Origin of the sequence: Streptomyces yunnanensis (genome assembly GCF_029011865.1) — a bacterium.
Taxonomy (GTDB): Bacteria; Actinomycetota; Actinomycetes; order Streptomycetales; family Streptomycetaceae; genus Streptomyces; species Streptomyces yunnanensis.
In genome coordinates this window covers 8,227,270-8,281,767 of the sequence record NZ_CP095749.1, presented here as the reverse complement: position 1 = coordinate 8,281,767, position 54,498 = coordinate 8,227,270, and the positions used below count along the sequence as shown (strand labels likewise).

General features: G+C 73.8%; 61 protein-coding genes, 1 pseudogene and 1 riboswitch (2 of these 63 cut by a window edge). Of the genes and pseudogenes, 34 read left to right on the top strand and 28 right to left on the bottom strand.

From position 1 onward, the window contains the following. The 4 genes from MOV08_RS36230 to MOV08_RS36215 form a co-directional block, all read right to left on the bottom strand. Positions 1–275 carry the 5' portion of an ATP-binding cassette domain-containing protein gene (locus MOV08_RS36230; RefSeq protein ID WP_275310428.1) on the bottom strand. The gene continues 2,188 nt to the left of window position 1, outside the view, so the window shows 275 of its 2,463 coding nt (coding positions 1–275); it begins with the start codon at positions 273–275; its stop codon lies beyond the left edge, outside the window. 332 nt (positions 276–607) lie between these two features. Further along, the gene (locus MOV08_RS36225; RefSeq protein WP_275310427.1) at positions 608–1,159 is read right to left on the bottom strand and encodes an RNA polymerase sigma factor; all 552 of its coding nucleotides are present in this window, start codon (positions 1,157–1,159) and stop codon (positions 608–610) included. Then, complete coding sequence (locus tag MOV08_RS36220; RefSeq protein WP_275310426.1) at positions 1,156–2,382, bottom strand: helix-turn-helix domain-containing protein; 1,227 nt, start codon at positions 2,380–2,382, stop codon at positions 1,156–1,158. Before MOV08_RS36220 ends, MOV08_RS36225 begins: the two co-directional genes overlap by 4 nt. Positions 2,383–2,627: 245 nt before the next feature. Then, complete coding sequence (locus MOV08_RS36215; RefSeq protein WP_039638509.1) at positions 2,628–2,807, bottom strand: hypothetical protein; 180 nt, start codon at positions 2,805–2,807, stop codon at positions 2,628–2,630. 429 nt (positions 2,808–3,236) lie between these two features. Between MOV08_RS36215 and MOV08_RS36210 the strand changes: the two genes are divergently transcribed. Next, entirely contained in the window at positions 3,237–3,668 is a 432-nt protein-coding gene (locus tag MOV08_RS36210; protein WP_275310425.1) for a protein-tyrosine phosphatase family protein, read from the top strand. Positions 3,669–3,937: 269 nt separating this feature from the next. Here MOV08_RS36210 and MOV08_RS36205 read toward each other — a convergent pair whose 3' ends face one another. The 9 genes from MOV08_RS36205 to MOV08_RS36165 all read right to left on the bottom strand — a co-directional run bounded on the left by MOV08_RS36205 (position 3,938) and on the right by MOV08_RS36165 (position 11,217). Further along, positions 3,938–4,798, bottom strand: a complete 861-nt coding sequence (locus MOV08_RS36205; RefSeq protein WP_275310424.1) for a S1 family peptidase — start codon at positions 4,796–4,798, stop codon at positions 3,938–3,940. Positions 4,799–4,959: 161 nt separating this feature from the next. Continuing rightward, positions 4,960–5,253 (bottom strand): hypothetical protein, encoded by a 294-nt coding sequence (locus tag MOV08_RS36200; RefSeq protein ID WP_039638506.1) that lies wholly within the window; start codon positions 5,251–5,253, stop codon positions 4,960–4,962. Beyond that, positions 5,250–5,966 (bottom strand): HNH endonuclease family protein, encoded by a 717-nt coding sequence (locus tag MOV08_RS36195; protein WP_420834315.1) that lies wholly within the window; start codon positions 5,964–5,966, stop codon positions 5,250–5,252. Before MOV08_RS36195 ends, MOV08_RS36200 begins: the two co-directional genes overlap by 4 nt. A 244-nt stretch (positions 5,967–6,210) precedes the next feature. Beyond that, on the bottom strand, positions 6,211–7,227 hold the full coding sequence (locus MOV08_RS36190) for a DUF418 domain-containing protein (RefSeq protein WP_275310422.1): 1,017 nt from the start codon (positions 7,225–7,227) through the stop codon (positions 6,211–6,213). 124 nt (positions 7,228–7,351) lie between these two features. Further along, a complete protein-coding gene (locus MOV08_RS36185) occupies positions 7,352–7,999 on the bottom strand; it encodes a response regulator (protein ID WP_205369485.1) in 648 nt (215 codons plus the stop codon). A 59-nt stretch (positions 8,000–8,058) separates the two neighbouring features. Then, positions 8,059–8,403 carry an ATP-binding protein gene (locus MOV08_RS36180; protein WP_275310421.1) on the bottom strand — a complete coding sequence of 115 codons (345 nt, stop codon included), beginning with the start codon at positions 8,401–8,403 and terminating at the stop codon, positions 8,059–8,061. After that, entirely contained in the window at positions 8,364–9,293 is a 930-nt protein-coding gene (locus MOV08_RS36175) for a histidine kinase dimerization/phosphoacceptor domain-containing protein (RefSeq protein ID WP_275310420.1), read from the bottom strand. The genes MOV08_RS36180 and MOV08_RS36175 overlap by 40 nt, the downstream gene beginning before the upstream one ends. Positions 9,294–9,421: 128 nt before the next feature. Continuing rightward, complete coding sequence (locus tag MOV08_RS36170) at positions 9,422–9,943, bottom strand: universal stress protein (RefSeq protein WP_039638503.1); 522 nt, start codon at positions 9,941–9,943, stop codon at positions 9,422–9,424. Between the two features lie 17 nt (positions 9,944–9,960). Beyond that, the gene (locus MOV08_RS36165) at positions 9,961–11,217 is read right to left on the bottom strand and encodes an SLC13 family permease (protein WP_275312005.1); all 1,257 of its coding nucleotides are present in this window, start codon (positions 11,215–11,217) and stop codon (positions 9,961–9,963) included. Between the two features lie 171 nt (positions 11,218–11,388). On the opposite strand from MOV08_RS36165, the gene MOV08_RS36160 reads away from it, so the two are divergent. Together MOV08_RS36160 and MOV08_RS36155 are read left to right on the top strand one after the other, a co-directional pair. After that, positions 11,389–11,892, top strand: a complete 504-nt coding sequence (locus MOV08_RS36160) for a GNAT family N-acetyltransferase (RefSeq protein ID WP_275310419.1) — start codon at positions 11,389–11,391, stop codon at positions 11,890–11,892. 134 nt (positions 11,893–12,026) lie between these two features. Then, entirely contained in the window at positions 12,027–12,611 is a 585-nt protein-coding gene (locus MOV08_RS36155; RefSeq protein ID WP_275310418.1) for an AAA family ATPase, read from the top strand. Here MOV08_RS36155 and MOV08_RS36150 read toward each other — a convergent pair. After that, positions 12,599–13,624: a DUF5954 family protein gene (locus MOV08_RS36150; RefSeq protein ID WP_275310417.1), complete on the bottom strand. Its 1,026-nt coding sequence runs from the start codon at positions 13,622–13,624 to the stop codon at positions 12,599–12,601. The two genes, MOV08_RS36155 and MOV08_RS36150, sit on opposite strands and share 13 nt — an antisense overlap. Before the next feature lie 136 nt (positions 13,625–13,760). Between MOV08_RS36150 and MOV08_RS36145 the strand changes: the two genes are divergently transcribed. The 9 genes from MOV08_RS36145 to rodA all read left to right on the top strand — a co-directional run bounded on the left by MOV08_RS36145 (position 13,761) and on the right by rodA (position 21,844). Further along, entirely contained in the window at positions 13,761–14,273 is a 513-nt protein-coding gene (locus MOV08_RS36145; protein ID WP_052287090.1) for a nucleotide triphosphate diphosphatase NUDT15, read from the top strand. A gap of 135 nt (positions 14,274–14,408) precedes the next feature. After that, the gene (locus MOV08_RS36140) at positions 14,409–15,125 is read left to right on the top strand and encodes an N-acyl homoserine lactonase family protein (protein ID WP_275310416.1); all 717 of its coding nucleotides are present in this window, start codon (positions 14,409–14,411) and stop codon (positions 15,123–15,125) included. Between the two features lie 58 nt (positions 15,126–15,183). Further along, positions 15,184–15,816 (top strand): C39 family peptidase, encoded by a 633-nt coding sequence (locus MOV08_RS36135; protein WP_275310415.1) that lies wholly within the window; start codon positions 15,184–15,186, stop codon positions 15,814–15,816. Between the two features lie 141 nt (positions 15,817–15,957). Further along, positions 15,958–16,470 (top strand): MarR family winged helix-turn-helix transcriptional regulator, encoded by a 513-nt coding sequence (locus MOV08_RS36130; RefSeq protein ID WP_275310414.1) that lies wholly within the window; start codon positions 15,958–15,960, stop codon positions 16,468–16,470. Then, entirely contained in the window at positions 16,470–17,264 is a 795-nt protein-coding gene (locus MOV08_RS36125) for a class I SAM-dependent methyltransferase (protein ID WP_039638498.1), read from the top strand. The genes MOV08_RS36130 and MOV08_RS36125 overlap by 1 nt, the downstream gene beginning before the upstream one ends. A gap of 134 nt (positions 17,265–17,398) precedes the next feature. Continuing rightward, positions 17,399–17,629, top strand: a complete 231-nt coding sequence (locus MOV08_RS36120; RefSeq protein ID WP_039638497.1) for a hypothetical protein — start codon at positions 17,399–17,401, stop codon at positions 17,627–17,629. A gap of 184 nt (positions 17,630–17,813) precedes the next feature. Next, positions 17,814–19,463 (top strand): APC family permease, encoded by a 1,650-nt coding sequence (locus MOV08_RS36115; RefSeq protein WP_275310413.1) that lies wholly within the window; start codon positions 17,814–17,816, stop codon positions 19,461–19,463. Positions 19,464–19,725: 262 nt separating this feature from the next. Further along, the gene (locus tag MOV08_RS36110; RefSeq protein ID WP_275310412.1) at positions 19,726–20,535 is read left to right on the top strand and encodes a class I SAM-dependent methyltransferase; all 810 of its coding nucleotides are present in this window, start codon (positions 19,726–19,728) and stop codon (positions 20,533–20,535) included. 112 nt (positions 20,536–20,647) lie between these two features. Then, positions 20,648–21,844, top strand: coding sequence for a rod shape-determining protein RodA (gene rodA / locus MOV08_RS36105; RefSeq protein ID WP_052287088.1), 1,197 nt, complete (start codon positions 20,648–20,650; stop codon positions 21,842–21,844). Between the two features lie 74 nt (positions 21,845–21,918). On the opposite strand, the gene MOV08_RS36100 is transcribed toward rodA, so the two are convergent. Continuing rightward, a complete protein-coding gene (locus MOV08_RS36100) occupies positions 21,919–22,362 on the bottom strand; it encodes a hypothetical protein (RefSeq protein WP_275310411.1) in 444 nt (147 codons plus the stop codon). Positions 22,363–22,909: 547 nt separating this feature from the next. Between MOV08_RS36100 and MOV08_RS36095 the strand changes: the two genes are divergently transcribed. Then, the gene (locus tag MOV08_RS36095) at positions 22,910–23,671 is read left to right on the top strand and encodes a GNAT family N-acetyltransferase (protein ID WP_275310410.1); all 762 of its coding nucleotides are present in this window, start codon (positions 22,910–22,912) and stop codon (positions 23,669–23,671) included. Here MOV08_RS36095 and MOV08_RS36090 read toward each other — a convergent pair. Then, entirely contained in the window at positions 23,658–24,398 is a 741-nt protein-coding gene (locus MOV08_RS36090) for a DUF4389 domain-containing protein (RefSeq protein ID WP_275310409.1), read from the bottom strand. The two genes, MOV08_RS36095 and MOV08_RS36090, sit on opposite strands and share 14 nt — an antisense overlap. A 151-nt stretch (positions 24,399–24,549) precedes the next feature. Further along, entirely contained in the window at positions 24,550–25,998 is a 1,449-nt protein-coding gene (gad, locus tag MOV08_RS36085; RefSeq protein ID WP_073448095.1) for a glutamate decarboxylase, read from the bottom strand. A 427-nt stretch (positions 25,999–26,425) separates the two neighbouring features. Between gad and MOV08_RS36080 the strand changes: the two genes are divergently transcribed. Next, complete coding sequence (locus tag MOV08_RS36080; protein ID WP_275310408.1) at positions 26,426–27,466, top strand: alcohol dehydrogenase; 1,041 nt, start codon at positions 26,426–26,428, stop codon at positions 27,464–27,466. Positions 27,467–27,577: 111 nt separating this feature from the next. Here MOV08_RS36080 and MOV08_RS36075 read toward each other — a convergent pair whose 3' ends face one another. Further along, the gene (locus MOV08_RS36075) at positions 27,578–28,534 is read right to left on the bottom strand and encodes a helix-turn-helix domain-containing protein (RefSeq protein WP_275310407.1); all 957 of its coding nucleotides are present in this window, start codon (positions 28,532–28,534) and stop codon (positions 27,578–27,580) included. A gap of 70 nt (positions 28,535–28,604) precedes the next feature. On the opposite strand from MOV08_RS36075, the gene MOV08_RS36070 reads away from it, so the two are divergent. The 4 genes from MOV08_RS36070 (at position 28,605) to MOV08_RS36055 (ending at position 32,501) form a co-directional block, all read left to right on the top strand. Continuing rightward, positions 28,605–28,949 carry a cupin domain-containing protein gene (locus tag MOV08_RS36070; protein WP_039638490.1) on the top strand — a complete coding sequence of 115 codons (345 nt, stop codon included), beginning with the start codon at positions 28,605–28,607 and terminating at the stop codon, positions 28,947–28,949. A gap of 376 nt (positions 28,950–29,325) precedes the next feature. Further along, a complete protein-coding gene (locus MOV08_RS36065; protein WP_078876024.1) occupies positions 29,326–30,372 on the top strand; it encodes an ATP-binding cassette domain-containing protein in 1,047 nt (348 codons plus the stop codon). Beyond that, the gene (locus MOV08_RS36060; RefSeq protein WP_039638489.1) at positions 30,369–31,166 is read left to right on the top strand and encodes an ABC transporter permease; all 798 of its coding nucleotides are present in this window, start codon (positions 30,369–30,371) and stop codon (positions 31,164–31,166) included. The genes MOV08_RS36065 and MOV08_RS36060 overlap by 4 nt, the downstream gene beginning before the upstream one ends. Positions 31,167–31,259: 93 nt before the next feature. Next, a complete protein-coding gene (locus MOV08_RS36055) occupies positions 31,260–32,501 on the top strand; it encodes a cytochrome P450 (RefSeq protein WP_275310406.1) in 1,242 nt (413 codons plus the stop codon). A 104-nt stretch (positions 32,502–32,605) separates the two neighbouring features. On the opposite strand, the pseudogene MOV08_RS36050 reads toward MOV08_RS36055, so the two are convergent. Continuing rightward, positions 32,606–33,108: pseudogene (locus MOV08_RS36050) on the bottom strand (GNAT family N-acetyltransferase). Then, positions 33,083–34,480 carry a DUF5685 family protein gene (locus tag MOV08_RS36045; RefSeq protein ID WP_275310405.1) on the bottom strand — a complete coding sequence of 466 codons (1,398 nt, stop codon included), beginning with the start codon at positions 34,478–34,480 and terminating at the stop codon, positions 33,083–33,085. The pseudogene MOV08_RS36050 and the gene MOV08_RS36045 overlap by 26 nt, the downstream one beginning before the upstream one ends. Before the next feature lie 330 nt (positions 34,481–34,810). Here MOV08_RS36045 and MOV08_RS36040 point away from each other — a divergent pair, with 330 nt between their 5' ends. Next, a complete protein-coding gene (locus tag MOV08_RS36040) occupies positions 34,811–35,254 on the top strand; it encodes a hypothetical protein (protein ID WP_275310404.1) in 444 nt (147 codons plus the stop codon). Positions 35,255–35,261: 7 nt separating this feature from the next. Here MOV08_RS36040 and MOV08_RS36035 read toward each other — a convergent pair whose 3' ends face one another. Next, a complete protein-coding gene (locus tag MOV08_RS36035; protein ID WP_275310403.1) occupies positions 35,262–36,131 on the bottom strand; it encodes a bifunctional 5,10-methylenetetrahydrofolate dehydrogenase/5,10-methenyltetrahydrofolate cyclohydrolase in 870 nt (289 codons plus the stop codon). Between the two features lie 27 nt (positions 36,132–36,158). Next, positions 36,159–36,246, bottom strand: a riboswitch (ZMP/ZTP riboswitch). Positions 36,247–36,315: 69 nt separating this feature from the next. Then, positions 36,316–37,380, bottom strand: a complete 1,065-nt coding sequence (locus MOV08_RS36030) for a hypothetical protein (RefSeq protein WP_203232620.1) — start codon at positions 37,378–37,380, stop codon at positions 36,316–36,318. A 241-nt stretch (positions 37,381–37,621) separates the two neighbouring features. Here MOV08_RS36030 and MOV08_RS36025 point away from each other — a divergent pair, with 241 nt between their 5' ends. Next, positions 37,622–37,954 (top strand): hypothetical protein, encoded by a 333-nt coding sequence (locus MOV08_RS36025; RefSeq protein WP_039638484.1) that lies wholly within the window; start codon positions 37,622–37,624, stop codon positions 37,952–37,954. A 94-nt stretch (positions 37,955–38,048) separates the two neighbouring features. Here MOV08_RS36025 and MOV08_RS36020 read toward each other — a convergent pair whose 3' ends face one another. Together MOV08_RS36020 and MOV08_RS36015 are read right to left on the bottom strand one after the other, a co-directional pair. Then, positions 38,049–38,522: a hypothetical protein gene (locus MOV08_RS36020; protein WP_159030933.1), complete on the bottom strand. Its 474-nt coding sequence runs from the start codon at positions 38,520–38,522 to the stop codon at positions 38,049–38,051. 153 nt (positions 38,523–38,675) lie between these two features. Next, complete coding sequence (locus tag MOV08_RS36015; protein ID WP_275310402.1) at positions 38,676–39,308, bottom strand: TetR/AcrR family transcriptional regulator; 633 nt, start codon at positions 39,306–39,308, stop codon at positions 38,676–38,678. Between the two features lie 141 nt (positions 39,309–39,449). Here MOV08_RS36015 and MOV08_RS36010 point away from each other — a divergent pair, with 141 nt between their 5' ends. From MOV08_RS36010 to MOV08_RS35960, 11 genes are all read left to right on the top strand, one after another. After that, a complete protein-coding gene (locus tag MOV08_RS36010; protein ID WP_275310401.1) occupies positions 39,450–40,640 on the top strand; it encodes a cytochrome P450 in 1,191 nt (396 codons plus the stop codon). Positions 40,641–40,645: 5 nt separating this feature from the next. Continuing rightward, positions 40,646–40,864, top strand: a complete 219-nt coding sequence (locus MOV08_RS36005; RefSeq protein ID WP_039642306.1) for a ferredoxin — start codon at positions 40,646–40,648, stop codon at positions 40,862–40,864. A 306-nt stretch (positions 40,865–41,170) separates the two neighbouring features. Next, on the top strand, positions 41,171–42,220 hold the full coding sequence (locus MOV08_RS36000; RefSeq protein WP_275310400.1) for a 2,5-dihydroxypyridine 5,6-dioxygenase NicX family protein: 1,050 nt from the start codon (positions 41,171–41,173) through the stop codon (positions 42,218–42,220). Positions 42,221–42,273: 53 nt separating this feature from the next. Continuing rightward, positions 42,274–43,542, top strand: coding sequence for an FAD-dependent monooxygenase (locus tag MOV08_RS35995; RefSeq protein WP_338057301.1), 1,269 nt, complete (start codon positions 42,274–42,276; stop codon positions 43,540–43,542). Between the two features lie 40 nt (positions 43,543–43,582). Next, complete coding sequence (locus MOV08_RS35990) at positions 43,583–44,458, top strand: FAD binding domain-containing protein (RefSeq protein ID WP_275310398.1); 876 nt, start codon at positions 43,583–43,585, stop codon at positions 44,456–44,458. Continuing rightward, the gene (locus MOV08_RS35985; RefSeq protein WP_275310397.1) at positions 44,455–46,848 is read left to right on the top strand and encodes a xanthine dehydrogenase family protein molybdopterin-binding subunit; all 2,394 of its coding nucleotides are present in this window, start codon (positions 44,455–44,457) and stop codon (positions 46,846–46,848) included. Before MOV08_RS35990 ends, MOV08_RS35985 begins: the two co-directional genes overlap by 4 nt. Positions 46,849–46,928: 80 nt before the next feature. Then, positions 46,929–47,429, top strand: coding sequence for a (2Fe-2S)-binding protein (locus tag MOV08_RS35980; RefSeq protein WP_052287600.1), 501 nt, complete (start codon positions 46,929–46,931; stop codon positions 47,427–47,429). After that, a complete protein-coding gene (locus MOV08_RS35975) occupies positions 47,429–48,115 on the top strand; it encodes an SRPBCC family protein (RefSeq protein ID WP_039638475.1) in 687 nt (228 codons plus the stop codon). The genes MOV08_RS35980 and MOV08_RS35975 overlap by 1 nt, the downstream gene beginning before the upstream one ends. Beyond that, a complete protein-coding gene (locus MOV08_RS35970; RefSeq protein WP_039638474.1) occupies positions 48,112–48,762 on the top strand; it encodes an isochorismatase family protein in 651 nt (216 codons plus the stop codon). Before MOV08_RS35975 ends, MOV08_RS35970 begins: the two co-directional genes overlap by 4 nt. 66 nt (positions 48,763–48,828) lie before the next feature. Beyond that, the gene (locus MOV08_RS35965) at positions 48,829–49,812 is read left to right on the top strand and encodes an alpha/beta fold hydrolase (RefSeq protein WP_275310396.1); all 984 of its coding nucleotides are present in this window, start codon (positions 48,829–48,831) and stop codon (positions 49,810–49,812) included. Between the two features lie 54 nt (positions 49,813–49,866). Next, positions 49,867–50,379: a MarR family winged helix-turn-helix transcriptional regulator gene (locus MOV08_RS35960; protein WP_073448116.1), complete on the top strand. Its 513-nt coding sequence runs from the start codon at positions 49,867–49,869 to the stop codon at positions 50,377–50,379. Between the two features lie 31 nt (positions 50,380–50,410). Here the strand turns inward: MOV08_RS35960 and MOV08_RS35955 are convergent, their stop codons facing one another. Beyond that, positions 50,411–51,085 carry a class I SAM-dependent methyltransferase gene (locus tag MOV08_RS35955; RefSeq protein WP_275310395.1) on the bottom strand — a complete coding sequence of 225 codons (675 nt, stop codon included), beginning with the start codon at positions 51,083–51,085 and terminating at the stop codon, positions 50,411–50,413. An 89-nt stretch (positions 51,086–51,174) separates the two neighbouring features. Here MOV08_RS35955 and MOV08_RS35950 point away from each other — a divergent pair, with 89 nt between their 5' ends. After that, positions 51,175–51,684, top strand: coding sequence for a type 2 periplasmic-binding domain-containing protein (locus MOV08_RS35950; RefSeq protein ID WP_275310394.1), 510 nt, complete (start codon positions 51,175–51,177; stop codon positions 51,682–51,684). A 127-nt stretch (positions 51,685–51,811) separates the two neighbouring features. Continuing rightward, on the top strand, positions 51,812–52,615 hold the full coding sequence (locus tag MOV08_RS35945; RefSeq protein ID WP_275310393.1) for a PE-PGRS family protein: 804 nt from the start codon (positions 51,812–51,814) through the stop codon (positions 52,613–52,615). Positions 52,616–52,855: 240 nt separating this feature from the next. Here the strand turns inward: MOV08_RS35945 and MOV08_RS35940 are convergent, their stop codons facing one another. After that, positions 52,856–53,101: a zf-HC2 domain-containing protein gene (locus tag MOV08_RS35940; protein ID WP_067354778.1), complete on the bottom strand. Its 246-nt coding sequence runs from the start codon at positions 53,099–53,101 to the stop codon at positions 52,856–52,858. 48 nt (positions 53,102–53,149) lie between these two features. Here MOV08_RS35940 and MOV08_RS35935 point away from each other — a divergent pair, with 48 nt between their 5' ends. Beyond that, entirely contained in the window at positions 53,150–53,842 is a 693-nt protein-coding gene (locus MOV08_RS35935; RefSeq protein WP_275310392.1) for a sigma-70 family RNA polymerase sigma factor, read from the top strand. A 93-nt stretch (positions 53,843–53,935) separates the two neighbouring features. On the opposite strand, the gene MOV08_RS35930 is transcribed toward MOV08_RS35935, so the two are convergent. Both MOV08_RS35930 and MOV08_RS35925 read right to left on the bottom strand, forming a co-directional pair. Continuing rightward, positions 53,936–54,406, bottom strand: coding sequence for a copper chaperone PCu(A)C (locus MOV08_RS35930; RefSeq protein ID WP_039638467.1), 471 nt, complete (start codon positions 54,404–54,406; stop codon positions 53,936–53,938). Beyond that, on the bottom strand, positions 54,403–54,498 hold the 3' end of the coding sequence (locus MOV08_RS35925) for a heavy metal translocating P-type ATPase (protein WP_420834314.1). Its footprint extends 2,229 nt past the window's final position; only the last 96 of its 2,325 coding nucleotides appear in the window; the start codon falls outside the window, past its right edge — the gene reads right to left on this strand; the stop codon is at positions 54,403–54,405. The genes MOV08_RS35930 and MOV08_RS35925 overlap by 4 nt, the downstream gene beginning before the upstream one ends.

The following is a 54,498-nucleotide window of genomic DNA, read 5'->3' as shown; positions in this document are numbered from 1 at the left end:
AGTCCGAGCGCCTGCAACGCCCCCGAGGCCGCCTGGCAGACCAGCAGTCCCAGGGCCGCCGCGCGGTCGGTGCGCCAGGCCAGGGTGACCGACCGCCGCACCAGTTGCGGCAGTCGGCGCGCCATGTCCACCAGGCGGATCTGCCGCACGGCCCGCTCCCGGCTGCCGGTCCGGTCGACGTACTGGAGCTCCTCCCCGCTCGTCACCCCGCCGGCCACCGCCGCGGGTTTCTCCTTCCGTACCCGGCCGTATCCCCCAACTCGCGTTCTGCGCATCGCTCTTGTTCCCCTTCCACGGTCATCGGCTGGTGCTCGCGGCCGGGCCCGCAGGGCGCGCCGTCCCGGCTCCCGCGGTGTCAACTGCGCGCCGCGCCCGGACAGGCCACCGGAGAGGAATTCGAACGGAACCGGACCGCGCCCGGACACGGGCGCCGGCCCGCCCCGCTCTCTCCGAGGCGGTCGATGGGCACAGGTGCCCTACAGAACGGCCCGCCGCGGACCCCGTAACGGGTAATCCGGGGGCAGACGTTGCACACACGTTCCCCCGCCCGCGGGAAGCCGTGGGAGATCTGACGTCCGGGCGCCGACGACCACTCGAACAGCTCGGGTCACTCCTGCGGGGTATTGCGAGCCGGGCTCGGCGCACGGCTCCCGGGCGGGCGCCGCACCGCCCCCGACCGCGCTCGACGGCACCCCGTCGTCAGGGCGTAGCGAACCCGGCTGGCCTCCTCCCCCATCGCCTCCGCGGCGTCCTCCACCGAGTAGCCGAGCACCTCGTGCAGGACGAACGCGTCGTATTCCAGGGCGGGATGGCGGAGCGCCGGCTGCGCACGGTGACGTAACGCGCCCTCCTCCAGGGTGGGGTCCGGGCCCCCGCCGCGCTGCCGTATGCGGGTGCTCACCAGGGTCCAGGCGCAGGCGGCCGGGTTGGGCCGGCGGACGATGTCGGCCCAGCGGATGGCGACTTCACCCATGGCCTCGCCCAGGATCCGGGAGGCGGCCGGTTCCGCCGCGTGGGCCAGGGCGTAGTCGAGGTAGCGCCCGCAGTGCAGGGCGTAGAAGGCTTCGAAGGCGGGCGGCAGGGTGACCGCCGGCGGGGCGGCGGGGGCCGCGGACCGCCGGCCCGCCGGGGCCGGCGCACGGGAGGGCAGCGGCGTCATCCGAACGCCTCGGCGCGCGGTGTACGGCGTTCGGACACCAACCCGCAGGTGCGGCGGGCGAGTTGGGTGAGCCGGGCGTGGTCCCAGAGCGGGCGGATGTCGTCCGGGCGGCCGTGCAGGACGCCGACGACCGTGCCGACGGTCTCCCAGTCCGGGACGAGCGAACCGTGCAGCAGGCCGGCGACCTCCCGCTCGTTCAGGGCGTGCCCGCTGGAGAGGCAGATCTGGGTGGGATCCGGGCAGGCCGCGGAGAGATAGAGCCCGCGCAGCGCCGCGTGCAGGCTCCCGGCGCGCGCCGGGCGCCGTCCGTGCGCCGCGTCCCACAGCGGGCGGACGGTCTCCGGGTCGCCACCGCAGGCGTGCACCAGCCGGCGGGTGACCTTCCAGGAGGGGCTGCGCTCGCCGGAGAGGATCCGCGAGATGTACGAGGCGCTCACCCGCGCCTCGTCGGCCAGGACCCGGAGGGTCTTGTCGCTGGCCCGCTGGAGGTGGGACAGCGCCGAGGCGAGCGCGGTGCGGGAGTCCTGGCCCGGCGGTCCGCCGCCCGGCCCGACCGTGCCGCCGCCCGCACCCCCGTCATCGCCTCTTCCCCCGCCTTCGCCGCCGCCCTCGCCCTCCGGGTACGCGCCGCGCTGCGGGACGGTGCGGACGGCGCCGGCCCGACGGCGCTCGCCGTCCGCGCGGGCGGCGGACGGCGGCTCCGGGCGGGCCTGGCAGGGCGGCGGCTCGGCCCGGCCGGCCGGCAGCGCCGCCGGGATCGCGGCGAGGGTGGCCGCACGCCGCTCGCGGCGCTTGGTCATCTTCCGGACGATGCGCTCCGCCGTGTACGACCGGCCGACCTTGTCCACGGTGATGCGCAGGGCCTCGGCGATCGCCGGCCCCTTGTGGCCGCGGTCGCGGGCCTGTTGCACCACGGCGGCGGTGACGTGGTCGAGGTCGCTGGTGAGCTCGACGACCTGCCGGAGCCCGGCGAGGGCGTCGCCGTCGCGTATCTGGGTCCGCAGCACCGCGATCCGGCAGGCCATGTCGTTGGCGACCTGGAGGGCGTCCTCGTCGTGCGACCTGGCCTCCGGTGTCCGCCGCGAGCTGCGGATCTTGCGGGCGGCCCGGCCGCAGGCGTCGCCGCAGTACTTCCGACGCCGCCCCGGGCCGGATCCGCTCTCCACCGTGTTGGGGCAGCCGGCCCTCGCGCAGGGGACCGATCCAGGATCCTTAGGAGTCATCAGCTGTAATCCTTCTGGGGGGATGTGCCACCGTGAACTCGCCGCAGAAATGGGCGATTTGCGGTTTGCCGGCGGGCACCGGAGTCGCGCCCCGCGGGCCGTCGGGCGCCGCGTCGCGACCCCGGCACCGTGCCGGCCGGCCCGCCGTGACACCGGAAGGACCTCCGGCGCCACGGCGGGCCCAGGTCTCGGACCACCGTCCGAGCGCGTCTCACCAGGACCGGGCGGCTGCGCGCCGCTCCGGGTCAGCCGGCGCGTCGGCGCTGGTGGCGGAGACGGGAACGGCAGACGGCGATCAGTCCGGTCAGCGCCACGGCGGACGCCCAACGGGTGTCGGCACCCTGCACCAGGACGTTCCCCAGATACGGAATCGCGAGGAACGCACCGAACGGTGCGGTGAGTTGGACGTCGCACCGGATGCCCAACCGGGCCGCGGACCGGGTGCCCGCCCGGTCGTTGACCGGGAAGTCACGCCGGCCCCCGGTTTCAACCGGGCCCCCGCGAGGGATGTTAGCTTCGTAGCGCCTCAACTGAGCTGCCCTCGGGCGCCAGCGAGGCGTTCGGTCAGGGGGCATCTGTCCTCCTCGATCGAGCGGGATGCGAATGAGTGGCCCTGGCGCCGGTTCCGAGCCTTGCCAGGGCCACCTCGTGTTCCCGGGACGGTACATCGTCACAGAACCCATCCACCAACGCTACAGTCGGTTATTGGCACGATTGCGGTTGCCGTTGTCTTTCCAGTTGCGAATCCGAATCCCATCGCAACGCCTGTTCGGATGTCGCGCCGCGGAAGGGTCGTTCGCTCTGCTCCCGCGGTTTCCCCCTCGACGCGCCTCCCGGCGACGTAGGGTGAACGGGTGATCGAGACCTGGCAGACCACCGACCCCGGAGTCCTGCGCCTGCCCTCCGGTCGCCTGGTCCGCGGACGCGGCCTGCGCCACCCGCTCCCCGCCGGCCCGACGCCCTCCTACGCCGTCCACCTCCTCGGCAAGCGGCCGCCCGAAGTCCCCTGGGAGGCACGGTGGTTGCTCTGGCCGGACTTCCGACTGCCGCGCCATCGCGCGCAGGCACAGCACGTGCTCCGCGACGCGTGGCAGCGGGCTGCGGGGGAACGCGTCGAGTTCGCCTGCGGCGGCGGGCGCGGTCGGACCGGTACGGCGCTGGCCTGCCTCGCCGTACTCGACGGCGTCCCGGCCGACGAGGCGGTGGAGTTCGTCCGCCGGAACTACGACCGGCACGCCGTGGAAACCCCCTGGCAGAAGCGGTACGTCCGCCGCTTCACGGCATAGCGCCGGACGCCGAACTCCTGCCCTCCGCAAGCCACTTCCGCCGTCCGTACGTCGAGGAGTGCGCTCCGGCGCTCCGGCGAGGGACGTGTCCCTCGGATGACCGGCGTGGTTCGCGGGTGCGAAGTGGGGGCCGCTGTCAGTGGTCGGTGGTATCCCTGAGGATCGGGCGACGCGCGTGCCGACGCCGCGCCGCTCCGGGGCCGAACGGGGCGCGGGGGCCCGGCCGTTCGGCCGAACCCCCGCTGGTCACCGCGTCCCTTCGGGCCGGGTCAGCCCCGGACGCCGTTCACCCACTTCCTGAAGGCGTGGATCTCGGTGTAGATGTCCGGCGTCGTACCGCAGGTCGAACCGACCCCGCGGCTGTCGACGCCGACGATCTCCCAGCGGCCGGCGGCCCACCGCAGCAGCGGGGAACCGGAGTCGCCGTTGCAGGGACCGAGGGTGTTCTCGGGGTTGTCGGCGCACACATCGCCGGCGCGGATGCCCCAGGCGTCGCTCCCGTTCGCCGGGTCCTTGACGCACTTGGGCGTGTCGCCCGGGATGGTCCTGGTGTCGAGTTGCTTGAGCAGCTTCGGCAGCTTGCTGTAGTCGCCGGCGCTCGCCGGGTCGTCGTAGCCCCAGCCGATCTCCCGGACCGGGGTGCCGGCCGCGGTCGCCGTACCCGCCAGTGCGACGGGTCGCTGCGCCACCTTCGTCTTCAGGTGCATCAGCGCCAGGTCGGATCCGGAGCTGCGGTCGTCCGACGCGATGTAGTCGGGGTGGACCTCGATGCGGTCGACACCGGTGAGGGTGCCGCCGGTGGTGCGGTCGTTGGAGCCGATGCGCAGCTGGAACTGCGATACCGGCTTGATCTCGAAGGGCTTGCCGTCCTTGCCCGGCAGGGTCACGCAGTGCGCGGCGGTGATCACCCAGTCGCCGCCGACGAGGCCGCCGCCGCAGCGGTGGCGGGTCGGGTCCTCCGCCCCTCCTCCCTGGATCGAGGCCATGAAGGAGTAGGCCGGTGCCGATCCGCCGCCGATGATCTTCGGCGCGTTGTCGGCGGGCGCGGCGGCCGCCGTCCCCGTAGCAGCCAGTGCCCCGGCGAGGACGGTCGCGGCGAGCGAGGCCGCCGCAAGTCCCGTCCGCTTCATGGCAGATATGGATATGTGTCGACGTTCCACGTATGAACTCCCCGTTCAAACATGCAGACTCAAGTGACCACACTGGCCACTTGAGTCATTTGACACCACTGCAGCAACAACTGACGCATGAACATCGGAAGTTACGAGTGCGGTGCATGTCACGGGGAGCGTCAGGGGCGTGGGGCGGTCCCCGGCATCTGGGCGGCACCACCGGCGCGTACCGCTTCGAGCACGGCCCGGTGGAGCACGTCCACGCCGCCGGGTGGGATCCGGACCGGGCCCCCTTCGAGGTCGTAGCGGTCCTCGGCTCCGGTGTAGTGGATGACGACCTGGGCCGTGCCGTCGCCCCGGTCGGTGGTGGTGACGGTCAGGTCGCCGGTGATGACGCCGACCTGAACCGTCATCGCGCCACCGGGACCGGCGGTGACCCGGTCGGTGAGTGCGTCGGGATCGGAGGTGGTCACGGTGCGCAGGTGTCCAGCATCTCGGTGAGTTTGGCCTTCTCCGGTTCGGTGACGTTGAGGTGGTAGACGTGTTTGACGTCGGTCCAGGCGCGGGCGTAGGTGCACCAGTAGGCGTGCCGGGGCGGGGCCCACTGGTCCGGGGACTGGTCGCCCTTCGACCTGTTGGAGCGGGCCGACACCGCGATCAGCTGGGAGTGGACGAGGTCGTTGGCGAACTTCCGGCGCTCGGGGGTGGTCCATGTGTCGGCACCGGAACGCCAGGCGTTGGCCAGCGGGACGACGTGGTCGATGTCGAGCTGGCGGGCGTTGTGGAAGACCTCCGCGTCGTATTCGCTGAACCACGTCCCCGAAATGGCCCGGCACTCCTCGTCCTGCTTGACGTCCTCGCCGTCCCGGGCGAGGACGACCTCTCGGGTGTCGCATTTCCCGTACTGGTTGATCCAGTGCGGGAATTTCGCGCGGCTGTAGCCCTCCATCGAATGCGGCTTCGCGACGTGCAGTCCGGCGAGTTCGGTGCGCACCTCGCCCACCGGCGGCGGATCGGGGAGTTTCAGCGGAACGGCGTCGAATCCGGTCCCCGCGGGCCGCGACGCGGGGGCGAGGGTGGTCCGCGGATCCGGGGCGGCTGTCGCGGTCGTCGACGCGCTCGGCAGAACTACGGCGACGATCAGGGCTGTTGTGGTGGCGACGCGGCGCCACCATGCGTTGGTCAACACCCGGAGAGCATCACCAGGCGAAACGGTTCGGCATCCCGAAATTCACTCCTTGGTGGGTAAATTCGGGTTCCCGGCATTCCGTTGAGTAAACGAGTGAGTATAAGGCGCTGTGCGATTCGAAGGAAATACGGGGTGGAATCGGATCGGGAATCGGATCCGGCGAAGGGGATTCCCGGCGGGCGGGTGCCGACGCCATCATGTCGGCACCCGCCCGGCACCGTTTCCGCCAACGCATCGCCCTTCAGCGGCGGTTGGGTACCCGTTCCCACCACGTGACCGTGCGCAGGCACCACTCCGCCGGGCCGTATCGGAAGCGGGCCAGCCACCAGCGGCTGAAGAGCGTCTGGAGGGTGAGGATCACCAGGGCCAGGACCATGGCGGTGCCCCAGTGGAGGGAGTGCCGCAGGTCGAGGAGCGGGGCGGCCGCGACGACCAGGAGGGTGGCGGTCAGGTAGTTGGTGAGCGCCATGCGGCCGAGCGGTTCGAGGACGGCGGACAGGGCCGTGCCCAGCGGGCTGCGCAACAGCAGGAGCAGGGTGACGGCGTAGGCGACGGCGGCCAGCAGCCCGGCCGCGGCGGCGATCCGGGTGGCATGGGCATCGGCGGGGTCGGTGGCGTACTGCCACCACAGCGCCGCCGCCGCGGCGGGCGCGGCCACCGCCAGCACCGCGGCGAGCGTACCGGTGCGCTGCTCCAGGGCGCGCGGCACGCCCAGACGGGCCACCGCGAGGCCGAGCAGGAACAGGCCGGGGATGGTGACGAGGCCGCCCGAGGCGAGCGTCACGGAGGCCAGGGTGAGGCCGCCGCCGGCGGCCAGGACGAGCGGGGTGGGCAGCCAGGTGGCGGGCAGCAGCACGAGCAGCCCGAAGATCGCGTAGGGAGTCAGCGCCTCGCCGGGGTGCAGCAGTTGGTGCGCCGCCCCCAGGAGGCCGAGCGCGATCAGACGCCGTACGAGGAGCAGCCGCGGCCGGTCCGAGCGGCGCGCGGCACCGTCGAGGAAGAGCGCGAAGCTGATGCCGAAGAGGAAGGAGAAGATCGGGAAGAAGCGCTCCTGGACGGCGAGGTCGAGGAACGCGCGGACGGGGTGGAGCTCGCCGGGGCGCGGTCCGAAGGCCATGGCGGTGATCTGCGGGATGTTCACCAGGAGAATGCCGCAGAGCGCGAATCCGCGGAGCGCGTCGAGGGCGCGGATGCGGCGGGCGGCGGGGCCCGGGGGCCGGGCCGGTGCGGGCGGTGCGGTGGCGGTGGTCGGCTGCATGGTTCCACCGTCGGCCGGCGGGGGTGCCCCGGGCCTCTGCCGTTCGGCCGGAATCGTGCGCAGGCCCTCGGCCGAACGGCCGATGCCGCGCCCGGCGCCACCCGCGGAGGGGGCCGGGCGCCGGTCAGCGGGAGCGGACCGTGCCGGTCTCCCAGGCCCAGGCGGCGATCTCCACGCGGTTGCGGACGCCCAGCTTGGTCTGGATGCTCCCGAGGTGGGTCTTCACGGTGCCGAGGGAGACATAGAGCTCCTGGCAGATCTCCTGGTTCGTACGGCCCCGGGCCACCAGCCTGGCCACGTCCGTCTCCCGGTCCGTGAGCGGGCTCGCGGGGCGTCCGTCGGCGGCCGGGCCGGGGTGCGGTCCGAGCCGTTCGAGCAGCCGCACCGTCACCGACGGGGAGACCAGCGCATCGCCGCGGGCCGCGGCCCGGACGGCCTCCACCAGCAGCCCGGGCCCGGCGTCCTTGAGGAGGAAGCCGCAGGCACCGCCCTGGAGGGCGCCGTAGACGTAGTCGTCCTGGTCGAAGGTGGTCACCACGACGACCCGGAGTGGATCGGTGGCGTCCGGTCCGGCGAGGATCCGGGTGACGTCCAGGCCGTCCAGTTCGGGCATCCGGATGTCCACCAGGCAGACGTCGGGGCGCAGCCGGCGGGCGGCCTCCACGCATGCCGCGCCGTCGGGGACCTCGGCGATCACCTCGATGTCCGGTTGGGCGTCGAGGATCAGCCGGAAGCCGGTGCGGACCATGTCCTGGTCGTCGGCGATCAGCACCCGGGTCGCGGGGACCCGGTGCGCGGGTTCCGGCGCGGGTGTGGACGGCGGGGAAGGGCTCACGGGTCCGATCGTGCCATGCCGCCTTCGGTATCCGGTCCCGCGCCGGGTCCCGGGTCCAGCACGGGGAACGACGCGGTCAGCTGCCAGCCGCCCTCGGGGGTGGGCCCGGCGGTGAGCGCGCCGCCGACCGCCTCGGCGCGTTCCCGCAGGCCGACCAGTCCGAAGCCGCCGCGACCACCTGCCGGGGCGGCGGTGCGCTCGGCCGCCGGGCCGTTGTGCACCTCGACGGTCAGCTGCCCGCCGCGGAGGGCGGCGCGGACGGTGACGGTGGCCGCCGCGGGCGCGTGCCGCCGCACATTGGTCAGGGCCTCCTGGACCGCGCGTTGGACGGAGGTCTCCACCTCGGGCGCGAGGCGGGCGCGGCGGGCGGCGGCGTCGATCCGGACCGTGACGTCCGGGCCGCCGCGCCGGGCGAAGTCGGCGGCCAGTTCGGCGAGCGCGGCGTACAGCTCGCCGGGCGCACCCCGCGGCCCTCCTCCTCGCGGAGGACGCGTACCAGGCGGCGCATCGAGTCCAGCGTCTCCAGGCCCGCCCGCTCGATGCCGAGCAGCATGGCGTCGACCCGTTCGGGGGCGGTCTCGCGGATCGTCCGGGCGGCCTGGGCCTGGACCACGATGCCGGTCACGTGGTGGGCGACGAAGTCGTGGAGGTCGCGGGCGAGTTCGAGGCGTTCGCCCTGCCGGACCGCGGCGACGGCGCGGGCCCGGCGGGCGTCCAGGGCGCGGAGGTAACAGCCCAGGCCGAGCGCCGCGCCGACGGCGAGGGTGAGGACGAAGGCGTAGTTGACGAGGTCGCCGTAGTGCCGCAGGCGCAGCGGGGCCGCGACGACGGCGGTGCCGAGCGCGACGCACAGCACGACGGCGGCTCGTGCGGGGGCGGCCCGGCGGGCGGTGCCCAGCAGCAGGCCGAGCAGCGCCGCGGTCTCCGGCAGGCCCCAGGTCCCGGCGGCGCTGCGGACGGGCAGCGCGACCAGTGCGAGGGTCACCGCCCAGGAGGCGGCCGCCGCGATCGCGGCACGGCGCCGTACGGACAGCCACCGGTGGGGCGCCAGCAGCAGCGCCGCGAAGAGCGGTGCGGCGGCGAGCGCGACGAAGTCCGCCGCGGTGTGCGGGTATCCGGTCAGCGGTTGCAGGCTCTCCCAGTCGGCGAGCCAGAGCAGGACGAGGAGCAGGTACAGCGCGCCGGTGGCCGTCCATCGGGCGCGGCGCGGGAGGGGTGCGTGCGGTTCCACTCCGGCAGGCTACGGAAGCGCCCGCCCGCGGCGGGTCGGCCGAACGGCCGACCCGCGCCCGTCATCGAGTGCGACACCGGGTCCTCCTACGGGAACACGACCGGCGCCCCGGCCGCACCGCGGGTCCCTCAGGCCGGGTCGTGGGGTGGTGGGGGCGGCATCGTGCCGATGTCGGGGGCCGGTTCGGGCCAGACCAGCAGGACCGGGCAGGGGGCGTGGTCGACCACGAAGCGGCTGGCGGGCGAGAGGCTGTGCGGGCCGAGGTGCCGGCGGTCGCCGTCGCGGGCGAGGATCAGCAGGTCGGCGCCGTCGGCGGCGGCGACCACCGCGCGTTCGGGGCGGCCGGGGCGCTCCTGGCGGGCGCAGGGGCGGGCCAGGCGGGCGGCGGCGGTGCGCAGGAGCGCGTCGGCGGAGGTGGCGGCCAGGTCTTCCAGGCGGGTGCCGGGGTCGCTCCCCCAGCCTTCGCCAGGGCCGTGCCCCCGGCTGTGGCCGCGGCCGAGCAGTCCGGCGTAGGCACCGTGGGCGGCGGCCGGGACGTCGGGGCCGGTGACGTGCAGCAGGACGATCTCGGCGCCCTCGGGGGCGTGGCGGCGGGCGGCGTCCACACAGGCGGGCCAGGTGCCCTCGACGATCCAGACGATGACGGTCACGCGGTCGGCCTCCGTGCTCAGCTTCCGAGGACGTGCAGCGACAGCCACAGTGCTACCACGGAGAGCACCAGCGCGGCGGGGACCACGAGCAGCCCGAGCAGGGTGAATTCGCCCAGTGCCACCTCCGCGTCGTGTTCCCGGACGATGCGCCGCCACAGCAGGGTGGCCAGCGAGCCGGCGTAGGTGAGGTTGGGGCCGATGTTGACGCCGAGCAGGACGGCGAGCACCGCGCCGGGCCCGGCGGGGGCGGTGAGCGGCACCAGTACGAGGGTGGCGGGCAGGTTGTTGATGACGTTGGCCAGGGCGGCGGCGAGCGCGGCGAGGCCCAGCAGGGCGGGCAGGGTGCCGCTGTGCGGGACCAGGTGGGCGAGGCCGGCGGCCAGCCCGTTGTCGACCACCGCGCGGACGACGATGCCCAGCGCCAGCACGAAGGCGAGGAACGGCAGGGCGGCGGAGCGGACGATCGCGGCGGGGGTGGTGCGGCGCCGGACCAGGGCGCGGGTCGAGAGCACCAGCGCACCGGCCAGCGCGGCCCAGACCGGGGCGATGCCGACGGCGGAGGCGAGCACGAATCCGGCCAGTGTGCCGGCCACGGTGACCAGGGCGAACAGCGGCAGTTGCGGTGGTTCGACGGGGGCCGGGGCGAGTGCTCCGGCGTCCAGGTCGGTGGCGAAGAACCGTCGCAGCACCACGTACTCGACGGCGATGGCGGCCAGCCAGGGCAGCGCCATCAGCGCGGCGAACCGGGTGAAGGTCAGCCCGCTGGCCGCGAACGCCAGCAGGTTGGTGAGGTTGGAGACGGGCAGCAGCAGGGAGGCGGTGTTGGACAGGTGGGTGCAGGCGTAGACGTGCGGCTTGGGGCGGGCGCCCAGGCGCGCGGCGGTGGCGAACACCACCGGGGTGAGCAGCACCACGGTGGCGTCCAGGCTCAGTACCGCGGTGACCACCGACGCGGCCAGGAAGACCTGTGCCAGCAGCCGGCGCGGACGGCCCCGCGCGCTGCGCGCCATCCAGGCGCCGCAGGCCCGGAACAGCCCCTCGTCGTCGCAGAGCCGGGCGAGCACCAGCACCGCGGCCAGGAACCCGATGACCGGTCCCAGCCGCTCGGCCTCGGCCCGCACGTGCTCCAGCGGGACCGCCCCGGTCGCGATCACCACGCCGGCCGCCGGGACCGCGACCACCGCCTCCGGCCAGCCCCGGGGCCGTACCACCGCGCAGACCAGGACGACCACGAGCAGCCCGACGGACAGTGCTTCGGCCAACGGCGTGTTCAGGATCGGCTCCTCGCGGACGGGCGAGGCGGCGACGCCTCGGGGAAGGGGGGAGCCCACGGTAACTTCCCGGCTCCGGGCCCCGGCCGGTCACCCGCCGCACCCGCCCGACGTGGCCCCGGCCGCCACCGAGGTGCACCGACCGTGGCCCCGCCCCCGTGCGAGACTCGCCCGATGATGATCCGACTCGCCACGGAACGGGACCTGCCCGGCTTCCTCGGTCTGGCCGCGCAGGTGGAGCAGTGGTTCGGGCCGATGGTCGAGGAGCCGGGCTTCCACCGCGCCGTCGAGCAGCACGTCCACCGCTCCGCCGCACTCGTCGCCGTCCCCTCCTCCGGCGGGCCGGCCCTGCTCGGCGGCCTGCTGTTCGGGGCCGACGCCTCGGGTTCCCCGGAGCCGCCGTGCCATCACGTCCATTGGCTCGTCGTCGCGGCACAGGCGCGGGGGCGGGGCGTGGGCCGTGCCCTGATGGCGGACGCGGTACGGCGGTTCGTGCCGGTTCCGGCGAGCATCGAGGTCGTCACCTTCGGGAGCGACCATCCCGGGGCCGAGGCCAGCGGGGCGCGCCGCTTCTACGCGTCGCTGGGCTTCGTCCCCGCCGAGCCCGCTCCGCCGGGGCCGGAGGGCGGTTCGCGCCAGGTGTACCGCCGGGCGTGGGAGCCTCGGGCCACCGACTGACCGCCGCGGCCCGGGGGGGGACGGCCGCCCGAACATCCCGTCGCGCGGGGGAAATTGGCGTGCGCGGCGGCGGTGGACGCTGCGATGATCCCCCGATGCCGGGCCGACGGCAGCCGGCGGAGAGGGAGCGGCGGATGACCACACAGCGCGGGTGGGCGGCCGGGCCGCCGGCGTCCGGGTGTCTGATCGTCTCGGGGATGCCGGGGGCCGGGAAGTCGACGGTGTCGCCGCTGGTGGCCGGGCACTTCGAGCGGGCGGCGCACATCAACGGGGACTTCCTGTCGTACATGGTCGTCCAGGGGCGGGTCGGATTCCTCGGCCGGCCCGCCGACGAGTCGCGGCGGCAACTGCTGCTGTGCGCCCGCAACATGTGCGCGTTGGCCGACAACTTCGCCGAGCACGGTATCTTCCCGATCATCGAGTACGCCATCGCCGACCGCGAACTCCTGGACCTCCTGGTCGGGTTGCTCGCGCCCCGCCCGGTGATGTTCGTGGTGCTGGCCCCGCCGCCGGAGGTATGCCGGCAGCGCAACGCCGCGCGCCCCGCCCGGGAACGCGTCGACTACGACATCGCCCCCTTCCACCGCGCGATGCACGACGAACTGGGCGGCGTGGGGTGGTGGTTGGACAGCACCGGGCAGACGCCCGAGGAGACCGCCGCGGGCATCGCGGCCGAGGCCCGGCACCGGGCCGTGCTCACCGGTGGTCAACTGTCGTAGTGCAGGGTGCCGTCCTCGTCCATGGTCGGGTGGATCTTCGTCGGACCGTAGTCGTCCACGTCCGACCGGCGGGGCGGTTCCGGGCCGTCGGGGCCGATCCTGACCATCCGCTCGATGCGGCAGATCTGGAACCTCTTGTCGTCCACCCGCACCTCGTTGGCGCGGCCGGCGGCCTTGAACTCCTCGGCGGCCTCGACGTACCGCTGGCGTTCGGCGGCGCTGAACTCGTAGAGCTGCGGCCAGAATTCGATCATCGCGTCGACGAGCAGCCGGCGCGCCTCGTGCGGGGTCGGCATCAGCGCTCCCCGCGGCTGCCAGCACCCGCGGCGGCGTTCGGCGACGCCGAAGCCGACGGGCAGCAGGACGACCTCCGGGTAGGCCGTGCGGGCCCGCTCGGACTCCTCGCGGACGGCGGCGGGGAAGCGCGCCCCGGAGTAGACGTAGCCCTGGAGCGCCACCTTCATGGCGACGACCATGGGGCTGGTCTCCCGGCCGGGGACGAGGGCGAAGTCCCGGTCCGGCGAGGGGGTGTCGCTCCGGCCGCCCCAGGCGCGGTCGGCCGGCTCGGGGTCGGTGGGCCGGGGCGGCTCCAGGCCGCTCCGGCCGGTGCGGGCGAACTCGTCGCCGCGGACGATGCGGTAGCGGGCGCCGCAGACCTTCAGGTCGTCGATCGGTTCGCGTTCCAACCGCGCGACGGCGGACAGCAGTTCGCGCCGCACCGCGGGATCGTCGGTGTCGTCCTTGGCCTTGAACCAGAGATGGGAGTTGAGGGTGTCCCGGGCGTCCTGCGGCGTGGCGTCGGTCACCGGTTTCAACAGGCGCCATTCGGGGGCGCGTTCGGCGTCCACGGGGTCGAGGACGGCGAGACCGAAGACCGGGCCGCGGAAGGCGAGGTCCGGGTAGCGGCGGGACGCGTCCACGGCGTCGGCCTCCACGACCCACTCGGCCGGATCGTCGCGCCGCACCAACTCCGCGTGGAGCCGGTCGATCTGTCGCTTCCAGTCATCGGTCATGAGCGCATTGTGGTCGCTGGCCGCGCCGATTTTGGCCGGAACCGTGGATGTGGCCCACTCCCGTGGGTGAATGTGGGGGAAGGTCTTGCCGCCCCGGCGCCGGGGCGGGTCGCGGAAGAGCCGAGAGAGGGACGGGATGGGCAGCGGAACGGGCAGGGGTACGGGCGCGGTGACGAGCCGGCAGCGCGGTGATCGACCGCCGCAGGCACACGCCACGTTCGGGGTCGGCGTCATCGTGCTGGACCCGGACGGGCGGATTCTGCTCGGTCTGCACCGTGCGGGGACCTGGGAACTGCCCGGCGGCAAGGTCGATCCCGGCGAGGGCGTGCGGCGCGCCGCGGCCCGGGAGCTGCGCGAGGAGACCGGGCTGGACACCGCGCCGGACGACGTCCGGGTCTTCGCGATGTTGCACGACGACCTGCACGGCCTGAACCGCATCACGATGGCGTCGCTCGTCACCCGCTACCAGGGCACGCCGTACGCCGCCGAGCCGCAGCACGTCAGCAGCTGGGAGTGGCACTCCCCCACCGCGCTGCCCGGCCCGCTGTTCACGCCGTCCGCGCAGATCCTCACCGTGTGGCGGCCGGAGCTGGAGATCTCCGCTCCGACGGCGCACCGGCTCGATGTGATGTGCGTCGGGACGACCTGAGGGAACGTCGACGGCACTCGGGCGGTGCGGCTGATTTCGGCCACCGTCGGTCCCGGTACGGGCGGGCGGTGGCGCGGCACGGTGCGGTGCGGAAACCGGCTGCGGACGGTGCGCCGGCCCGGCGACCATGGGGGCATGCACTCGACATCAGCGCACCCGACGGTGCACCGGCTCGACCTGGGCTACTTCGTCCGGCCGGCGTCGGAGACCGGCGGCCCGGAGCCCCGCGTGGAGCCGGCACTGGCCTATCTGGTGGAGCACGACCGGGGACTGCTCCTCTTCGACACCGGCATCGGCGCCGCCGACCCGGAGACCGAGGCCCACTACCGCCCCCGACGCCGCCCGCTCCAGGCCGCGTTGGCCGGCGTCGGGGTGGCCCTCGCGGACATCTCGCTCGTCGTCAACTGCCATCTGCACTTCGACCACTGCGGCGGGAACCCGCTGTTGGCCGGGAAGCCCATCCTGGTGCAGGACGTGGAGTTGGCCACCGCCCGCCGGGGCGACTACACCATCGACGAGCTGATCGACTTCCCCGGGGCGCGCTACGAGCAACTGACCGGCGAGGCGGAGGTCTGGCCGGGCGTCCGGGTCGTCCCGACGCCCGGCCACACCGACGGGCACCAGTCGCTGGTCCTCCACCACCCCGACGGCACGGTGGTACTGGCCGGCCAGGCCCACGACTTCGCCTCGCACTACGCCTCGGACCACCTGGCCCGGCAGGCCGCCCTGGACGGCGCGGCCCGGCCGCTCCCGGGCTACCGCCGGTGGCTCGACCGGCTCGCCGCCTTCGCTCCACGGCGGGTGTACTTCGCCCACGACTGCTCGGTCTGGGAGCCGCCGCACGCCCCATGACGCACCGCGGGCCGGGGTCGCCCGGTCGTCGCGCGGCCCCTCGCGGGTACGGTGCACCATGACCACCCACCGCACCGTCATCCACCCCGTCCCGTACCACTCCCAGTGGGCCTCGCCCGAACTCGTCCCCGCGCTCCTCGCCGGGACGACGTCGGCCACCGAGGACCCCCGCTGGCCGGAGTACGGCGCCCGGACCCCCGAGGAATACGCCTGGTGGTCCTGGCGCCTGTGCGGGATGGCCTGTCTGCGGATGGCGTTGGAGTTCTGGCGGCACTCCGCCCCCACCGCCATGGAGCTGGCCGCCGAATGCCTGGACGCCGGCGCCTACGTCCGCCATGCGGAGGGCCTGCACGGTTTGATCTACGCACCGTTCGCCGCCTACGCGGAACGCCGTTGGGGTCTGAGCGCCGAGTCCCGGCCCGACCTGCCCCGGGAGGAGATCCCCGCGCTGGTCGGCGCCGGCCGGCTCGTCCTGCTCTCCGTCCACCCCTCCATCCGGGACGCCGACCCCGAACCGCCGCGGCGGGGCGGCCATCTGGTCCTGGCCGTCGGCGTCACCCCGGACCACGTCGTGATCCACAATCCGTCCGGACTCCCCGGCCACTCCCAGGAGTTCGCCCACGTCGAGTGGCGGCGGCTGGACCGGGTCTACGCCGGACGCGGCGTCGTCCTGGGGCAGCACCGGAACTAGGGTCTGCCCGATGGGTCAGGGCAGCGGGCGCCGGCCGTATGCCTCAAACTCCCTCCCCATAGAGGCTGTTGACCTCACCGAAATCGAGGAGAACCCTCCCCACTCCTGGTAATTGCTTGAGCAAGCAGTTACGTTATGGCCGTGATCGGATTTGAGTCGATGTCACAGGGCAGCTCCGCGGCACTCGCCGGCGACGCGGAGGACGAGCGCTGGTGCATGGCGGTGCGGCTGTTGGGCCGGGTGGAGAAACAGCTGGACGCGACCCTCCAGCGCCGCCACGGCCTGCCGCTCTCGGAGTACCGGGCACTGTGCGCGCTCAGCCGCCCGGACAGCGGGCCGGCGCTCCGGATGGGCGAACTCGCCGACCGGATCGGCCTGCAGGACAGCACGGTCACCCGCCTGATCGGCCGGCTGGAGGCGCAGGACCTGGCAGAGCGCGCCGCCGCCCCCGGCGACGGGCGGGCGGTCGCGGCCCGCATCACCGCAGCCGGCCGACAGCGGTACACGGAGGCGACCCCCACCTACCGGGCGGCGCTCGGTGCCGCCCTGGAAGCCTCCATGGCCAATGTCTACCTCGCCGACCTCGCGGCGTGGGTGCGCACCGGCGAGTCGGCCGTCGGGGACACACCCCACGCGCCCGAAGGGAACTCCTGATGACCGATGCCGTCGACCACTACGCACGGCTGCTCGCCGAGCACTACACCTGGATGCTGGGCGGCGACATACCCGCCGCCGCGTCGGGCCAGCTCGAACTCCTGCGGAAGCTGGGCGTGCACGCGGAATGGGGCACGTCCGAGGCGTCGGACGACGCGCGCGGGGAGGCCGTCGCCGTCGATCTGGGCTGCGGGCCCGGTACCCAGACGCTGGCCCTGGTCCGCCTCGGGTTCGCGCCCGTCGTCGCCGTGGACACCAGCGCGCACCTGCTGGCCGAGCTGACCGCGACCCACGCGGGGACCGGCGGCGCCGCGGAGGCGCTCCGTCCCCTCCGGCGGGACCTCCGCGGCGCCCTCGCCGAGGCGGCGCCCGCGGACTCGGTGGCCGCCGTGGTGTGCATGGGCGACACCCTGCCGCACCTGCCCGCCAAGACCGACGTCATCGAGCTGCTCGGCGACGTGGCACGCGCGCTCCGCCCCGGCGGCCATTTCGTCGCCACCTACCGCGATCTGACGGCGGCGCTGCACGGCACGGACCGCTTCCTGCCGGTCCGCAGCTCGGACGACCGCCTGCTGACCTGCTTCCTCGAATACGTCGACGACGACACGGTGCTGGTCCACGATCTGTTGCACACCCGCTCGGCGGCGGGTTGGGAACAGCGGACCAGCAGCTATCCGAAGCTGCGGATCCCGGCGCAGTGGCTGGTGGAGCAGTGCCGCGCCGCCGGCCTGGAGGTGCGGCACGACGAGACCGGGCCGCGGGGGATGCGGGTCCTGCACGCCGTCAAGCCGTGACCGGATCCGGTCGGCGCGACACCCTCCCCCCCTTATGGGTGATGGCCAACTCGCTTCATTTCCAAGGAACATGAAAGGGATCGTGCGGCCGGAACGCACTCCATGAAGCCGGCGCGGCCGCGGGGAGGGGACCGGTGACGGGCTTGCAGCGCGGCGGAAGCGGGCGGGAGGGGCGTCGACGCATCCCGTTCGGGGCCATCGGCCTCACCCTCGCGCTGGCGTGCAGCATCGCCGGCATCGTCTGGACCGCCGGCCTCGACGAGACCGGCGTGGAGGTCGCCCCGCCGGGCGGCGACACGCTCCGCCCCGCCGCCACCCCCGCACCGCCGCCGTCCCCGCACCGCGCCGCGCCCTCCCGCCCTTAGCGCCGCGGCAGTTGGCGCGCCGGCGGTGCCACCCGGCCGCGGCGTGCCCGGCGCGGCGCGCCCCGTCTCCTCGTGCCCGTCCTGAAGTATGGGACAAAAGGTGCGTACACCCGCAGAACTCCGCGGGTGCCGCGTCACCCGCCGAACCCGCCGCACCCATCGCAGCAGAACGAGGGCACGTCCCATGGAGATGCACCAACCGACCGCACCTGCCGCGCCCCGGAACCCCGGCCTGAAACGCGACATCGGGCTGGTCGGGCTCATCTGGACCTCGGAAGGGTCCATCATCGGATCCGGATGGCTGTTCGGGGCGCTGTTCGCGGCGCAGGCGGCGGGCACCGCGGCGCTGGTCTCCTGGGGCATCGGGGCGGTGGCCATCGTCATCCTGGCGTTCGTCCACGCCGAGCTGGGGGCGATGTACCCGGTCGCGGGCGGCACCGCGCGCTTCCCGCACTACGCGTTCGGCAGCGCGGCGGGCGCGTCCTTCGGCTGGTTCTCCTGGCTACAGGCGGTCACCGTGGCGCCGATCGAGGTGATGGCGTCGCTGAACTACCTCAGCGTGCACGCCCCCTGGGTGCAGACCGGCAAGAACCACCTCACCCCGGCCGGCTACGGGCTCGCGGTCGCCTTCATGGCGTTCTTCGTCGTCGTCAACTTCTTCGGCATCAGGTGGCTGGCCCACACCAACAGCGTGGCGACCTGGTGGAAGCTGGCCGTCCCCGTCGTCACCATCATCGTGATGGGGGCCGCGGCCTTCCACCCGGGGAACTTCGGATACCAGGGCTTCGCGCCCTTCGGCGCCAGGGGCATGCTCTCGGCGATCAGCACCAGCGGCATCATCTTCGCCCTCCTCGGCTTCGAGCAGGCCGACCAGTTGGCGGGCGAGAGCCGCAATCCTGCGCGGGACATCCCGCGGGCGGTGATCGGCTCGATCTTCATCGGCGTGTTGGTCTACGTCGCCCTGCAGGCGGTGTTCATCGGGGCGCTCCCGCGCACCGCCTTCGCGCACGGCGGCTGGGCCGATCTGACGTTCAGCGGCAAGGCGGGGCCGTTCGCGGGGCTCGCCACCTCCATCGGCCTCGGCTGGTTGGCGACGCTCGTCTACATCGACGCGGTCGTCTCGCCGTCCGGTACCGGCCTGGTCTATGTGACGGCCACCTCCCGGGTCTCGTACGGGCTGTCCCGCAACGGCTACGTGCCGGCGGTCTTCGAGCGGACCACCCGGCGCGGCGTGCCGTGGTTCGGGCTGCTGGTGGCGTTCGTCGTCGGGCTGATCGTCTTCCTGCCGTTCCCCACCTGGCAGAAGCTGGTCGGCTTCGTGACCTCGGCGAGCGTTTTGATGTACGCCGGTGCCCCGCTCGCCTTCGGCTGCCTGCGGAAGCAGGATCCCCACCGGCCGCGTCCGTACCGGTTGCCCGGTGGGCTGTTCTGGGCCCCGGTGGCCTTCATCGTCGCCAACCTGATCATTTACTGGGCCGGTTGGGACACGCTGTGGCGCCTCGGGGTGGCGATCGTCCTCGGCTATGTCGTCCTGGGGGGCTCCGCGCTGCTGAAGCTCAACCCCAAGGCCCCGCGCCTGAACTGGCGGAACGCGCAGTGGCTGCCGGTGTATCTGCTGGGCATGGGGGTGATCTCCTGGCAGGGCGGCTTCTGCAGCACCGGACCGGCGGCCAAGGTGTCCTGCGGCGCAACCGACGCCCTTCCGCTGTGGTGGGACATCGCGCTCATCGCCGCCTTCAGCCTCGTCATCTACTTCTGGGCGCAGGCGGTGCGGCTGCCGGACGAGGAGACGCGGGAGTACATCGGATCGGTGGAGGTCGTGCCAGGGGCGTGAGCGGAGCCGCGGCGCGGGGCTCGCGGGAAAAACCGGACGTGGCGCGGCCGTCACGGGGCCCGTGGCGGGGTTCGACGGGGCGGCGGGCGGGGTTTCCCGCGGCACGTGGGGCGTCCGGTCGGCGCGCCTCGGCGCGGCGCACCAGGCGGGCGCGGGGGCGCTCCGGCCGACGGGTCCGACCTGGGCGTACGTCGCCGTACGTCGTATGACGCCGTAGCCTCGCCAGGGACCACGGAGCCGGGCAGCGGGACGGGGAGGGCCGATGGGCACGGTGGACGGACGCGGGCAGCCGGAGGGGTCCGGGGACGGCGGGCGGGGGGAGCCGGACGCGCGGAACATCCGGACGGTGGAGGACGTACTCCGGCTGCTGGACGGCCTGTTCGCGCCGGCGGCCGACCGCTGGACGGCGGACGGCGCCACCTGGTGGGACGGGTTCTACGCGGACCGCGACCGGCCGGTGCCGTTCTTCGTGGCGAAGCCCGACGAGAACCTCGTGTCGTACCTCGACCGCGGGCTGATCACCGTCGGCCGGGCACTGGACCTGGGCTGCGGTCCTGGCCGCAACGCGCTGCACCTGGCCTCGCTGGGCTTCGAGGTGGACGCCGTCGACCTCTCCCCCGCCGCCGTCTCCTGGGCCCGGGAGCGGGCCCGCGAGGCGGGGGCCGCCGTCCGCTTCCACTGCGGCGACGCCTTCGCCGCCCTCGCCGACCCGGACACCGGGCTCGGCGGCCCCTACGACCTGGTCTACGACTCCGGCTGCTTCCACCATCTGCCGCCGCACCGCCGGATCAGCTATCTCGCCCTCCTCGACCGGACCCTGGCCCCCGGCGGCCACTTCGGCCTCGCCTGTTTCGCGGCCGGGGCGATGGGGTCCGAACTCCCGGACGCCGACTTGTATGGCGGAGGGGGGCTGCACGGCGGCCTCGCGTACACCCCGGAGTCGTTGCGCGCGCTGTTCGTGGATCTGACGGAGGTCGAGCTGCGCCGGATGCGGGACGAGCCGCCGCAGTCCCCCGCGTTCGGTGAGGCGTTCCTGTGGACGGCGTTGTTCCGGCGCCCGGCCCGGAGGTAGTCGCGCGGCGTGCGCCGGTCGCGTGCACCGACACACCACATGTTTTCTCACTTGCGCAAGTTTCGGGGGTACTGTCTGCCTGTCGTGGCTCCGTCCGGGCAGGAGGCCAAGGTTGGGTGCCGTCAGCTTTCCCGTGCGCGGGACGACCCGCGCCGCAACGGTGTGGGGTCGGATCCTCGGCCGGGGGTCCCTGGTCCGCCGGCTCGACTGGATGTTGTTCGGCGCGGCCTTCGCGCTCTCCGTGATCGGCGCGCTGCTGGTCTTCTCCGCGACCCGCGGGCGGATGCAACTCAACCAGGGCGACCCGTACTTCTTCGTGGTGCGGCACCTCATCAACACCGGGATCGGCCTCGCCCTCGGCGCGCTCACCCTGTGGTACGGCCACCGGCGCCTGCGCGACACCGCGGCCGTCCTCTACGTCGTGACGGTGCTGCTGGTGACGCTCGTGCTGACGCCGGTCGGCGCGACCATCAACGGCTCCCGGCGGTGGATCGTGATCGGCGGCGGCATGTCGATCCAGCCCGCCGAGTTCGTCAAGGTCGCGATCATCATCGCCATGGCGGTGGCGCTCACCGCACGGGTGGACGCCGGCGACCTGATCGAGCCGGACCGGCGGGGCATCGTCCGGGCGCTCGCCCTGGGCGGGGTCCCGGCGCTGCTCGTCCTGCTCACCCCCGATCTCGGGCAGGCGCTCGGCATCGCGGCGATCGTGCTGTGCATGCTCGTCGCGGCGGGGGCGCCGAAGCGCTGGGTCCTGGGGCTGCTGGGGATCGGCGTGGCGGGCTGCCTGGCCGTCTGGCAGTTCCACCTGCTGGACCAGTACCAGATCAACCGGTTCGCGGCGTTCGCCGACCCCGCGCTCGACCCGTCGGGCGTCGGCTACAACACCAGTCAGGCGAGGATCGCCATCGGCGCGGGCGGGCTGACCGGCTCCGGGCTCTTCCACGGGGCCCAGACCAACGGGCAGTTCGTGCCCGAGCAGCAGACCGACTTCGTCTTCTCGGTCGCCGGGGAGGAACTGGGCTTCCTCGGCGCGGGCCTGATCATCGTCCTGATCGGGGTGGTGCTGTGGCGGGCCTGCCGGATCGCGCGGCACTGCCCGGATCTCTACGGCACGGTCACCGCGGCCGGGATCGTCGGCTGGCTGGCCTTCCAGGCGTTCGAGAACATCGGGATGAACCTCGGCATCATGCCGGTCACCGGGCTGCCACTGCCGTTCGTCAGCTACGGCGGGTCGTCGATGTTCGCCGGCTGGGTCGCCGTCGGGCTGCTGCAGTCGATAAAGGTCCAGCGGACGATGTCGGCCTGAGCGGACGGGCGGCGGCGCCACGGCCCGGCGGGGGCGCGGGCCCCCGTGCCGGGACCGGCCGGGCCGGCGGGCGGCTACGCGCCGGCGAACAGGCGGCGCAGCCGGCTGCCGTTGGCGAGCACGACGACGCCCGCCAGCGCGAGCCCGCAGACGCCCTGCTCCACCTTCAGCCACGCCGGGAACGGGCCGGGGACCGCGATGATCACGGCGATCGCCGCCGTCATGACGGCGGAGACGATCCGCAGCCTGCGGTAGGCGCCGCGGGACCCACGGGCCGTCCCGGCGGCGAAGAGGTAGGTCAGCACGGCGCTGACGACGACGATGCTCGCCCGCACCCAGACCGCGTCGTTGACGACGGCGGGATCGCCGCGGAGCAGGTAGACGGCCGCGAGGGTGAGCGCGCTCAGGCCGAGGTAGCCGGCGACCAGCAGCTTTATGCCTCGTAAGGCACCGGTGGTGCGGGGGTGTTGGAGAGCTTCGGGGGGAAGTGCTGTGGGGCGCGGGCTCCGGGCGTTCATGGTGGTGGTCCCTTCTGTCGTCCGGAGCGGCGGCGCGCCCCTGCGTACGGTCACCTCCAGCATCCGGTCGCCCCGGCGGACGTTCATCACCCACGCGGACGACGCGCCGGGCGCCCGGCCTCGGGGGGCGGTCGGGGGCAACCCGTACGGGCTCCCGCCACCGGGTCTCGGGGTTGCCGCCCGACGGGCCGGGCGCCGCTTCCGAGGGCGCGCCGGTCGGCCCGTACCGTCCGGTGCAGCTGCCGCCGGGGCGGGCCCGGTTCATCACCCGTAAACGGGGTGTGCAGCTGGTGCAGACGGCCTGGTTACCGGGCGGTCAGGGCGCGCCGGAGGCGGCTGGGGAGCGGTTGACGTGGGCTGATTTGCCCCGGGCCGGGGGCGGTGTGCGACAGTGGGCCCTCCGGTCGGCCGGGCGTTTCGCCGTGTGCGGCGGTGGCCGCCGGAATTCTGACATCCCCCATCCCCGAACGACGGTTCAGGCCGCGCCGTGCGCGGATCCTGCCCGTACGTCCGCCCCTCCCCGAGCGATTTCTTCCCCCTGAGAGCGATGCAGGCGACGACTCTTCTCCCCCGGACCACGGACCTGTTCACCCAGGGCCTGGAGTCGCAGAGCGGCTCCGCGCTACTGCGTTTCGGCGCCGCGCGGCCCCGCCCGGCCGGCCGGATCAGCTGGTCCGGCGAGGGTGCGGTGGCCTGGCTCGACGAGCCGCGCGGCCATCTCTGGAGCGTCGGCGAGCCGACCGCGGCGGCCGGTCTCGTGCTTCGCGCCACCCATCAACTCCCGGATTCCGTAAGGGAGTTCACCGCACCGCGGGGCACCGAGGCGCTGCTCGGTCGGCACCTTGCGGTGACCGACCCGATCGCCTGGGACTTCCGGTGGACGCTGGCCGAGCCGCCGGCCCATCCGGCGGAGGAGCGGGTGGTCCCGCTGGACGAGACGCACCACGACGAGTTGCTCGCCTTCCTCACCGAGCACAGCCCGGCGCACTCCACCGGGCCCGGCTCCGCGGACGTCAGCCTGTGGAGCGGGATCCGCGGCACGGACGGCTGGCTGGTGGCGTGCGGCGCGCTGAGCAGCCTGCGGGACAGCGGCGCCCCGCTGATGGCGTCGGTCGCCACCGACGCGGCCCAGCGCGGCCAGGGCCTGGGAGCCGCCCTGACGTCGTGGCTGACCCGGTACGCCGTCCGCCGGTACGGCTTCTGCACCCTGTGGCAGCTCGCCGACAACGCCCCCGCCGACCGGCTCTACACCCGCCTCGGCTACCGCAACGAGGACCCCTGCGTGGCCGGGCGGATCAGTGGGCGCTGACCGCGGCGCGGCTGCGGGGCGGCCGGTGGTGGCGGTGGTGCAGGAGGGCGTGCAGGCGCCCGGCGCGGCGGCCGGCGGACTCGGGCCGCAGCGGCGGGAGGGCGTCGGTCAGGAAGAAGAGGTAGGCCAGGACCTGTATCACCCAGCGGTCGAAGGCGACGAGGCCGCGGAACTGGCTCCGGGGGTAGTGCCCGGTGCGGAGCAGCGTGGCGGCCGGTGAGCTGAAGACCAGGATCGTCAGGGCGACCAGTGCCAGGACGGCGGACAGCCCGCCGATCCACCACACGAGTCGGAAGACCACGCCGACGAGCGCCACCAGCAGGAGCTGCGGGAGGGCGCGCAGCCGCGACAGGAGCAGCCCGGGTCCGCGGGGCAGGTGTTCCGGGCGGTCGATGAACAGGCGGGCGGGGTAGTCGGAGACCGCGCCGAGGGTGAAGGGCGGGTAGCGGTCGGTGGCCAGCGCCCCGTAGGAGTAGTAGGCCACGCGCCAGGCCCAGCGCAGCACGCCGGTGCTGAAGAGGAACAGCCACCGGGGGTAGCGCCCGGTGAAGAAGATCACCGGGAACGCCAGCGCGGTGGCGATCAGGAAGCCGATGCCCAGGGCGGTCAGCAGGAAGTGGTGCGGGACGAGGAGCAGCCACTTCACCGCCCAGAGCCAGCGGGACAGCGGCTCGTCCAGGTCCGCCTCGACCCGTACCGGCTGGTACTCCGCGGCGATCGTCGACATGGCCGTCAGCTCCTTCCGCCATAGTGGCCGGATCCGGCCGGAGCGCCCCTTCCCCACCAGCGTGACCGAGTCGGGCCGGTTTGGGCAGGGGCTGTGGACGACGGACCTGCGCCCCGGCCCGGCGCGGCGGCCGGGGCGTGACCGACCGCGGTCAGTCGCGGACCGTCTGCTCCGGGATGACCGGGCGGCCGGCCTGCTTGCTCTCCGCGCCGTGGGCGAAGCCGCCGGCGTCGGCGGCGTCGCGGTGCGGGCGCTGCTGGGCCTGCAGGCGCGGCAGGACCCGGCGGAGGTCCTCCAGGAACAGGTCGCCGAGGTCGTGGCCGAAGCCGTTGCGGACGACGACGCGGAGGGCCGCGAGGTCGGTGCGGTTGGCGGGGAAGGTGTAGGCGGGGACCTGCCAGCCGCGTTCGCGGAGCGCGGCGGAGACGTCGAAGACGGTGAAGTTGGTGACGTCGTCGCTGGTCCGGAAGGCGAAGACGGGGAGTTGGCTGCCGTCGGTGAGCAGCGTGAACGGGCCCATGCCGGCGATCTCGGCGGCGATCCGGGTGGCGACGTCCCGGCTGGTCTGCTGGACGGCGCGATAGCCCTCGAAGCCCAGCCGCAGGAAGTTGTAGTACTGGGCGATGACTTGGGCGCCGGGCCGGGAGAAGTTCAGCGCGAAGGTCGGCATGTCGCCGCCGAGGTAGTTGACGTGGAAGACCAGGTCCTCGGGGAGCGCGTCGGCGTCCCGCCACAGGGCCCAGCCGACACCGGGCATCACCAGGCCGTACTTGTGGCCGGAGGTGTTGATGGAGGCGACCCGCGGGAGCCGGAAGTCCCAGACGAGTTCGGGGTCGAGGAAGGGCGCGATCATCGCGCCGGAGGCGCCGTCGACGTGCAGCGGGACGTCGATGCCGGTGCGCTCCTGGAGGTCGTCGAGGGCCGCGGAGATCTCGGCGACCGGTTCGTAGGCGCCGTCGAAGGTGGAGCCGAGGACGGCGACGACGCCGATGGTGTTCTCGTCGCAGAGCTCGACGGCCTGCTCCGGGGAGAGGATGAACCGGTCGCCCTCCATGGGCACGTAGCGCGGCTCGACCTCGAAGTAGTTGGCGAACTTCTCCCAGCAGATCTGGACGTTGATGCCCATCACCATGTTGGGGCGCTCGGTGGACCTGCCCTCGGCGCGCCGGCGGTGCTGCCAGCGGCGCTTGAGCGCCAGCCCGGCGAGCATCGCCGCCTCGCTGGACCCGGTCGTCGAACAGCCCACCGCGGCATGGGAGTCGGGGGCGTGCCACAGGTCGGCGAGCATGTGCACGCAGCGCGCCTCGATCTCGGCGGTCTGCGGGTACTCGTCCTTGTCGATCATGTTCTTCTCGGCGCACTCGGCCATCAGCCGCTGGGCCTGCGGCTCGGCCCAGGTGCTCACGAAGGTGGCGAGGTTGAGCCGGGCGTTGCCGTCCAGCATGAGTTCGTCGTGGACGATCTGGTAGGCGGTGTCGGGGTCCATGCCGTCGGCCGGCAGCTCGTACCGGGGGACATGGACCGGCTGCCGGCTGAAGACCGGGTTGACGGCGAGGTTGCGGCTGGCGTCGCGGTGCTGGTGCGGGCGCTTGAGTGGCATGGTGAGCGTGTCCTTCTCGGGTACGTGCCGGGCCGTGCGGCGGACGGCCCGGCCGACCCTCCCGCCCGGCCGGGCCGGTCCACACGCGGCGGTCAGGGTAACGGGTGCGACTGTGCGGGAGCGGCGGGGTGCGGCGGACGCAGGGCTACTTCCCGCCAATCCGGTCACGTTGAACGCGTTTCTCCTCCCGGGCAACACCCTCGCGTCCCTCGATCGGTGCCGCACCGGCCCCCACCCACGGCGAGCGCTCCGCCACGAACCGTCGCCGTCCGCTCGGCGCGCGTGATCGGCCCGGAGCTGCTGTGCTGGTGACAGGAGGCCGTTGCACCAGCGCGTCACGCGCCGGCAGGTGGCAGAGCCGACGGCACGTGGCGCGACCGCGCCGGCAGGTCCGGGCGGCCGGCACGTCCATGTGGGAGAGATCCAGATGAGCAGCTACCGAGTCGCGCAGGTCGGTGCCGTCGGCGCACCCTTCGAGATCGTCGAGCGGGCGGTGCCGCGGCCGGGACCACGGCACGTCCGCATCGCCGTGGACGCCTGCGGGATCTGTCACAGCGACGCCATGTTCGTCAACGGCGTGCTGCCGGGCGTCCACTTCCCGGTGGTCCCCGGTCATGAGATCGCCGGCCGCATCGAGGAGGTCGGCGAGGGCACGAACGACCGCTGGAAGGTGGGCGACCGGGTCACGGTGGGCTGGTTCGGCGGCAGCTGCCACCACTGCACGCCCTGCCGGCAGGGCGACTTCATCGTGTGCGAACAGCTGAAGGTGCCGGGCTGGGCGTACGACGGCGGGTTCGGCGAGCAGGTGATCGCCCCGGCCGACGCGCTGGCGCGGATCCCCGACGGCCTGGCGGCGGCCGATGCGGGCCCGATGGCCTGTGCCGGGGTCACCACCTACAACGGGCTGCGGCGCAGCTCGGCCCGGCCGGGCGATCTGGTCGCCGTACTGGGCCTCGGCGGCCTGGGGCACCTGGGCGTGCGGTTCGCCGTCGCCATGGGCTTCGAGACGGTCGCGATCGCCCGCGGCGCCGACAAGGCGGACTTCGCCAAGCAGCTCGGCGCGCACCACTACGTCGACAGCACCGCCGGCACCGCCGTCGCGGACGCGCTGCAGTCGCTCGGCGGCGCGCAGGTGGTGCTGGCCACCGCCGCCAACTCCGCCGCCATCACCGCGACCGTGGACGGTCTGGCGCACCGCGGCGAACTGGTGGTCATCGGCGCGGACACCGAGCCGCTGCGCCTCACCCCCACCCAACTCCTGATGCGCGCAAGGGTCGTCCGCGGCCACCCCTCCGGCACCGCGCAGGACGTCCAGGACACCCTGGAGTTCTGCGCCCTCCAGGGGATCCGCCCGATGATCGAAACCATGCCGCTGGACAACGCCAACGAGGCGTACGGGCGGATGCTCTCCGGGACGGCACGGTTCCGGATGGTGCTCACCCACACGGAAGCCGGCCGCGCGCACTGACGCCGGCGGCCGCGCCCCGTGCGGCGACCGGCCGCGACACCGGCCACGAAGGCGACCAGGGCCCGCCGCAGGGGGCCGAGGTCCACGGGACCGCCCCCCTGGCACGTCGCGCTACGCCGCCGCCCGGAACGCCCGGCGATAGGCCCCCGGCGTCGTCCCCAGGGCGCGCAGGAAGCGTCGGCGGAGGTTGGTGGCCGAGGAGAGGCCGACGCGGCGGGCGACGGCGTCCAGCGGGAGGTCGGTGGACTCCAGGAGTTCCCGGGCCGCGGTGATGCGCTGGGCGAGCAGCCACTGCCCGGGGCTCGCGCCGAGTTGGTCGGTGAAGCGGCGGGCCAGCGTCCGGGCCGATACGCCCTCGTGCGCGGCCAGTTCCTCGACCGTGAGCGGTTCGTCGAGCCGGGCGGTCGTCCACTCCAGGAGCGGCGCCAGCGAACCGTCCATCTGGACGGGGTGCGGTGGGGCCGTGAACTGGAGCTGACCGCCTTCGCGGTGCGGCGGCATGACCATGCTCCGGGCGACCTGCGCCGCGTAGCCGGCCCCGTGGTCGGCGCGGACGAGGTGCAGGCACAGGTCGATGCCCGCCCCCGAGCCCGCGCTGGTCGCGACGTCCCCGTGGTCCACGTACAGCACGTCCGGGTCCACCTGGACGGCCGGGAACCGTGCGGCCAGTTCACCGGCGCGCGCCCAGTGGGTGGTCGCCCGCCGCCCGTCCAGCAGCCCGGCGTGCGCCAGCGCGAAGGCGCCGGAGCAGATGCTGACCACCCGCGCCCCGCGGTCGTGCGCCCGGCGCAGCGCCCGGACGACGGCGGGTGACGGCGGCTCCCCCGGCGGCAGCCACCCGGGGAGGACGATGGTGTCCGCCCGGTCGAGCGCGGTCAGCCCGTCCGGCACGAGCATGTCGTACCCGGCGAGCGTGGCCACCGGGCCGGGGTCCTCGGTGCACACCCCGAAGACGTACCGGACCGCGACCCCGCGCCGCTCGATCCCGAACACCTCGGCCGCACAGCCCAGTTCGAAGGTGGACTGCGGCGGGCGGACGAGTGCGACGACACGGTGGACGGCAGGCATGGCAGAAAAGTACCTCAGGATGTCATTTCTGACACTCGGCCGGTCGGCGCCGGCCGACGAGGCTGTCCGCATGGCTACGCAAGAGAACGCAGGAAACGGACAGGCCGGCTACGTGTGGACCGCGCTGGCGGACGCGCCGGTGCACGAGATATTTCCCGGCATCCGGGCCCGCCCCCTGTGGAGCGGGGAGAACGGCGCCAAGGCCCAGGTCCTGGAGATGGATCCGCAGACCTGCTGGGAGGGCATCGACGTCCACGAGCCGGGCCCGGAGGAGGTGTTCGTGGCCTCGGGCGTGTTCAACGACGGCGAACGGGACTATCCGGCCGGCTCGTTCATCCATGCGCCGGCCGGATCCTGGCACGTCCCGCAGACGACGACGGGCTGCACGCTGTTCGTGTTCTATCCGGAGGGGTAGGCCGGAGGGTCAGGAAGGGCGCCGCCCGATGCCCGTCGACGCGGTCGGGCTCGCCCGTCCCCGCACGGTCGGCGACCAGCCGCGACGAGGACGGCGACGAGGACACGACCGGCGACACCACACCTAGCGCCATCATGGCGCCACGCCTGACGCCAGCCGCACCATCGACCCGCGCCGGGCGCACATCTCAGGCACCGCAAGGCACCCCACCCCGGCCACCACCCACCTGACGTCGACTAACACACCCAGGACGCACCCAGGCCACACCCCACGACGCACCCGACAACGCGACACGATCGCCCACCCGACGCCATCACGGCACACATTTGACGCCAACAGTCTCGCCATGGCGCCATACGTGTGCCATGATGGCGTCATGGACCTCACGCCTCATGCGGCGTCCGCCGCCACGACCTCGACCCTCCGCACCCCCACCCGCCCCGCGGCGATCTCGGCCGTCGGGCTCGCCAAGTCCTACGGCGACAAGGTGGTGCTCGACGGGATCGACCTGACCATCCCCGAGGGCACGGTCTTCGCCCTGCTGGGGCCCAACGGCGCAGGCAAGACCACCACGGTCCAGATCCTCTCCACGCTCCTGTCGGCCTCCGCCGGTCAGGCGCGCGTGGCGGGCCACGACATCACCCGCGAACCCGACGCCGTGCGCACCGCGATCGGCGTGACCGGTCAGTTCGCGGCGCTGGACAACCTCCTCAACGCCCGGGAGAACCTCCTCCTGATGGCGGACCTGCACCATCTCGACCGCCGCGAAGGCCGTCGCCGCGCCACCGAACTGCTGCGCCGCTTCGACCTCACCGACGCCGCGACCAAGCCCGTCGCCACCTTCTCGGGCGGTATGCGCCGCAAGCTCGACCTGGCGATGACCCTGGTCGGCGACCCCCGCATCATCTTCCTGGACGAGCCGACCACCGGACTCGATCCGCGCAGCCGCCGGACCATGTGGGAGATCATCCGCACTCTGGTCGCCGACGACGGCGTGACCATCTTCCTGACCACCCAGTATCTGGACGAGGCCGACCAACTCGCCGACCGCATCGCGGTCCTGGACCGCGGCAAGCTGGTCGCCGAGGGCACCGCGGACGAGCTCAAGCGCCGGATGCCCGGCGGTCACATCCGCCTCCGGTTCGCCGGCCTCGACGGCCTGGAGGCGGCCGCCGCCCTCTTCGGCGCCGCCACACCGGACCGCGACGCGCTCTCCCTGCAGATCCCCGGCGACGGCCGGATCCCCACCGTGCGCGCCGTCCTCGACGCCCTGGACACCGCGTCGCTGCGGGCCGAGTCCCTCACCGTGCACACCCCCGACCTCGACGACGTCTTCCTCGCCCTCACCGGCCGTCCGCAGCACGAAGAGCGGTCCCCGCAGGCCCGCCGGTCACCCGACTCCCGGATGGAGAACGCCCGATGAGCACCCCCTCGTACGCGCTGCGCGACTCGATGACGATGCTGCGGCGCAACCTCAAGCACGCGCGGCGCTATCCGTCCATGACGATCTCGATCGTCGCCATGCCCATCCTGATGATGCTGCTGTTCGTCTACGTCCTGGGCGGAGCGCTCGGCAGCGGCATCGGGCTCCCGAACGGCGCCGACGACCGGAGCGGGTACATCAACTACCTCGCACCGGGCATCATCCTGATGGCGGCGACCTCGGGCGCGGTCGCCACCGCGGTGTCGGTGTGCACCGACATGACCGAGGGAATCATCAACCGCTTCCGCACCATGCCGATCTCGCGCGGCTCGGTGCTCACCGGTCATGTCGTCGGCAGCGTCGTCCAGACCATGGTCAGCCTCACCCTGGTCATCGCCGTCGCGCTGGCCATCGGCTTCCGGCCGCACGCCACCCCCCTCGACTGGATCGCCGCGATCGGCCTGCTCGCCCTGCTGACCTTCGCCCTCACCTGGCTGGCCGCAGCGATGGGGCTGGTGGCCAGGACCGTCGAATCGGCGAGCAACGCCCCGATGCCGCTGACCTTCCTGCCCTTCCTGGGCAGCGCCTTCGTCCCACCGGAGTCCATGCCGGCCGGAATCCGCTGGTTCGCCGAGTACCAGCCCTTCACCCCGATCAACGAGACCGTGCGGGGCCTGCTGACGGGCACGCCGATCGGCAACAGCGGGCCGGCCGCCCTCGCCTGGTGCGTCGGCCTCGCCCTGGCCGGCTACGGGTGGGCACGCATCGCCTTCCGCCGCCACGCCAAGCGCTGACCGGGCCCGACGGCTCCGCCGCGCCCCGGGCACTCCGCACCTCGACCACTCCACGCGATCACCCAACTGCGTTGCACACGGGAGGACTTGACCATGTCACACGAACCCGCGACCCCTACGACGCCCTCGGCGCCGCCGGCGCGCGAGCCGCTCACCGAGCTGCCGATCACCCGCCCCGAGGGATGCCCCTTCGCCCCGCCCGCCGAACTGGCGGAACTGCGCGAGGAAGCGCCGCTGCGCCGGATGCGGTACCCCGACGGACACCTCGGCTGGCTGGCCACCGGGTACTCCGTGGCCCGTGCGGTGGCCGCCGACCGCCGCTTCAGTTCGCGCTACGAGCTGATGCACATGCCGTTCCCGGGCATGGCGGCCGCGGAGCTCCCGCCGGCCACCGTCGGCGACCTGACCGGCATCGACCCGCCGCACCACACCCGCTACCGGCGGCTGCTCATGGGCAAGTTCACGGTCCGCCGGATGCGCGAGCTGACCTCACGCGTCGAGCAGATCACCGCCGAGCACCTGGACGCCATGGAGCGGCAGGGCCCGCAGGTCGACCTGGTGAAGGCGTTCGCGCACCCCGTTCCGGCGCTGATGATCTGTGAACTGCTCGGGGTGCCCTACACCGACCGTGCGCGCTTCCAGCAGCACGCCATGACGGCGTCCAGCACGGAGGGGTCGGTGGAGGACCAGTACGCCGCCATGGCCGCGCTCCAGGAGTTCGTCGGGGAGCTGGTACTCGCCAAGCGCGCCCGGCCCACCGACGATCTGCTCAGCGATCTGACCGGCACCGACCTCACCGACGAGGAGCTGGCCGGCCTCGGGAGCTTCCTCCTGGGCGCGGGGCTGGACACCACCTCGAACATGCTCTCGCTCGGCACCTTCGCCCTGCTGACCCATCCGGACCAGGCCGACGCCCTGCGCGCCGATCCCGGCCTCGCCGAGCAGGCGGTGGAGGAGCTGATGCGCTACCTCACCATCGCCCACACCGGGGTCCGGGCGGCGCTGGAGGACATCGAGCTGGACGGGCAGTCGATCAGGGCCGGGGAGTCGGTCACCGTCTCCCTCCAGGCCGCCAACCGCGACCCGGAGCGCTTCCCCGACCCGGACCGCCTGGACCTGCGGCGCAAGGCCACCGGCCATCTCGCCTTCGGCCACGGCATCCACCAGTGCCTGGGCCAGCAGTTGGCCCGCGTCGAGATGCGGGTGGCCTTCCCCGCGCTGCTCACCCGCTTCCCGACGCTGCGGCTGGCCGTACCGCCGCACGAGGTGCCGCTGCGCAACGACCTGTCCATGCACGGGGTGCAGCGCCTCCCCGTCACCTGGGACGCCGCGTAGGGCCCGGCGCCGCCCGGTGTCCGGGGTGTGCCCGTCCGCGGCCGGCGGCCGGGCACACCCCGTCGGCACACCGGCGGCTGACGGATCGTCAGGCCCCGAGACCGTCAGACCCCGAACGCCGCCGCGTACCGGATCACTCCGCTCGGCACGGCGTGGGACGCGTCCGGCACGAGCGCCATCAGCGCCTCGTCGGGCACGTCGAACGGGGCCAGGATGCCGAAGCGGGACGCCGGGACGAAGCCGAACCGCGGGTATTAGACGGGGGGCCGAGGACCACCACCAGGCCCTCGCCCTCCGCCCGGGCGGCGTCGAGTGCGGCGCGGACGGCGGCCGTCCCGGCGCCCTGGCGCTGGTGAGTCGGCAGCACGGCGCACGGAGCCAGCGCCAGCGCGGGCCGGCCGTCGATGTGGCAGCGGGTGAGCAGGGCGTGCCCGGCGGGGGTGCCGTCCGGTGCCCGGGACACCAGGGAGAGCCGACGACCGGCGCGATCCGGCGCCGAGGTCCGGGACGCGGTGACAGGGACCCGACGCTCACACTCGCGCCGCGGACCCCACCCTCGCTTTTTCTGTGCGCCACACCGCTCAGCAGTCGCAGCAGCCACAACCATCGCAACAGTCACAGCCTTCGCAGCAGCAGACGCAGCCGTCACCGCTGTTGCAGCAGTCGCAACAGTCGCAGCTGTGGCAGCAGCCCTCGCGCGTCTTGCGCGACCACGGCCCCTCGAACTCCGACGCGCAGCAGACCTTGCAGGTGCAGCACAGCCCGATGGCCACCGCGCAGCCCGCCCAGAAGCCGCGCGGCTGCTTCGGCGGCTGCGGGAAGTGCGGCGACCGACCGTCGCCGCCGCCCGAGCCGCCGTACCCGCCGCCGTAGCCACCGCCCGAACCGCCGGGCGGAACCGGCCCGCCGCCGGCCGGGGCCTGCGGGATGTTCAGGTGCTGCTGACCACCGGCGTACGGACCGCCGACCGGCGGCTGCCCGTACGGGGAACCCCCGTTGGGCACGCCCCCGTTCCCGTACGGGTTCCCGTAGGGGTTGTTCCCGTGGGGATTGTCGGCGTACGGGTTCCCGCCCTGCGGGTCGTAGGGACCGGGCGTCGCGCCGTGGCCCTGGTGGGAGCAGGAGGACGTCCCGAAGGCGCGGTCCACCGAGCGCCGCAGTTCGTGCACCAGCAGCACATGGACCAGGGCGGAGTCGGTGAACTCCACGTCGCGCAGCGCCAGTCGGATGCCGTGCAGTGCGTCGTCGCACAGCCGGCGGGCCTCGGCCAGGCCGGCGCCGGTGGCGGTGATCGGGTTCCAGGCGCCCTCGGCGGCGTCCGCCGTACGGTCCTCCACGGCGTCGAGGAGGTGGGCCAGCCGGCCGAAGAGCCGGCCGGCCTCGGCCAGCGGCGCGGCGTTGCCGGGCCGGCCCGCCAGCACCGCGGTGTGTGCGAAGGCCGCGGCGGTGGCCGTCTCGGTCGGCTCGGTGATCACCGTCAGCAGCGTCCCGGGGCGGGCCAGTTCCTCGATGCCCAACTGCCGGTCCACCGCGTCGACGAGGACGGCGGTGTCGAAGCCGAGCGCGGCGCCGGTGCGGGCCCCGGCCCGGTCCCAGCCCGCGGCGACCCGGCGCGCCGCGGCGGCCATCGGACGGCGGCGCAGCACCCCGTTCCCGTCGGCGACGTGGTCACGGATCTTCGCCGAGGCGAGGACGAGGGACACCGACGCCGCGAGGCGCGCGCCCTCCCCCTGGGCGACCGAGGCGGTGCGCATCCCGCGCAGGGGGCAGGGGCCGGCGGTGCGGCGTCGGAGTTCGGCCCGGCCGGACTGGGCGTCGGTCAGCACCGAGACGATCAGCCCGTCGTAGTTGGTGACGATCCGTGCGAACTGGCCGTGGTCGGCGCGCAGCGCCAGGCACAGGCCGCACAGGTGGGCCATCCACTCGGTCTTGAGCCCTTGGGTCAGCCGATGGGTACAGGGCCTGACGATTCCGAACATGTAAGAGCAAACCCCCCGTGTGACATGAGCATGAGCCGGCAGCTGCGGCGGCAGCGCATGCTACCGACCGGGCCCGTGACCTGCGCGCACACCCCGCGCGCGGGGCAACACCCCAGGCACCGAACCGGCATCGAACCGGCATTACGCCGAGCCCCGCACCGGGCCGCACCCTGACCGGATCACCCCGCCCACCCCCGCCGCCATTCACCCTTTCTGCTGATACCACCGGGCCGCCCCGCCTGGGAGCATGACGGCGCCACCGCGCGGACGACCGGGCCGCGCCCGCGCCCGGCACTCGACCGACGGTCCTCTTCCGGCATTTGGAGTCCCATGAAGGCGACGAGGTATCTGGCCGCGGCGTGTGCCGCGAGTGCGGCACTGGGCATGGGAACGGCCTCCGCCACGGCGCCGGCCGCGCCGGGCCCGGCCCTCCCCCGTGCGGTCCGGGCCACCGCGGCCCACGGCGTCCTGCTCACCGAGGCGGACAACGGCCGGACGCTGACCGTGCGCACCGGGGACGTGATCGAGGTCCGGCTCACCGGTGAGCGCACCGGCGGCACGACCTACACCTGGAGCGCCCCGGCCGCCGGCGGCACCGCGGTGCTCCGGCGCACGACGGCCGGCGTGACACCGGCCGGGGGCGCCACCGGACGCTTCGTCGCGGCCGGGCGGGGCACCGCCACGCTCACCGCGCAGCGGACCTGTCACGCCTCGCCCGGCTCGCTCTGCGCGCACCTGGTCCTGCTCTGGAAGGCCACGGTCACGGTGGCCTGATCGGGCCTCAGCCCGCCGCCCCCAGCTGCCGGGTGGCGGCGTCGACGGTCTGGGTGAGCAGGGTGGCGATGGTCATCGGGCCGACACCGCCGGGCACGGGGGTGATCAGGCTCGCGACCGCCGCCGCGGACGGGAAATCGACGTCGCCGACGTTCCCGGGGTTGTAGCCGGCGTCGATGACGACGGCTCCGGGCTTGAGCTGGTCGCCGTGGAGGAAGCGGGGACGGCCGACCGCGGCGATCAGCACATCGGCCTCCCTGGTGTGGGCGGCGAGGTCGGTGGTGCGGGAGTGGCAGTAGGTGACGGTGGCGTTGCGGCCAAGCAGCAGCATCCCCACGGGCTTGCCCAGGATCGCGCTGCGCCCGACGACCACCGCGTGCCTGCCGGTCAGATCGACGTCGTAGTGGTCCAGGAGGCGCACGATGCCGCCGGGGGTGCAGGACGCGAAGCCGTCCATGCCGAGGCTCATCGCGGCGAAGGAGTGCGCGGTGACCCCGTCGACGTCCTTCTCGGGGGCGATGGCCTCGAAGGCGGCGCGCTCGTCGATGTGCGGACCGACCGGGTGCTGGAGCAGGATGCCGTGCACGCCGGAGTCGTCCGACAACTCGCCGATGGTGTCGACCAGTTGGGCGGTGGTGGTGTCGGCGGGCAGCGCGATGTGCCGCGACCGGACGCCGGCCTTGGCGCAGCGGTTGCGCTTCATCCGGACGTAGGTGATCGAGGCCGGGTCGTCGCCCACGAGGACGGTGGCCAGGCACGGCGCCCGGCCGGTGCGCGCGGCGAGTGCCGCGGCGCGCTCGGCGGCCTCCTCGACCATCTGGCGGGCGAGCGCGCTGCCGTCCATCAGGCGGGCGGTGGGGGACGTGGTCTGCGACATGGCGCCTCCTGAGCGTCGTACGTCGTACGGGATCGCCCAGGCGCACGGCATTGGCCGAAGTGGCCGAGCCGCTTCCCGGTGGTACTCCACCCAAGCGCCAGTCACGGCTCGCGCACCACTTTAGGCGATGGCCGGGAGACGGTGGGAACGGGCGTTCGCGGGCGGCGGCGCGGGCCGCCCGGGGTCAGGGGAACTGTTGCCCCGGACTGGAGGTGTACGGCGCACTGGCGGCCTCCCATTGGCTGAGGATGCCGTCCCAGTCGTGCTGGGCGACGGTGACGGCACTGGGATCCCAGGTGGGCGCCGGGGCCACCGGTGGCGGTGGGGGCGACCAGGCGGCATGGGACTCCTGTGGCGTCCAGGAGGCATAGGGATCCTGTGGCGCCGCCCATGCGGCGGGGTGGCCGGACGACGCCCAGGTGGCGTGCGGCTCGTACGGGGGCTGGGGCGGTGGGGCCTCGGTGCGGGGCAGGTGGCCGGCGTCGGCCGGGGCGGTGGGTTGGACGTCGGCCATCCGTCGATGGCGGCCGATCCGGTCCGGGGCCGCGGGACGGGCGGTGTGGGACTCGGCGGCGAGCTGGTGGGCGCGGGCGGCCAGGATCGTCACATCCAGGCCCAGTTCGGCGGCGAGCGCGGAGAGGTCGGCGCCGGTGTGGTGACTGTGCACCAGGACCGCGTCCAACGCCGGTGACCAGGCCGGTTCGGTGACGGGTGGGGGCGTGGGGGCGGGCGGCGGCATGGGGGCGGGCGCGGGCGCGGCCGGGCGCGGGGGGATGCGGGTGGCGTCCGGCGGGGCGGCCGGGGCGACGGGGATGGAGGTCGCGCTGCCGGCGGTGGTGGCCCGGGGCCAGCCGTTGCCGATCGCGGCTGCGGCGGCCGCCGCCGCGGCGGCCGCGGCGGCCGGCGAGATGGGCCGGTGCGACTCCGGCCGCTCCGGCCGCTCCGAGGTGTCGGCCCGGCGGGCGGCGCGGCGCTCCCTGGCGGACTCGTCGAGCAGGCTCTTGGCCACCGCACGGGCGTCGTCCTTGCCGACGGTACGGCGGGCTAGGCGCACCTCGCGGGCGTCGAGGCCGAGCAGATCGGCGACCACCTCGTCGCTGCCCACGGTCACCGCGAAGGCGGCCAGGGTCCGCGAGCGGCGGGCCTCGGCCTCGTCGAGGAGTCCTTGCGTCCGGCGGACCTCGTCATCGCTGATGCAAAACGCCTGTGCGAGTACCGCGTGGCGCTCCCACAACTCCCTCGGTTCCATGTCAGCGTCAACGTCTTTTGGCCGGTGTTGGTCCGGTTCTCAATGAGAGATCACTGTAAGAGGTGATATTCCCTGCATCGCGCGCAGTGCTTTGGGATGTTATGAGACGGGGCATACGGGGCCGACCGGGCGTATCCGCAGTGACCGATCGTCGGGACGCATCGTTTCAAGGGCCATGAGTGTTCCCTCATCCGTCACCGTTGCCGGCCATGGCCGAACCGCCTTCGTTCCCCGCCCTCCGATGGACCCGTCCCTGCCGCCCGGCCCGGAGGTCGCACCCGCGCCGCCGCGGATCAACGCCGAGGTCGTCCGGCAGACCCCCGTGTACGCGGGGCTGGTGAAGATCTGGACGGAGCGGTGCGCGACGGTGCCCGGGGTCGCCGATCCCGAATGGCAACGACTGGTGTCCTACCGGGCGCTGATGGAGGAGACCGAGATGGCGCTGACCGCGCTGCGGCCGCACCGGGCGCCGGACGTACTGCCGCCGCGCCGCACCCTTCCGGTGCCGCCGGCCCGGTACGCGACCGAACTGACACCGGTGCACGGCGGATTGCGGCCGCTCGCACACCCGTGACGGCCCGGCCGGGGAGGGCGGCGCCTCCGCATGCCCGTGGGCCCGGGTGTCGGACCCGGGCCCACTGGGGTGGCGACGCGGTGAAACTCGACGACTAGAGCAGCCCGAGGAAGTCGAGGCCGAGGAGGCCGTGCCGGCCCAGGCCGTCGGCGAGGCGTGCCGACTCCTCGCGACTGTCATCGTCGCGCCGACCCGAGTCGTCACGGCTGTCGCCCTTGCTCTTGCCCTTGCCCTTGTCGCGACCGTGGTCGTCGTCACGGCGACCGTAGTCGTCATCGTCGCGGCGGCCGTAGTCGTCGTCCCGGCGGCCGTAGTCGTCGTCGTAGCGACGGTGCTCGCTGCTGCGCCCGTAACCGTCGTCGTAACGGGCGTGCCCGTGCCGGCCTTCGTGGCTGCCGCCCTTGCCGTGGTGGCGGGCGGGCTTGGCGTGGCACCGGCTGTGGGCGGGGCACAGCGTGGTGTGCGCGCTGCTGGGGGTCGTCGCGGTGGCGGCGCCCGCCGCCGGGACCACCAGGGTGGCCGCGGCGAGGCCGGCCACCGCGAGCCCGCGAGGAATCGAACGAAGCATTCTTCCACCTTTACTCGGCTGGGCAGAAAAGGAACATTCTGCTGCAATCGCGACAATAGGTCGGCCATCCAGCCCTGTGCGGAGACCCGCCGGAGGGTCACCGGAACGCAGCACCGGCCGCGCCACCCCGAGCACACCCCCTGCCGCACGGTGTCACTCCGTCTTCGGCAGCCCTTCCAGCAGGGAGCCCAGGGCCTCCCCGACCAGGCGGGAGACGGTGTTCGGATCGGCGCTGGCCAGTGGCTCCTTGCCGACCACCACGCGCATCAGGCCGATGCCCAGCAGCCAGGACAGCGCCAGATCGCCGCGCAACGCGCCGTCCTCGGCCCGCGAGAGGGTGGCCAGCGCCTCGGCGTACTCGTCGCCAAGTCCCCGCAGCGCCTCGGCGATTTCGTCGCTGCCGCCGATGGAGCGCAGGCAGACCTCCAGCGACCGGTCGGCGCCGGGGCCGCGACCCTCGGCGAGCATGCCGCGCAGCGCGACGTCGAAGAGCCGCTCGGCGGGGGTGCTGCGCAGCTGCTCGTGACCGCCGCGCGCCATCACCTCGCCGAACAGCGCCTTCTTCGATCCGAAGTAGCGGAACAGCAGGGCCTGGTTGACACCGGCCCGGGCCGCGATGTCGCGGACCGTGGCGCGCTCGTAGCCGCGTTCGGCGAAGAGTTCCGAGGCGGCGTCGAGCAACAGCCGCCGGGTGCCCTGTGCGTCCCGGCGGTGTTCGCCGGCGGCGCCGCCCCGCCGGGCCTCCCCCGCCGGCCGCGCCGCGACCTCCTGCATTGCCTCCCGCATCGCCACTCCCCTTTCCGTCGGTCCGTCAGATGACCACCGTGGCCCGCCGTGCCGGCCATGACGACGGCCACAATCCATCGTTGACCGCCCCGAGCGCACGTCCTACCGTTGTAAGCAGGTGCTTACACAAGGGAGGTCACCGTGACCACAGCCGGCACAGCACCGGTCTCCTACCCCTTCAATATTGCTGAGAGCCTCGATCTTTCGGCGGAGTACGAGCGGGTGCGCGCTCGCCCCGGTCTTCTCAGGGTCAAGTTGGCATACGGCGAGCCGGCCTGGCTCGTGACGCGGTACGCCGAGGCCCGGTTCGTCCTGGGCGACCAGCGCTTCAGCCGGGCCGAGGGCATCAAGCACGATGAGCCCCGACAGTCCGAGGGAAGCCGTGACAGCGGCATCCTGAGCATGGATCCACCCGATCACACCCGACTGCGCACCCTGGTCGCCAAGGCGTTCACGGTCCGTCAGGTCGAAAGACTTCGGCCACAGGTCAGGGAGCTGACCCGGGAGCTGCTCGACGAGCTGGAGGCGGCCGGGCCGCCGGCCGACCTGGTCGACCGTTACGCCCTGCCCATCCCGGTGGCGGTCATCTGCCGGCTACTGGGGGTGCCGACCGAGGACCGGCCGCAGTTCCGGGCCTGGAGCGACGCCGCCCTGTCGACGAGTTCCCTGACGGCCGAGGAGTTCGACGCCAATCGCGAGGAACTCCGGGCGTACATGGGGAAGTTGATCGCGCAGCACCGGAAGCATCCGCAGGACGACCTGATGACCGCGCTGATCGACGCGCGGGATGTCGACGACCGGCTGTCGGAGCTCGAACTGGTCGATCTGTGCGTCGGCATCCTGGTCGCCGGGCACGAGACCACCGCCACCCAGATCCCCAACTTCGTACTGGCGCTGCTGGACCACCCGGAGCAGCTGGCCCTGCTGCGGGAGCGGCCCGAGCTGATCGGGGGCGCCGTGGAGGAGTTACTGCGGTTCGTCCCCCTGGGGAGCGGTGCGGGTCAGGCGCGGTACGCCACGGAGGACATCGAGGTCGGGGGCACGCTGGTGCGGGCCGGCGAGCCCGTGCTGGTCGCGATGGGCGCGGCCAACCGCGACGCACTGCGGTTCGACGCCCCGGGGAAGCTGAACATCCAGCGGACCGGCACCCAGCACCTCGGCTTCGGGCACGGCGTCCACCACTGCCTGGGTGCGCCGCTGGCCCGGCTGGAGCTCCAGGAGGCGCTCTCCGCGCTGATCACCCGGTTCCCCGGGCTGCACGTGGCCGGGGACATCGAGTGGAAGACCCAGATGCTGGTACGCGGTCCGCGGGTCCTGCCGGTGGGGTGGTGAGCGCGGTGGCGTGGAAGGTGGAGATCGATCCGGCGCTGTGCATCGCCTCGGGTTCCTGCCCGGCGATCGCACCGGAGCTGTTCGCGCTGGACGGGCCGCGCGCCCGGGCGGTGCGGGAGGAGATCCCGGAGGACGAGCGGGCGCTGGACGCGGCCGAGGTGTGCCCGGCGATGGCCATCACGGTGCGGGACGCGTCCGGGCAGGTGATCGGCCCCCTGTCGTAGCGGGACCCGGGGGCAGTTGGCGGGGCGCGGCCGGGGGCCGCGCCCCGCTGCGCGCGCCCGGGCGCCGATCGGGCCGCGGGAGCCACGGTCCTGACGGTCGATCGGGGATCCGGGTGGGCGAACTCGGCGCGCACCTCTTGCCAAGGCGAGATAGTACGTGTTCGGATTATCTTCGTCAGGATGCCAGCAGTACGGCATCACCGCAGATCAGAGCATGTCCACAGGACCACGGCGACGGGCCGGCAGCGTCCCGCCGCCCGCACCGACGACCACCCAGCCCCCGAACGCGTCTTCTGGAGGGTCCCCGTGTTCGACCTCTCGTCCGTCGATCTGCTCGACGTCTTCACCCGCCAGCTGCGGCTGTGCAAACTGCGCAGCGACGAACACGTCGTGGTGCTGGCCGAACCGGACAGCCGCGGCGACTACGTCGCGGCGGCGTTCGGCGCGGCCAAGGCGTGCGGCGCGCACGTCATCGCCGCGACCGTCCCCGGCGGCACGCCCGCGCCGATGCCCAGCACGCACACCGGCGCCGGCCCCGGGCTGACCTCCGTCCTCAACGACACCACCGCCCAGGACCTGCTCAAATCGGCGGACCTGGTGGTCGATCTGACCCGCGAGGGCTTCATCCACGCCCCGGTCCAGCAGGAGATCCTCCGGGCCGGCACCCGCATCCTCTTCGTCTGCGACGCCCCCGAGGTGCTGATCCGCAACCTCCCCAAGGAGGAGGACAAGGCCGAGGTGCTGCGCGGCGTCGAGTTGCTCCGGCGGTCGTCGCGGATGCGGGTGCGCTCCGCCGCCGGCACCGACCTGACCATCCAACTCAGCGGCTCCCGCCCGGAGTTCCAGTGCGGCTTCGCCGACGATCCGGGCCGGTGGGACCACTGGCCGAGCACCATGGTGCTGTGCTGGCCGGAGCTCTCCGACGGGCAGATCGTGCTGGCGCCGGGCGACATCCTGCTGCCGTTCAAGGAGTACGTCCGCGAGCCGGTGACGCTGCAGATCGCCGGCGGCCGCATCGAGAAGGTCGGCGGCGGCGCCGACGCGGACCTGCTCACCACGTTCTTCGAGGACTCCGGGGACACCTGGGCGCGCAGCCTGTCGCACCTGGGCTGGGGGCTGATGCGGACCGCCGACTGGTTCGCCACCGCCATGTACGGCAAGGACGAGCTGATGGGCATGGACGCCCGGGCCTTCGCCGGCAACTTCCTGTGGTCGACGGGTCCGCACCCCGTACTGGGCCGCGAGTCCTACGCCCACCTCGACATCGCGATGCGCGGCTGCTCGGTGGCGGTCGACGGGACGGAGGTGGTGGTGGACGGCCGGCTCGTCGACGACGCCCGGCCCACCGACGGCTGACCGGCCGCCGCGTCCTGTCCCGTCGTGTCCGTGCGGAACGCCCTGGAGGAAACGTGGTGCCCAGTCAGTCCTACGAAGTCACCATCACCGGCGGCGGTCTCGGCGGCCTGACCGCGGCGCTGGCGCTGCGCCAGCGCGGGCTGCGGGTCACCGTCCTGGAGCAGGCACCGCTGCTCGGCGAGGTCGGCGCCGGCATCCAGACCGCGCCCAACGCCAGCCGGATCCTGCTCGGGCTGGGGCTGCGCCGGCAGCTGGAGGCGATCCACACCGAACCGCTGGACCAGGTGCGGCGGCGCTGGCAGGACGGCCGCGTGGTGGCGCTCACGCCGCTCGGCCAGGCGTGCAAGGACCGGTTCGACGCCCCGTACTGGCACTACCACCGCGCCGATCTGCACCAGGTGATCATGGAAGCCTGTCTCGATCCGACCGGTCCGGGCCCGGTCGTGACGATCCACACCGCGAGTCGGGTGGTCGAGCTGGACCGCACCCGGCCCGAGCGGCCGGTGGCGGTCACCGACGACGGGCGGCGGTTCGCCGGGGACGTGCTGATCGGCGCGGACGGCGTCCGCTCGCGGGTGCGGGAGCTGATCGGGGCGCCGGACACCCTGCTGTTCTCCGGTGAGATGGCCTACCGGGCTCTGATCCCGGGCGAGCTGATCGCCGCCGACCCGGCCACCCGCTGGCTGGTGGACCGCTTCCAGAGCACCATCTGGTACGGGCCGGAGCGGCACCTCGTCCACTACCTGATCCGCGGCGGCGCGTATCTGAACGTGGTGGCCTGTGTGCCGTGCACCGACGAGGTCGCCGAGAAGTGGACGGTGCCCGCCACCCCGCAGGACCTGGTGGACGCCTTCCCCGGCTGGGACGACCGAGTGCCGGCGATGCTGTCCAAGGCCAAGGAGAACGTCGGCTGCTTCGCCCTGTACCACCGGCGGCGGGACCCGGTGTGGACGGACGGGCACGTGGCGCTGCTCGGCGACGCCTGCCACGCCATGCTCCCCTACCAGGCGCAGGGCGCCTCGCAGGCCATGGAGGACGCCGCGGTGCTGGCCGAGGAGCTGGGGGCGGTCACCGTCTCCGGGGTGCCGCAGGCACTGCGCCGGTACGTCGACCGGCGCGCCAAGCACGCCGGGATGGTGCAGGAGGCGTCCTTGCAGAACAAGACCTTCTACCACTTCCCCGACGGCCCCGAGCAGCGGGCCCGGGACGCGCAACTGCGCCGCTTCGACGGCGAGTCGGACCTCTCCTACGACTGGCTGTGGCGCGGGACGCCGCTCAACGACCCCGACCGGGTGGCGTTCTCCTATCCGTTCGCCCGCTGAGGCCCCACCGCACCGGCCTGACGACACGAACAGGAAGCCCATGAAACCCGCCCCCTTCCGCTACCACCGGGCCCGCGACGTCCACGGCACCACCCGGCTGCTGGCCGAGCTGGGCGAGGACGCCAAGGTCATCGCCGGCGGCCAGAGCCTGGTCGCGATGATGAACTTCCGGCTGGCCCGGCCGCGTCACCTCGTCGACATCGGCGCCCTGAGCGAACTCGACCATCTCGGCGTCGGGCCCGACGGCGCCCTGCGCATCGGCGCGCTGACGACCCATCACACCGTGGAGACCGCCCCCGACGAGGTGCTGGGCACCGGATTCGCGGTGCTGCGCCGGGCCATGGGCTGGATCGGCCATCTGCCGATCCGGACCCGCGGCACCGTCGGCGGCAGCATCGCGCACGCCGACGCGACCGCCGAGTGGTGCCTGCTCGCGGTCGCCCTCGGCGCCCGGCTGCGCGTCGCCGGCCCCGGCGGGCAACGCCTGCTCCCGGCCGAGGAGTTCTTCCTCGGCCCGTACACCAGCGCCCTGGAGCCCGACGAGCTGCTCACCGAGATCGTCTTCCCGCGGCCCGCGCCGCACGCCACGCTCACCGAATTCGCCGAGCGCAAGGGGGACTTCGCGCTGGTGTCGGCGGTCGTGGACCTCGACGTCGACGAAGGCCGGGTGCGCGGCGGCCGGGTGGGGCTCGGCGGGGTGGCGCCGGTGCCGGTCCGGGTGCCGGCGGCGGAGGAGGTGCTGGCCGGCGGCGGATCGTTCGCCGAGTGCGCGGCGGTGGCGGCCGCGGCCGTCGAGCCACCGGACGACGCGGGCGGCAGCGCGGCCTACCGGCGGCAGCTCGTCCGGGCCCTGGTCGAGCGGGCCTGCGCGGAGGCGGCGGAAGCGACGGAGCGGCGGGAGGCGGGGCGACGATGACCGGGGGCCAGGACGGTGCGCGGGAGGGCGAGGGGCGGCTGATCGGGCGGTCCGTGCCGCGGCGGGAGGACCCCCGGCTGCTGACCGGGCGCGGGCGGTTCGTCGACGACATCGCACTGCCGGGCATGCTGCACGCGCAGTTCGTCCGCAGCACGGTCGCGCACGGCGAGATCACCGCGATCGACCTGAGCGCGGTGCGCGCGGTGCCGGGGGTGATCGCCGCGTTCACCGCGGAGGACCTGAAGGCGGGCGACATCGTCGCCCGACTCGACCGTCCGCCGCAGGAGTTCGTCCCCACGGCGATGCCGGTACTGGCGCGCGACCGGGTGCGGTACGTCGGCGAACCGGTCGCGATCGTGGTCGCCCGCGACGCCTACGCCGCCGAGGACGGCGTCGAGGCCGCCCGGGTCCGCTACGCCGTCCGCCCCCCGGTGACGAGCGAGGCGGCGGCGCTGGCCGACGACGCGCCGCTGGTCCACGCCGAGGCCGCCCGGAACACCCTGGTGGACGTGGAGCTGTTCGCCACCGACGGCATCGACGAGGTCTTCGCCGCCGCCGACCGCGTCGCCCGGGTCGAGGCCCGCACCGGCCGGCAGAACGCCCTGCCGCTGGAGACCCGGGGCGCGGTGGCGCACTGGGACGACCGGGAGGAGCAGTTGGTCCTCCACACCTGCACCCAGGTCCCGCACCAGGTGCGGACGGTGGCGTCCCGGTGCCTGCAACTGGCCGAGCGGGCGGTGCGGGTGGTGGTGCCCGACATGGGCGGCGGCTTCGGGTTGAAGTGCGTGGTGGGGCGGGAGGAGATCGCCGCGGCGGCGGCCGCGCTCCGGCTGCGGCGCCCGGTGAAGTGGATCGAGGACCGCAAGGACGCGCTGTCGGCGTCGTTCCTCGCCCGCGAGCAGCGCTACGACGTGCGGGCCGCCTTCGACGCGAACGGCCGGATCCTGGCGCTGGACGCGGACGTGGTGTGCGACATGGGCGCCTACTCCTGCTATCCGTTCACCGCGGGCATCGAACCGCTGATGGCCGCCGCGGAGATGCCGGGGGTCTACACCGTGCCCGCCTATCGGGTGCGCGGCCGGGCGGTCGCCACCAACAAGGCGCCCTCCGCCCCGTACCGCGGGGTCAGCCGCCCGCAGTACGTGATGGTCATGGAGCGGCTGTTCGAGCGCGCCGCCCGGGAACTGGACCTCGACCCGGTGGAGATCCGCCGCCGCAACCTCATCACCTCCTTCCCCTACACCGGCGTCAACGGCATCACCTACGACCCCGGCTCCTACCGGGAGTCGCTGGACCTGTGCGAGCGGACGCTGCGCGCGGAGGGCTGGTACGAGAGGCAGCGCACGGCCCGTGCCGAGGGCCGGTACCTGGGCATCGGATACGCCTGCTTCAGCGAGCGGACCGGCTACGGCTCCGCCGCCTTCGCGCAGCGGAGGATGGCGGTCGTCCCCGGCTTCGACCTCTCCGAGGCGCGGATGGATCCCAGCGGGGCGGTGACCGTCACCACCGGGACGATGAGCCACGGGCAGAGCCACGAGACGACCCTGGCGCAGATCGTCGCGGACGAACTCGGCCTGGACATCGACAAGGTGCGGCTGCACCAGGGGGACACCGATCGGATCGCCTACGGCTGGGGCACCTTCGCCAGCCGTTCGGTGGCGATCGGCGGCAGCGCCGTACGGCTGGCCGCCGGGCGGCTCGGCGACAAGCTGCGCGCGCTCGCCGCGGCCCGCTGGGACGTTCCCGTCGACCGGACCGCCCTCGGCCGCGGCGAGGTGTTCCGCCGGGACGATCCCGACACCGCGATCGGCTACGTCGAACTGGCCGAACTCGCCTATCTACGAGCCGATCTGCTGCCCAAGGGCATCGAGCCGGGGCTCACCGCGACGGCGTCGTTCGACGTCTTCAACGACGGCACGTTCTCCAACGCCACGCACGGCACCGTCGTCGAACTGGCCCCCGACACCGGCCGGGTGGAGATCCTGCGCTACGTCTGCGTCGAGGACTGCGGAGTGGCCATCAACCCGCAGGTGGTGGAGGGCCAGTGCCGGGGCGGGATCGCCCAGGGCATCGCCGGAGCGCTGTTCGAGCGGGTGACCTACGACGCCCAGGGCGAGCCGTCGGCGACCAGCTTCATGGACTACAAGGTGCCCACCGCGCACGAGATCCCCGACGTGGCGATCCACCACCTGGAGACACCGTGCGCGTTCACCGAGACCGGCGCGAAGGGCGCGGGCGAGGGCGGCACGATCGGCGCCCCCGCGGCCGTGCTCAACGCCGTCAACGACGCCCTGCGCCCCACCGGCGTGGAACTGGACGACACCCCGATCACCCCCGAGACGGTGCACCGCGCGCTGCACCGCCGGCACTACCAGGAGAGCACCCGATGACCACGCACCCCCGGCCGCCCGACGCCCCCACCGCCACCGCCGCCGACGCCCCCGCCCTGGAGGCGCCGGAGCTCCAGCTGATGGTCCTCGACGTGAACGGGGAGCGGCACGAGGTGATCACCGAGCCGCGCCGCACGCTGGTGGACGTGCTCCGCCACGAACTGCGGCTGACCGGCACCCACGTCGGCTGCGAGCACGGCATCTGCGGCGCCTGCACGGTCCTGGTCGACGACCGGCCGGTACGGGCCTGCCTGATGTTCGCCGCGCAGGCGGAGGGGGCCCGGATCCGCACCGTCGAATCGCTGTCGGCGGGGTCCTGCGGCCCGCCCGGCGAACTCGGCGATCTGCAGCGCGCGTTCCGGGAGCGGCACGCCCTGCAGTGCGGCTTCTGCACGCCCGGGTTCCTGATGCTCGCCGAGGGCTTCCTCGCCGAGCGGCCGGACGCCGACCGGGAGCAGATCCGCGAGGTGGTCGCCGCCAACCTGTGCCGGTGCACCGGCTACCAGCCCATCGTGGAGGCGATCGAACAGTGCGCCGCGGCCCGGCGGGCGGCCCGGCCGGACGCCCGGAAGGAGAAGTGATGCAGCTCAGCAACACGGTGCCGGTGAACGCCGCGCCGGATGCGGTGTTCACCCTGGTCAACGACGTACAGCGGGTGGCGTCCTGCATGCCGGGCGCGGTGCTCGACGGCCGGGACGGCGATGCCTGGCAGGGGCGGGTGCGGGTCAAGGTCGGGCCGATCACGACCGCGTACGCCGGCACGGTGCGGTTCCTGGAGACCGACGCCGACCGCCGACGGCTGCGGGTGCAGGCCCGCGGCGCGGACGCCCACGGCAACGGCGACGCGGAGGCGGAGGTGACGCTGACCGTCGCCGAGGCACCGGAGGGAGCGCGGCTGGAGCTGGTGACGGATCTGGTGATCCGGGGCAAGCTGGCCCAGTTCGGCAAGGGCGCGATCGGGACCGTCTCGACGCGGATCCTGGAGCAGTTCGCCCGGAACCTGGGCGGGTTGCTGGAGGCCGAACGGGGCGGCACCGCGGCGCCGGCGGCCGGGCCGGTGTCGGCACCGGCGGCGACACCAACCACCGCCGCCAGCACGGATCTTGACGGGTTGTCGGTCCTCCTCGACCCCGCTCTCAGGCCCGTGCTGGCGAAGTACGGCCCGTTGGCCGTCGCGTTCACGGTCGGGGTGGGCGAGGGCTGGCTGCTGGGGCGGCTCGCGGGGATGCGGCGGGAGCTGCGGACGTTGCGCCGGGGGCGGGCATGAGCCACTACGGGACGGCCACCGACCGCACCTACGAGCGGGCCGGGTTCGGCGCCCCGGTGCGTCGCGGTCGACGGCCGGCGCTCATCGTCGTCGATCTGACCCGGGGGTTCACCGAGGACCGGTTCCCGACCGGTGCCGATCTGACCGAGGTCGTCGCGGCCACCGCCCGGCTGATCGAGGCGGGCCGGCCCGCCGGCGTCCCGGTCCTGTTCACCGCGATCGCCTACACCTCCGCCGAGGTGGGCGGTGACCACATCACCTGGCTGCGCAAGGCACCGGGCCTGGGCGCCCTGTTGGAGGGCAGCGAGGCGGTCGCCCTCGATCCGCGACTGCCGCGGCGGGAGAGCGATCCGCTGGTGGTCAAGAAGGGCGCCTCGGCGTTCTTCGGTACCCCGTTGGCCGCCACCCTGACCGGGCTGGGCTGCGACACCGCGGTGGTGTGCGGCGCGACCACCAGCGGCTGCGTACGGGCCACCGCGGTCGACGCGGTGCAGTCCGGATTCCCGGTGCTGGTGCCGCGGGAGTGCGTCGGGGACCGGGCGGCGGGCCCGCACGACGCCGCCCTCTTCGACATCCAGGCCAAGTACGGCGATGTCATCGCGCTGGCGGACGCGATCGGCTATCTGGGCGGGCCGGCGGGCGACTGAGCGGCCACCACCGCCGCCTCCGCCGTGCCCGTCGCCCGCCCCTCCCCCGCTCGCACCCTCAGGAAGGTGACCGCCATGCCTCAGTACCGGCGACACGAGGACGACCAGCGGTACGGGGAACACAGGGAGTACGGGGAGCGCGAGCAGGCCCCGGAGTCCCGGCGGTCCGCCGCGTCCGGCCGGTCCGTTCTCCAGTCCGCGCTGGCGGACCTGGCCGACGTGCCGGCCACCAGCCGATGGGTGCGCTCGGGCGCCACCCGGCTGCACGTCCTGGACTACGGCGGGGACGGGCCCGCCCTGGTGGTCCTGCCGGGCATCACCAGCCCGGCCGTCACCATGGACTTCGTGGTGCGGGAACTCACCGATCTGGTGCGGCCGTTGGTGATCGACGTGCGCGGGCGCGGGCTGTCGGACGGGAGCGCCGACGACCCGGCGGACGGCGACGACAGCGACGGGCGCGGCTACCGGCTGGAGGTCTACGCCGAGGACACCGAGGCGGTGATCGAGGGGCTCGGGCTGGCCCGGCCGCTGCTGTTCGGGCACTCCATGGGCGCGCGGATCGCGGCGGTGGTCGCGGCCCGCGGCAGGGTCGCGATCGGCGGCAGCGTGCTGGCCGATCCGCCGATGAGCGGGCCGGGCCGCGGCCCTTACCCCACCACGCTGGCGGCGTTCCTCGGGCAGTTGGCGGAGGCCGAGCGGGGTACGGACGCCGAGGAGGTCGCCCGGTCATGGCCGCGATGGCCGCGTCGGGAACAGGAGTTGCGGGCACGGTGGTTGTCCAGTTGCGACCGGCGGGCGATCGCCGCCACCCACCGCGGTTTCGAGACCGAGGACTTCTTCGCCTGGTGGCCAGCGGTCACCGGCCGCACGGCGCTGCTGTACGGCGCGCAGAGCCCGGTGGTCACCGCGGCCGGGGCACAGGAGGCGCGGGCGTCCCTGCCGTCGGCCGCGGTGACCGCGGTCCCGGAAGCCGGCCACATGATCTTCTGGGACAACCCGCCGGCCGCACTGGCCGCACTGCGTGCGGCGCTGCGCCCCATGGTGGGGTGAGCGGGACGGGCCGCCCGTGGGAACCGCCCCCGGGCACCGTGATTGAGTTGCCCCATGGCTGACGAGACCACATCCTCCACTCCCGGATCCCCCGAGGCTCCCCGCACCGCCGAAGCCGGTGTGGCGATCCCGCACGCCCTGACGGCGGCGCCCGGCTATCAGGTGCGCCGGCTCTACCAGGCGTATCTGGCCGTGTGGGTGCGCGCGGTCGATCCGACGCTGACCGGGCCGCAGTTCGCGGTGCTGACCGCGGTGGACGCGACGCCCGGACGGGATCAGCGGTCGATGGCGTCGGCGGTGGCGCTGGACACCTCCACGATGGCGGACGTGGCCCGGCGGCTGGAGGGCCGGGGGCTGATAGTCCGCCGCACCGACACCGCCGACGGCCGCCGCAAGCTGCTGTTCCTGACCGAGGAGGGCGAGCGGACGCTGCACGCGGCGCGCGAGCGGACCCGGCAGCTGGACGAGCGGCTGTTGGCGCCCTACGACGCGGGGCAGCGCGCCGATGTGATGCATCTGCTGACGTCGCTGGCCGACCACTGGGAGGGCCTGGCCGGGGATTCCTGACCGGCACCCCCCAACAGCCCGGCGCCGGCGGCTACTCCGCCGGCTTCCGGGCCAACAGGTATGCCTGCGGGCCGTTCTCGTGGCCCTCGGGTTCGCGGTGCACCCGCGTCCCCACCGCGAACCCGGCCCGGCCCGCCAGTTCGGCGACCCGGTCCGGTGCCAGCCAGTAGACGTCCAGCGAGAGAGCGTGCCCGTAGGCGTGGTCCAGGTGGCGGAGTTCGTCACCGGCCTTGAAGGCGAGCAGCAGGCGTCCGCCCGGGGCGAGGACGCGGTGGAACTCCTCGAAGACCGCCGGCAGTCGCTCCGGCGGGGTGTGGATGATCGAGTACCAGGCGACGACGCCGGCGAGCGCGCCGTCGGCCAGGTCCAGCCCCGTCATCGAGCCTTCCTCGAACCGGATGTCCGGGTGCGCCCTGCGGGCCACGGCCACCATCTCGGGCGACAGGTCCACGCCGAAGACCTCCAGGCCGAGCACGTGCAGATGGCCGGTGATGCGGCCGGGGCCGCAGCCGAGGTCGGCGACCGGGCCGGCGCCGTCCGCCCGCACCAGGTCGGCGAAGGCGCCGAGCATCGCGCGGTCCATCGGCATCTCGGCGAGGGCGGTGCGCAGCAGTCGTGCGTAGTCCACGGCGACGGTGTCGTAGGCGGCCCGGACGCTGCGCAGGAAGGACGGTTCGGGCGGGGAGGTGGCATCGGAGACGGTCATGGCGGAGGACAGTAGCGCAGCCGGCGGCGACGCGTACGGCGGGTGCAAGGTGCGACCGTCCGGCATCTATTGCCTTCATGACACATGGGGTGACAACAGCAGTGCGACGGGTCTTTCTCTCCCGTACGGCCGGTATCGCGGGCGCGGCGGCATTCGGGCTCGCGGGATGCGGGCCCGACGAGGCGTCCGACGGAACCGTCCGGCTCACGGTGCTGGCGGCGAGCTACGGCAGGACCGTGGGCTCCCCGATCGTCGATCGGTGGCATGCGTTCATCGCCGCGTTCGAGAAGGAGCACCGGAACATCCGGATCGCCCTGGAGCTCGTCCCCATCGAGAAGATCGACCGGACGCTCGCCGAACGGGCCGCGGCGGGCCGGGAGCCGGACATCGCGCAGTCCTACGTCTTCGCCGACTACGCCGAGGCCGGCCGGCTCTACCGCGCGGACGACCTCTTCAGCCTCGCCACACAGGCGGACTTCTTCCCGTCCTTCGCCCGGGCCGCACCTGGCCGAAGGTCCGGGACGCCCTGCGGCGGCGGATCGGCGCCGCGGTCGAGCCCGGCGGCGATCCGCGGGCCCTGCTCAAGTCGCTCCAGCTGACGGCGGAGGAGGCCGAGGCGGCGCGGTCGGGGAACGACGCCGGGTAGCGGCGCCGGCGCCTCGAAGTGCGCCTCTTGCGGACCTCCCGGCTCCCTTCCGGGGGCGAGGTGCGACGATGGGGCCTGTCATGGATGCGGGGCACGTTCTCAGGGGGCTGCGCGCCGCGGTGTTCGCGGCGGTCTGCGTGCTCCTGGCTGCGCTCGGGCACGCGGTGATGTCGGATGCCGCGGTGCCCGGCTGGATGCTGCTCGCGGCCGGTCTGGCGACCGCGGCCGGGGCCTGGTGCTTCGCCGCACGCGAACGCGGCCCCGTGCTGGTGGGATTGCTGACCGTCGGCACCCAGGCCGCCCTGCACAGCGCGTTCTCCCTGGGGCAGGCGATGGCCGGCGCCGGCACGGACCGGGCCGCCCTCGCCCGCGCGTGGGCGAACACCTGGCTCTGCGGCGCCCAGGGGCTGTCGCTCCAGGAGATCGACGCGGCGCGGGCGCAGACCCCGATGGGGCAGCCGGACGCGACCGGGTCGATGGGCTCCATGGGTTCGATGGGCTCGATGGGCTCGATGGACTCCTCGGGCGGCATGGGTGGGACGGGCCTGTCGCACGGCGCGATGTCCCATCTGGGCACGACACACACCGATATGTCCGCCATGGGCATGCACGGCAGCGCCGGCGGCATGCTCGCGGCGCACCTGTTGGTCGCCCTGCTCAGCGCGTGGTGGCTGTGGGGCGGCGAGCGGGCGGCGTTCCGGCTCGTACGGAGCGTGTCCGCCTGGCTGTTCGCGCCCCTGCTGCTGGTGCTGCGGACGGTGCTGCCGGCGTCCCGTCCGGTCCCGCGCCCCGCCCGGCAGGAGCCGCGGTGCGCGGTACGGCAGCTGCTGCTGGCGCATGCGATGTCCTTGCGGGGTCCCCCGCGTGAACCGGCTGTCGGCTGACAGCACGGTCGAATTCCCGAGCCGGAACGACGGACGGGCACCGCGGGCCACTGCCCCGTGCCCGGTGTTCCGGCTGCGACTTCACCGGTCGTCCGCGCCGTGGCGCGGTGGCCGGATCACGCGAAGGACTCCGAAGGAATCCAGATGACGAATCCTCTCCGGATGCCGGTGGCGCCGCCGCCCGCGTCCGATTCCCGCCAGGGGGAGGGCCGCGGCGGACGCCCGGCGCTCCCCGGCAGTTCAGCCCGCCCGTCGCCCCGTCCGGAGGCCGGCGAGCAGCGCCTCGACGGCGGCCGGGGCCGCCTCGTCCTCGTGCGCGGTGGCGTCGCCGAGGGCCGTGGTCAGCGCTCGCGCCCGGGCCTCCCACCGGCGGCAGTCCCGGCATCCCGCGAGGTGGTCGTCGAGATGGTGGACGGTCAGCCCCGGGGGCAGCGCCTCGCCGTCGAGGCGGGCGGAAAGTGCCGTACGAATGCGCGAGCAGAGCATGCGCCCAGTCTCCCCGAATTGGTCCGGACCGGCGAGGGGTGGTTGTGAATGCGTGACGACGAGAGGGTCACGGGCTGGGCGCTGGCCGCCCGGGACGGCGACGAACGGGCCGTCGAGCAGTTCGTGCGGGCCACCCAACTCGATGTGCGGCGGTATGTGACGCACCTCAGCGGGGAGGCCCAGGCGGCCGACGACCTGGTGCAGGACACCTATGTGCGGGCGCTGCGGGGGCTGCCGCGGTTCGAGGGCCGGTCGTCGGCGCGGACCTGGCTGCTGACGATCGCCCGGCGGGTCGTGGCGGACCGGATCCGCACCCACGCGGTGCGCCCCCGGCTGTCGGCGACTGACGACTGGCAGTCCGCCGCCGAGCGGGTCCAGCCGCGCGGGGTGCCGGGCTTCGAGGAGGGCATCGCGCTCGCCGAGTTGTTGGCGGCGCTGACGCCGCAGCGGCGGGAGGCGTTCGTGCTCACGCAGCTGCTGGGACTGTCGTACGCGGCGGCGGCCGGGGTGGTGGGCTGTCCGGTGGGGACGGTGCGCTCGCGGGTGGCCCGGGCACGGGAGGCGCTGATCGCCCTGCTGGCGGAGGCGGAGACCGGGGCGGAGGCGGATACCGGGGCCGTGGTGTCCGCCGGCGGGGTGGGCCGGCAGCGGGCGGCGGACACCGCCCCGCGCGGCGCACCGCACCGCAGACCGGGGCCGGCTGACCTGCGGCCGCGCCGGCTCGCCGGCGCGGTGGCCTGACCGGCCGGGCGCGGCGGGCCGCTGGGGCTCATGGGCGGGCGGCGGCCGGCCCATGAGCCCCGGTGGCGCCCGGACGCCACGACCCCGTCGTCGCTACTGGCCGGGGCGTACCGCCCGGGCGGTGACGACCAGCGGCGGACTGTCCCGGAAGTGCAGGGTGAAGGTGAGGCGGTCGCCGGGGGCCAGCCGGGGCGGCGGGCTGATCATGATGTCGAGGGTGGTCGGCGTCATGGTGAGCGCGCCGCGGGCGGGGACGGTGGCGCCCTGGACCATCGCCATGGACCGGGCGTTGCGGCCGACTTCGACGTCCCGGCTGAGCATGGTGCGGTGACCGGCCGGTCCGGTGACGCCGGTCAGTACGTCGTTCGCGGTGCCGGAGTTGCGGATCGTGAAGAACGCCGCGGTGGCGTCGTTCCCGGCGGGGATCAGCACCCGGCCCTCGGCGGCGGTCAGCCGGGCGGGCGTACCGGCGTTGCCGGTGGCGGTCCAGGCGGTGAGGGCGCCGAGGGTCGCCAGGCAGGTGACCAACGGCACGGCGCCGGCGGCGAGGCGTGAGCGGTTCATACGGGTTCCCGAGTGCCCCGGGGGCGGGGCGGGTTGGCGCCGGAGCGCGGTGCGTGCGGACGGCGGCGGGAGGTGCGGTCGGCGCCCGGTGG

Coding starts and splice junctions, on each gene's coding strand:
- MOV08_RS35945 (WP_275310393.1), top strand. CDS start 51,812: ATGGATGCGGGGCACGTTCTCAGGGGGCTGCGCGCCGCGGTGTTCGCG.
- MOV08_RS36070 (WP_039638490.1), top strand. CDS start 28,605: ATGGCTACGCAAGAGAACGCAGGAAACGGACAGGCCGGCTACGTGTGG.
- MOV08_RS36135 (WP_275310415.1), top strand. CDS start 15,184: ATGACCACCCACCGCACCGTCATCCACCCCGTCCCGTACCACTCCCAG.
- MOV08_RS35935 (WP_275310392.1), top strand. CDS start 53,150: ATGCGTGACGACGAGAGGGTCACGGGCTGGGCGCTGGCCGCCCGGGAC.
- MOV08_RS35970 (WP_039638474.1), top strand. CDS start 48,112: ATGAGCCACTACGGGACGGCCACCGACCGCACCTACGAGCGGGCCGGG.
- MOV08_RS36160 (WP_275310419.1), top strand. CDS start 11,389: ATGATGATCCGACTCGCCACGGAACGGGACCTGCCCGGCTTCCTCGGT.
- MOV08_RS36155 (WP_275310418.1), top strand. CDS start 12,027: ATGACCACACAGCGCGGGTGGGCGGCCGGGCCGCCGGCGTCCGGGTGT.
- MOV08_RS36145 (WP_052287090.1), top strand. CDS start 13,761: ATGGGCAGCGGAACGGGCAGGGGTACGGGCGCGGTGACGAGCCGGCAG.
- MOV08_RS36045 (WP_275310405.1), bottom strand. CDS start 34,480: ATGTTCGGAATCGTCAGGCCCTGTACCCATCGGCTGACCCAAGGGCTC.
- MOV08_RS36025 (WP_039638484.1), top strand. CDS start 37,622: ATGGACCCGTCCCTGCCGCCCGGCCCGGAGGTCGCACCCGCGCCGCCG.
- MOV08_RS35985 (WP_275310397.1), top strand. CDS start 44,455: ATGACCGGGGGCCAGGACGGTGCGCGGGAGGGCGAGGGGCGGCTGATC.
- MOV08_RS35940 (WP_067354778.1), bottom strand. CDS start 53,101: ATGCTCTGCTCGCGCATTCGTACGGCACTTTCCGCCCGCCTCGACGGC.
- MOV08_RS36100 (WP_275310411.1), bottom strand. CDS start 22,362: ATGAACGCCCGGAGCCCGCGCCCCACAGCACTTCCCCCCGAAGCTCTC.
- MOV08_RS36030 (WP_203232620.1), bottom strand. CDS start 37,380: ATGGAACCGAGGGAGTTGTGGGAGCGCCACGCGGTACTCGCACAGGCG.
- MOV08_RS35980 (WP_052287600.1), top strand. CDS start 46,929: ATGGTCCTCGACGTGAACGGGGAGCGGCACGAGGTGATCACCGAGCCG.
- MOV08_RS35960 (WP_073448116.1), top strand. CDS start 49,867: ATGGCTGACGAGACCACATCCTCCACTCCCGGATCCCCCGAGGCTCCC.
- MOV08_RS35955 (WP_275310395.1), bottom strand. CDS start 51,085: ATGACCGTCTCCGATGCCACCTCCCCGCCCGAACCGTCCTTCCTGCGC.
- MOV08_RS35990 (WP_275310398.1), top strand. CDS start 43,583: ATGAAACCCGCCCCCTTCCGCTACCACCGGGCCCGCGACGTCCACGGC.
- MOV08_RS36055 (WP_275310406.1), top strand. CDS start 31,260: ATGTCACACGAACCCGCGACCCCTACGACGCCCTCGGCGCCGCCGGCG.
- MOV08_RS36115 (WP_275310413.1), top strand. CDS start 17,814: ATGGAGATGCACCAACCGACCGCACCTGCCGCGCCCCGGAACCCCGGC.
- MOV08_RS36190 (WP_275310422.1), bottom strand. CDS start 7,227: ATGCAGCCGACCACCGCCACCGCACCGCCCGCACCGGCCCGGCCCCCG.
- MOV08_RS36225 (WP_275310427.1), bottom strand. CDS start 1,159: ATGACGCCGCTGCCCTCCCGTGCGCCGGCCCCGGCGGGCCGGCGGTCC.
- MOV08_RS36015 (WP_275310402.1), bottom strand. CDS start 39,308: ATGCGGGAGGCAATGCAGGAGGTCGCGGCGCGGCCGGCGGGGGAGGCC.
- MOV08_RS36140 (WP_275310416.1), top strand. CDS start 14,409: ATGCACTCGACATCAGCGCACCCGACGGTGCACCGGCTCGACCTGGGC.
- MOV08_RS36220 (WP_275310426.1), bottom strand. CDS start 2,382: ATGACTCCTAAGGATCCTGGATCGGTCCCCTGCGCGAGGGCCGGCTGC.
- MOV08_RS36075 (WP_275310407.1), bottom strand. CDS start 28,534: ATGCCTGCCGTCCACCGTGTCGTCGCACTCGTCCGCCCGCCGCAGTCC.
- MOV08_RS36065 (WP_078876024.1), top strand. CDS start 29,326: ATGGACCTCACGCCTCATGCGGCGTCCGCCGCCACGACCTCGACCCTC.
- MOV08_RS35975 (WP_039638475.1), top strand. CDS start 47,429: ATGCAGCTCAGCAACACGGTGCCGGTGAACGCCGCGCCGGATGCGGTG.
- MOV08_RS36205 (WP_275310424.1), bottom strand. CDS start 4,798: ATGAAGCGGACGGGACTTGCGGCGGCCTCGCTCGCCGCGACCGTCCTC.
- MOV08_RS36095 (WP_275310410.1), top strand. CDS start 22,910: ATGCAGGCGACGACTCTTCTCCCCCGGACCACGGACCTGTTCACCCAG.
- gad (WP_073448095.1), bottom strand. CDS start 25,998: ATGCCACTCAAGCGCCCGCACCAGCACCGCGACGCCAGCCGCAACCTC.
- MOV08_RS36040 (WP_275310404.1), top strand. CDS start 34,811: ATGAAGGCGACGAGGTATCTGGCCGCGGCGTGTGCCGCGAGTGCGGCA.
- MOV08_RS36110 (WP_275310412.1), top strand. CDS start 19,726: ATGGGCACGGTGGACGGACGCGGGCAGCCGGAGGGGTCCGGGGACGGC.
- MOV08_RS36035 (WP_275310403.1), bottom strand. CDS start 36,131: ATGTCGCAGACCACGTCCCCCACCGCCCGCCTGATGGACGGCAGCGCG.
- MOV08_RS36080 (WP_275310408.1), top strand. CDS start 26,426: ATGAGCAGCTACCGAGTCGCGCAGGTCGGTGCCGTCGGCGCACCCTTC.
- MOV08_RS36020 (WP_159030933.1), bottom strand. CDS start 38,522: ATGCTTCGTTCGATTCCTCGCGGGCTCGCGGTGGCCGGCCTCGCCGCG.
- MOV08_RS36060 (WP_039638489.1), top strand. CDS start 30,369: ATGAGCACCCCCTCGTACGCGCTGCGCGACTCGATGACGATGCTGCGG.
- MOV08_RS35930 (WP_039638467.1), bottom strand. CDS start 54,406: ATGAACCGCTCACGCCTCGCCGCCGGCGCCGTGCCGTTGGTCACCTGC.
- MOV08_RS36150 (WP_275310417.1), bottom strand. CDS start 13,624: ATGACCGATGACTGGAAGCGACAGATCGACCGGCTCCACGCGGAGTTG.
- MOV08_RS36090 (WP_275310409.1), bottom strand. CDS start 24,398: ATGTCGACGATCGCCGCGGAGTACCAGCCGGTACGGGTCGAGGCGGAC.
- MOV08_RS36125 (WP_039638498.1), top strand. CDS start 16,470: ATGACCGATGCCGTCGACCACTACGCACGGCTGCTCGCCGAGCACTAC.